At 36.1% G+C, this 40,705-nt stretch carries 40 protein-coding genes (1 of these 40 cut by a window edge); 28 read left to right on the top strand and 12 right to left on the bottom strand.

The annotated features are described in order from the left end of the window. Positions 1-114 precede the first annotated feature (114 nt). Positions 115-1,158, bottom strand: a complete 1,044-nt coding sequence (locus tag ABGT15_RS05725) for a tyrosine-type recombinase/integrase (protein WP_367230456.1) — start codon at positions 1,156-1,158, stop codon at positions 115-117. Positions 1,159-1,334: 176 nt separating this feature from the next. On the opposite strand from ABGT15_RS05725, the gene nadC reads away from it, so the two are divergent. The 4 genes from nadC to priA all read left to right on the top strand — a co-directional run bounded on the left by nadC (position 1,335) and on the right by priA (position 6,442). Next, positions 1,335-2,192 (top strand): carboxylating nicotinate-nucleotide diphosphorylase, encoded by an 858-nt coding sequence (gene nadC, locus ABGT15_RS05720; RefSeq protein ID WP_367230455.1) that lies wholly within the window; start codon positions 1,335-1,337, stop codon positions 2,190-2,192. 37 nt (positions 2,193-2,229) lie between these two features. Next, a complete protein-coding gene (locus ABGT15_RS05715; RefSeq protein WP_367230454.1) occupies positions 2,230-3,162 on the top strand; it encodes a YihY/virulence factor BrkB family protein in 933 nt (310 codons plus the stop codon). A gap of 90 nt (positions 3,163-3,252) precedes the next feature. Next, entirely contained in the window at positions 3,253-3,819 is a 567-nt protein-coding gene (locus ABGT15_RS05710; protein ID WP_367230453.1) for a chalcone isomerase family protein, read from the top strand. 172 nt (positions 3,820-3,991) lie between these two features. Next, on the top strand, positions 3,992-6,442 hold the full coding sequence (priA, locus tag ABGT15_RS05705; protein WP_367230452.1) for a replication restart helicase PriA: 2,451 nt from the start codon (positions 3,992-3,994) through the stop codon (positions 6,440-6,442). Here the strand turns inward: priA and ABGT15_RS05700 are convergent. Continuing rightward, positions 6,439-7,137: a LytR/AlgR family response regulator transcription factor gene (locus ABGT15_RS05700; RefSeq protein ID WP_367230451.1), complete on the bottom strand. Its 699-nt coding sequence runs from the start codon at positions 7,135-7,137 to the stop codon at positions 6,439-6,441. The genes priA and ABGT15_RS05700 overlap by 4 nt on opposite strands. Positions 7,138-7,306: 169 nt before the next feature. Here ABGT15_RS05700 and rpsF point away from each other — a divergent pair, with 169 nt between their 5' ends. The 7 genes from rpsF (at position 7,307) to ABGT15_RS05665 (ending at position 12,508) form a co-directional block, all read left to right on the top strand. Next, positions 7,307-7,648, top strand: a complete 342-nt coding sequence (gene rpsF / locus ABGT15_RS05695; RefSeq protein WP_367230450.1) for a 30S ribosomal protein S6 — start codon at positions 7,307-7,309, stop codon at positions 7,646-7,648. Positions 7,649-7,653: 5 nt separating this feature from the next. Next, a complete protein-coding gene (gene rpsR, locus ABGT15_RS05690; protein ID WP_237790734.1) occupies positions 7,654-7,950 on the top strand; it encodes a 30S ribosomal protein S18 in 297 nt (98 codons plus the stop codon). A 66-nt stretch (positions 7,951-8,016) separates the two neighbouring features. Next, positions 8,017-8,460 (top strand): 50S ribosomal protein L9, encoded by a 444-nt coding sequence (gene rplI / locus ABGT15_RS05685; protein WP_367230449.1) that lies wholly within the window; start codon positions 8,017-8,019, stop codon positions 8,458-8,460. Positions 8,461-8,553: 93 nt separating this feature from the next. Then, complete coding sequence (locus ABGT15_RS05680; RefSeq protein WP_367230448.1) at positions 8,554-9,027, top strand: DUF6495 family protein; 474 nt, start codon at positions 8,554-8,556, stop codon at positions 9,025-9,027. A gap of 78 nt (positions 9,028-9,105) precedes the next feature. Further along, complete coding sequence (gene ligA / locus ABGT15_RS05675; protein ID WP_367230447.1) at positions 9,106-11,106, top strand: NAD-dependent DNA ligase LigA; 2,001 nt, start codon at positions 9,106-9,108, stop codon at positions 11,104-11,106. Then, on the top strand, positions 11,099-11,800 hold the full coding sequence (locus tag ABGT15_RS05670) for a hypothetical protein (protein ID WP_367230446.1): 702 nt from the start codon (positions 11,099-11,101) through the stop codon (positions 11,798-11,800). The genes ligA and ABGT15_RS05670 overlap by 8 nt, the downstream gene beginning before the upstream one ends. Then, positions 11,801-12,508 (top strand): lysoplasmalogenase family protein, encoded by a 708-nt coding sequence (locus tag ABGT15_RS05665; RefSeq protein ID WP_367230445.1) that lies wholly within the window; start codon positions 11,801-11,803, stop codon positions 12,506-12,508. On the opposite strand, the gene ABGT15_RS05660 is transcribed toward ABGT15_RS05665, so the two are convergent. Further along, positions 12,485-13,408: a metallophosphatase gene (locus ABGT15_RS05660; RefSeq protein ID WP_367230444.1), complete on the bottom strand. Its 924-nt coding sequence runs from the start codon at positions 13,406-13,408 to the stop codon at positions 12,485-12,487. The genes ABGT15_RS05665 and ABGT15_RS05660 overlap by 24 nt on opposite strands. A 10-nt stretch (positions 13,409-13,418) precedes the next feature. Further along, positions 13,419-14,201 (bottom strand): 5'-nucleotidase C-terminal domain-containing protein, encoded by a 783-nt coding sequence (locus ABGT15_RS05655; RefSeq protein ID WP_367230443.1) that lies wholly within the window; start codon positions 14,199-14,201, stop codon positions 13,419-13,421. Positions 14,202-14,247: 46 nt separating this feature from the next. Here ABGT15_RS05655 and ABGT15_RS05650 point away from each other — a divergent pair, with 46 nt between their 5' ends. The 17 genes from ABGT15_RS05650 to ABGT15_RS05570 all read left to right on the top strand — a co-directional run bounded on the left by ABGT15_RS05650 (position 14,248) and on the right by ABGT15_RS05570 (position 34,460). Next, complete coding sequence (locus tag ABGT15_RS05650) at positions 14,248-14,766, top strand: DUF6913 domain-containing protein (RefSeq protein WP_437125354.1); 519 nt, start codon at positions 14,248-14,250, stop codon at positions 14,764-14,766. A gap of 2 nt (positions 14,767-14,768) precedes the next feature. Then, positions 14,769-15,650 (top strand): 4-hydroxy-tetrahydrodipicolinate synthase, encoded by an 882-nt coding sequence (gene dapA / locus ABGT15_RS05645; protein ID WP_367230441.1) that lies wholly within the window; start codon positions 14,769-14,771, stop codon positions 15,648-15,650. Positions 15,651-15,673: 23 nt separating this feature from the next. After that, the gene (locus ABGT15_RS05640) at positions 15,674-16,180 is read left to right on the top strand and encodes a ferritin (RefSeq protein ID WP_367230440.1); all 507 of its coding nucleotides are present in this window, start codon (positions 15,674-15,676) and stop codon (positions 16,178-16,180) included. Positions 16,181-16,333: 153 nt separating this feature from the next. Beyond that, positions 16,334-17,140, top strand: a complete 807-nt coding sequence (locus tag ABGT15_RS05635; protein ID WP_367230439.1) for an outer membrane protein assembly factor BamD — start codon at positions 16,334-16,336, stop codon at positions 17,138-17,140. A gap of 6 nt (positions 17,141-17,146) precedes the next feature. Further along, positions 17,147-17,464 carry a DNA-directed RNA polymerase subunit omega gene (locus ABGT15_RS05630; protein ID WP_367230438.1) on the top strand — a complete coding sequence of 106 codons (318 nt, stop codon included), beginning with the start codon at positions 17,147-17,149 and terminating at the stop codon, positions 17,462-17,464. Between the two features lie 6 nt (positions 17,465-17,470). Continuing rightward, entirely contained in the window at positions 17,471-18,679 is a 1,209-nt protein-coding gene (gene coaBC, locus ABGT15_RS05625; RefSeq protein WP_367230437.1) for a bifunctional phosphopantothenoylcysteine decarboxylase/phosphopantothenate--cysteine ligase CoaBC, read from the top strand. Next, positions 18,672-19,559, top strand: coding sequence for a DUF4835 family protein (locus ABGT15_RS05620; RefSeq protein ID WP_367230436.1), 888 nt, complete (start codon positions 18,672-18,674; stop codon positions 19,557-19,559). The genes coaBC and ABGT15_RS05620 overlap by 8 nt, the downstream gene beginning before the upstream one ends. 33 nt (positions 19,560-19,592) lie before the next feature. Next, positions 19,593-21,245: a DNA repair protein RecN gene (gene recN / locus ABGT15_RS05615; protein WP_367230435.1), complete on the top strand. Its 1,653-nt coding sequence runs from the start codon at positions 19,593-19,595 to the stop codon at positions 21,243-21,245. 77 nt (positions 21,246-21,322) lie between these two features. After that, positions 21,323-22,513, top strand: coding sequence for an enoyl-ACP reductase FabV (gene fabV, locus ABGT15_RS05610; protein ID WP_367230434.1), 1,191 nt, complete (start codon positions 21,323-21,325; stop codon positions 22,511-22,513). A 20-nt stretch (positions 22,514-22,533) separates the two neighbouring features. Continuing rightward, the gene (locus ABGT15_RS05605; protein WP_367230433.1) at positions 22,534-23,343 is read left to right on the top strand and encodes an enoyl-ACP reductase FabI; all 810 of its coding nucleotides are present in this window, start codon (positions 22,534-22,536) and stop codon (positions 23,341-23,343) included. A gap of 122 nt (positions 23,344-23,465) precedes the next feature. Further along, positions 23,466-26,318, top strand: a complete 2,853-nt coding sequence (locus tag ABGT15_RS05600) for a T9SS type A sorting domain-containing protein (protein ID WP_367230432.1) — start codon at positions 23,466-23,468, stop codon at positions 26,316-26,318. A 118-nt stretch (positions 26,319-26,436) separates the two neighbouring features. Then, positions 26,437-28,554 (top strand): GEVED domain-containing protein, encoded by a 2,118-nt coding sequence (locus ABGT15_RS05595; protein ID WP_367230431.1) that lies wholly within the window; start codon positions 26,437-26,439, stop codon positions 28,552-28,554. 77 nt (positions 28,555-28,631) lie between these two features. After that, positions 28,632-30,410: a T9SS type A sorting domain-containing protein gene (locus ABGT15_RS05590; protein WP_367230430.1), complete on the top strand. Its 1,779-nt coding sequence runs from the start codon at positions 28,632-28,634 to the stop codon at positions 30,408-30,410. Between the two features lie 87 nt (positions 30,411-30,497). Further along, on the top strand, positions 30,498-31,496 hold the full coding sequence (locus ABGT15_RS05585) for a glycosyltransferase (RefSeq protein WP_367230429.1): 999 nt from the start codon (positions 30,498-30,500) through the stop codon (positions 31,494-31,496). 2 nt (positions 31,497-31,498) lie between these two features. Continuing rightward, on the top strand, positions 31,499-32,083 hold the full coding sequence (gene coaE, locus ABGT15_RS05580; RefSeq protein WP_367230428.1) for a dephospho-CoA kinase: 585 nt from the start codon (positions 31,499-31,501) through the stop codon (positions 32,081-32,083). Positions 32,084-32,154: 71 nt separating this feature from the next. Then, positions 32,155-33,738 carry a sensor histidine kinase gene (locus ABGT15_RS05575; RefSeq protein WP_367230427.1) on the top strand — a complete coding sequence of 528 codons (1,584 nt, stop codon included), beginning with the start codon at positions 32,155-32,157 and terminating at the stop codon, positions 33,736-33,738. Between the two features lie 5 nt (positions 33,739-33,743). Continuing rightward, positions 33,744-34,460 carry a response regulator transcription factor gene (locus ABGT15_RS05570; RefSeq protein ID WP_367230426.1) on the top strand — a complete coding sequence of 239 codons (717 nt, stop codon included), beginning with the start codon at positions 33,744-33,746 and terminating at the stop codon, positions 34,458-34,460. A 55-nt stretch (positions 34,461-34,515) separates the two neighbouring features. Here ABGT15_RS05570 and ABGT15_RS05565 read toward each other — a convergent pair whose 3' ends face one another. The 8 genes from ABGT15_RS05565 to ABGT15_RS05530 all read right to left on the bottom strand — a co-directional run. Then, positions 34,516-35,247, bottom strand: a complete 732-nt coding sequence (locus tag ABGT15_RS05565) for an acyl-[acyl-carrier-protein] thioesterase (RefSeq protein ID WP_367230425.1) — start codon at positions 35,245-35,247, stop codon at positions 34,516-34,518. Positions 35,248-35,258: 11 nt separating this feature from the next. After that, positions 35,259-36,125 (bottom strand): CDC27 family protein, encoded by an 867-nt coding sequence (locus ABGT15_RS05560; RefSeq protein ID WP_367230424.1) that lies wholly within the window; start codon positions 36,123-36,125, stop codon positions 35,259-35,261. A gap of 40 nt (positions 36,126-36,165) precedes the next feature. Further along, a complete protein-coding gene (miaA, locus tag ABGT15_RS05555) occupies positions 36,166-37,092 on the bottom strand; it encodes a tRNA (adenosine(37)-N6)-dimethylallyltransferase MiaA (protein ID WP_367230423.1) in 927 nt (308 codons plus the stop codon). Continuing rightward, positions 37,085-37,924 (bottom strand): ion transporter, encoded by an 840-nt coding sequence (locus tag ABGT15_RS05550; RefSeq protein ID WP_367230422.1) that lies wholly within the window; start codon positions 37,922-37,924, stop codon positions 37,085-37,087. The genes miaA and ABGT15_RS05550 overlap by 8 nt, the downstream gene beginning before the upstream one ends. Before the next feature lie 25 nt (positions 37,925-37,949). Then, positions 37,950-39,311, bottom strand: a complete 1,362-nt coding sequence (locus ABGT15_RS05545) for an exonuclease domain-containing protein (RefSeq protein ID WP_367230421.1) — start codon at positions 39,309-39,311, stop codon at positions 37,950-37,952. A 64-nt stretch (positions 39,312-39,375) separates the two neighbouring features. Continuing rightward, positions 39,376-40,017 (bottom strand): YggS family pyridoxal phosphate-dependent enzyme, encoded by a 642-nt coding sequence (locus tag ABGT15_RS05540; RefSeq protein WP_367230420.1) that lies wholly within the window; start codon positions 40,015-40,017, stop codon positions 39,376-39,378. Next, positions 40,017-40,436, bottom strand: a complete 420-nt coding sequence (locus ABGT15_RS05535) for a hypothetical protein (protein ID WP_367230419.1) — start codon at positions 40,434-40,436, stop codon at positions 40,017-40,019. The genes ABGT15_RS05540 and ABGT15_RS05535 overlap by 1 nt, the downstream gene beginning before the upstream one ends. 45 nt (positions 40,437-40,481) lie before the next feature. Continuing rightward, a protein-coding gene (locus tag ABGT15_RS05530; RefSeq protein ID WP_367230418.1) for a DUF1015 domain-containing protein crosses the window boundary here: on the bottom strand, positions 40,482-40,705 show its final stretch. 997 nt of this gene lie beyond the right edge of the window; only the last 224 of its 1,221 coding nucleotides appear in the window; its start codon lies off the right edge, out of view; its stop codon occupies positions 40,482-40,484.

The raw sequence follows: 40,705 nt of genomic DNA, 5'->3' as shown, positions 1-40,705 counted from the left end.
GACGGCGCAATTACACACAACTTACTTATATGTACGACAAAACCAAACATAAATTTCACAATACTGTTGGACATGTGCAGTTTTGTCATACATTTTTCAAATATAATATTTCTTTTACAAATCATCAAAAGGACTTCGAATTTGTTGTATGCTTTTTGTGCTTACATGAGTGTAAATTTCTGTGGTCCGACTGCTGTTATGCCCAAGGAGTTCTTGGATGTAGCGCAAATCTGTGCCGCATTCTAATAAATGGGTAGCATAGCTGTGGCGTAACCAATGCAGGGTAGCAGGTTTGTTTATATTACATTTTCGTAGCGTTTGCTTGAAAACACATTGTAAGCTGCCTTCGGAATATTTTGTTCCAGTTTCGTTTCCTTCAAACAGCCAATATTTCGGTTTATAAATTTTGTAGTAATCTCGCAGCATATCCAATATCTTTTGAGAAACGGGAACAATCCGGTCTTTTTTACCTTTAGACTGGCGAATTGTAATTAAAAACCGTTCCGAGTTAATATCGGTAAGCTTTAAATTCAAGGCTTCACTTCTGCGTAAACCGCAGGCATAAATTAGGGAAAGAATAGTTCTGTGTTTCAGGTTAATGGGAGATTCAATAATTCTTTTAACCTCCTCTTTGCTTAAAACATTAGGCAGTTTACGTTCTCTTTTTGGACGATGAATCAGTTCAGGATCAATACGTTTATCATCAACAATTCTGAAAAACAGTTTGATAGCATTAACAATTTGATTCTGAAACGAAGCGGATAGCTTATTTTTCAGAATGTACTCATTATTATAATGAATGACATCTTCATTACTTATGGACGCTATAGGTCTGTCGTTATAAAAAATCAGAAACGATTTAAGTGCGTCCAGATAAGTATTGACAGTGTTTTCACTGTATCGTTTTGAACGCAGATGTTTTTTGAAATGCATCATCGCTTCCATCCCTTCTTCAGACGGTAAGAGAGAGGCCTTTGTAGGCAGTTTAAAACGAATCCTGTTAGCATCGGTATCCGGAACGTGCCAAAGTTGGAGCGTCTGACTCCATGTTGAGCCTTCAAATCGTTTCATACGATCAATCAGTTCGGCTTTTTTTTCAAATATGACAGCTATTCTGCTAACACCGTCTTTCAGTATAATTTTGGCTTCCCATTTCATAATTTGGCATATAAAAAATCTAGGAAAATTACTAAAAAGTATCGATTTTGCAAACCTAGGCAGAAAAGTTTTTTGTTTTTTATTTAGGTATTGAAATTGTTTTTACGGACGATTTGCAGCAACCGAATCGACTTTTGCAAAATATGTCTTATTTTAGCCATTAAATTCTGAAGATTATGATTTCTAAAGAGCAATTTCAAAAAGAACTTGATATAATAATTTCCAATGCAATAAGGGAAGATGTAGGTGATGGCGATCACAGTTCATTAGCTTGTATTCCAGCATCGGCCACTGGGAAAGCTAAACTTTTAGTCAAAGATAACGGAATCATTGCAGGAGTTGATTTTGCGGTTCAAGTGTTCAGATATGTTGATCCGAATCTGGAAATTGAAGTATTCATGCAAGATGGATCCGAAGTGAAATACGGCGATGTGGTGTTACATGTGTCCGGTAGTTCACAGTCGATTCTCAAAGCGGAGCGATTGGTCTTGAATGCGATGCAACGAATGAGTGCCATTGCAACGAAAACCAAAGTTTTTGTGGATTTATTAGGAGGGACAAAAACCAAAATTCTGGATACTCGCAAAACTACACCGGGAATCCGTGCACTGGAAAAATGGGCTGTGAAAATTGCCGGAGGAGAAAACCACCGTTTTGCACTATACGATATGATTATGCTTAAAGATAACCATAATGATTTTGCCGGTGGAATTTCCAAAGCCATTGCCAAAACCAATGCTTATCTGAAAGAAAACACACTTGATTTAAAAATAATTGTTGAGGCACGCAATTTGCGGGAAGTAGAAGAAATCCTTAAAAATGACGGAGTGTACAGAATTTTATTGGATAATTTCAATTATGAAGATACACGTAAAGCAGTTGAAATGATAAATGGCAGATGTTTAACAGAATCTTCCGGAGGTATCAATGAGAAAACCGTTCGTCATTATGCAGAGTGTGGTGTCGATTTTGTTTCGTCTGGGGCATTAACGCATTCTATTTATAATATGGATTTGAGTTTGAAAGCGTTTTAAATTGCGAACTGATTGCTGTAAACTGTAAACTGAACGAATGTCCAAAGAAATAGAAGATCAGATAGAGAAAATTCCCGTATTAAACAAACTTATGGCTTTTTGCAAAACTGTAAAAGTTCCGGGTTTGGAAGGTGTTTCACTTTATGAAATATTGGAACTTTACGGAATTGGAATTGCTAAAGGTGCTTTTTCGTATCGTGCCGGAGCCACTGCTTTTAGTTTCTTTATGGCGTTGTTTCCGTTCGCACTTTTCATTCTGAACCTTATTCCGTATATACCGATTGAAGGCTTTCAGGACGACTTTTTGGAATTCGTATCAGACAGTGTGCCGCCTAATACTTACGGAGCTATTGAGACCATTCTTAAGGATATTATGAGCAATTCGTATAAGAGTTTGTTGTCCTTTGGTATCTTGATGTCAATTTTTTTAATGTCAAATGGTTTGAACGCGGTTTTGGGAGGTTTTGAATCGTCGTACCATGTAACCATTAAGCGAGGTTATTTCAGGCAATATGCGGTAGCTATTGGTTTGTCGTTAATTTTTTCTTTTTTATTGATTATAACGATTTCGTCGATAGTGATATCTGAGGTTTTTATTCAGAAATTATCAAATCGTTTTCAGTTAGACGATGTAATTATTATCGAATTAGCCCGATATCTTTTCATTTTAATGATGCTTTTTGTATCCACCTCATTCTTATTTAAATACGGAACCAGAGAAACCAAGAAAATTCCTTTTTTTAATGCCGGAGCCATGCTTACAACGGTTTTGGTTATCGTAACTTCTTATGTTTTTGGAATTTACGTAACAAAATTTGCACGATATAATGAGCTGTACGGGTCGATTGGTACACTTCTTGTGTTAATGTTTTACATATGGATTAACTGTATGATTCTGCTGTTAGGTTTCGAGTTAAATGCGATAATCAATAAGCACAAAAGAAACCACGAAAAGAAAGTAATTCAATAAAATAAATCATGGTTTTTGACGATCAAAAAAGTAAATAATAAAAATCCGGAAGAAAAAATTTATATATTTAACAAAATAAAAACTACTACTATGAAAAAACAGTTCTTAACATTATTATTTGTTGCATTTGCAGGATTATTTTCGATGACTGCACAAACAGAAGTTGGCGGTGTAAAATTAGCTCAGAAAGTAACACTGGAAGGACAGAATTTGGTGCTTAACGGAGCCGGAATTCGTGAAAAAATGTGGATTGATTTGTATGTTGGAGCTTTATATCTACCGAAGAAGAGTTCGAATGGAGCTGAAATTATGGCGAGTAATGATGCGGGAGCAATTAAACTGACTATTATCTCCGGAATGATTACCAGTGAGAAAATGATTAATGCTGTAAACGAAGGTTTTGAAAATTCTACTAACGGAAATACTGCACCTATCAAAGCTAAAGTTGCACAATTCAAATCGTTCTTTAAAGAGGAAATCAAAAAAGGAGATGTTTTTGACATTGTGAATGTTCCCGGAAAAGGTGTAGTAGTCTCTAAAAACGGAAAAGAAAAAGGAGTGATTGACGGAGCCGATTTCAAAAAAGCGTTATTCGGAATCTGGTTATCAGGAAAACCGGCAGATAAAGGCCTTAAAACAGCAATGTTAGGGAAATAATTCTTTATAAATGATATTGTAAAAACTGCTCAATTTGGGCAGTTTTTTTATTTAAAAACAGCCACGAATTCACGAATTGAAAATCATTTAATTCATGAATTCGTGGTTAAAGCAATCATCATTTGTGTCAAAATGAAATCAGTCACTTATATTTGTAATTCAAAAGAAATCCATGTCCTATTTTACAGAAGTCGTTTTACCCTTAGCCTTAGCAAAAACCTTCACCTATCAGGTGTCGGAAGCAGAATATGAGTATCTGAAAAAAGGGATGCGTGTAGCGGTTCCGTTTGGGAAGAGTAAAATTTATACGGCTTTGGTAATCGATTTGCATCAGAATCCGCCAGCGCTTTATCAGGCAAAAGAAATCCATCAGATTTTAGATGAAAGTCCGGTAGTTAATGAAATCCAGATTGAACACTGGAAATGGATTGCTTCTTACTACATGTGCTCTATCGGCGAGGTTTTTAAGAGTGCCTTACCAACAGGATTTCTTCTGGAAAGTGAAACGATAATATCGGCGCCAAAAGAATTTGTTATAGATGCAAAGGAACTTTCAGACAGTGAATTTCTTATTTATGAAGCATTACAGCAACAATCATCTTTAAAAGTTGAAGACATCATAGCCGTTTTAGGTAAAAAGAATGTGTTCCCGATTCTGAATGCAATGTTGGCCAAAAACGCTTTGGTTTTGCAGGAAGAAGTGACCGAGAAATACAAACCCAAATTAACCCGTTACATCCGTTTGCAAGAACAGTTTTTGCAGCAAGAACAATTGATGGAGCTGATGGAAATTTTGTCGCGTGCACAAAAACAGCGGGAATTGGTGATGCATTATTTTCAGTTGCAGGCAAAGGAGAAAAAACCAATATCCGTAAAGAAATTATTGGAAGAAGCGGGAAGCACGTCTGCGGTTGTAAAATCGTTAGTTGATAAAGAAATTTTCGAAGAATATTATCTTGCTGAAGACCGTGTTTCTTTTGAAAAAGAGGATGAAGTCGGTTTCAATTTAAGCCTTCCACAGCAAAAAGCCTTTGATGAAATTAGAACCTCATTTGATGATCATGCAGTAACGTTATTGCACGGTGTGACTGCATCCGGAAAGACCGAGATTTACATAAAACTGATAGAAGAATACATTGAGAGCGGAAAACAGGTTTTGTACCTGCTTCCGGAAATCGCATTAACTACACAATTAGTTACCCGACTGACTGCATATTTTGGTAATCAGGTGGCGGTTTTTCATTCCAAATATTCTAATAATGAAAGAGTTGAGGTTTGGAATCAGGTGTTGCAAAATTCCGAGAAAGCCAAGATTGTTATCGGAGCGCGTTCGGCTTTATTTTTGCCTTTTAACGATTTAGGTTTGATTGTGATTGATGAAGAGCACGAGCAAACCTTCAAACAATTTGATCCGGCGCCGCGTTATCATGCCCGTGATGCCGCGATTGTTTTAGCTTCGAGTCATAAGGCTAACGTTTTATTGGGTTCAGCAACGCCAAGTTTAGAAACCTATTTTAATGTTAAGGCAGGTAAATACGGATTAGTAGAGCTTTTCGAGCGCTTCGGAAATGTCGTTTTGCCGGATATTTATTTAGTCGATTTAAAAGACAAATACAAACGCAAGCGAATGAACGGTCATTTTTCAGATGATTTACTGGAAGCGATGACCGAATCCCTTTCAAATGGCGAACAGGTTATTTTGTTTCAGAACCGTCGTGGCTATTCACCGTTCTTGGAGTGTATGACTTGTGGTCACGTGCCCCAATGTCCGAGTTGCGATGTGAGTTTAACGTATTATAAGTTTAAAAACCAGTTGCGTTGTCATTATTGTGGTCATTCCATTGCAAATCCAACCCATTGTCATGCTTGTCAATCGGTAGATTTATCTACGAAAGGTTTTGGTACCGAACAGATTGAATTAGAGTTGAAAAGTCTTTTTCCAGAGAAAACTATAGGTCGTATGGATCAGGATACTACGAGGGGAAAATATGGTTATGAGAAAATAATCGATGCTTTTAAGAATCAGGAAATTGACATTCTTGTTGGAACTCAAATGCTTGCTAAAGGATTGCATTTTGATAATGTGACTTTAGTTGGGGTTATGAATGCAGATAACATGCTTAATCAACCCGATTTCCGTTCCCATGAGCGTGCCTATCAGATGATGATGCAGGTTGCAGGTAGGGCAGGAAGAAGTGAAAAACGCGGAAAAGTGATAATACAGACCTATAATCCGTATCATAATATCATTCAGCAAGTGGTTAGTAATGATTATATTGGGATGTTTAAAGAGCAGGTTTATGATCGTCATAATTTCAAATATCCGCCGTATTATCGTTTAATAAAATTAACGTTGAAACATCGTGATTTTGACAAGCTGAAGGAAGGTTCACTTTGGATTTACAACGTTTTGGTGCAACAACTTCAGTTGCCGGTTTTAGGACCGGAAGAGCCAGCTATCAGTCGTATTCGTAATGAGTACATTCGAACTATACTGATTAAAATTCCCACGCAGCAACATTTGGGGAATACAAAAAAAACTATTCAGAGGGTACTGAATAGTTTTGAGGCAATTGCTCCATACAGAGCTATTAAAATTTCCGTAAACGTCGATAACTACTAAGCGTTTTCGATTGCTTTTACCAGATCTTCTTTTTTGTTTCGGCTTAAGGGGATTTTGTGTGGGCCGATTTCAGCAAACTTGCTGTTGAATTTTTCGATTTTATCAATGTTTACTATGAACGATTTGTGAACACGGATGAATTTGTCCTTCGGTAGTTCATTTTCGAACGATTTCATTGTTGATAAAACCAGATGGTTGTCTTCTTCGGTAATCACTTTTACATAATCGCCGTACGCTTCAATCCATTTGATTCTTGCAATGTAAATTTTAAGTTTTTTAAGGTTACTTTTAATAAAGATGTGAGGACTTTCTTCTTCACCTCCACTTTCTTTACTGAGCGAAATCATGCTCATTGCTTTTTTAACCGCCTGATTAAAGCGCTCGCGTGTAATGGGTTTGTGAAGGTAATCCGTTGCCGCGTAATCAAAAGCCTTCACGGCATATTCAGCCTTCGAAGTGATAAAGATTACCTGCGGTTTCATTTTTAAGCCGTCCAAAAGGTCGAAACCATTTATAACGGGCATTTCGATATCCAAAAAAACTAAGTCAACGTTTTTATTGGTTATACAGTTCTTAGCTTCCACAGCATTAGAAAACTCGCCTACAAGCTCCAGATTTGGGTTGTCATTTACCAATTTGGTAATTGTTAATCTTTGGATGCTACTATCATCTACAACAATGCAATTTATTTTCATAAGCCTTTGGTGAGAGTTAATATTAAAATAAAAATAGCTAAATACTTTTAATATCCAAAGCAATTATGTAAAAAAGTTGCATTTCGTCTAAAATACCCGATTTGCTATTGTGGGTTAAATATAAATCACTATTTTTGCACCCAATTTTATAACAAATAAATTTTTTATTATGAATCATTATGAAACTGTTTTCATCTTGAATCCCGTTTTATCTGAGCAGCAGGTAAAGGAAACAGTAAGCAAATTTGAAGATTTTCTTACTTCTAGAGGAGCAAAGATGGTATCCAAAGAGGATTGGGGCTTGAAAAAAATGGCTTACGAAATCCAACACAAGAAATCTGGTTTTTACCATTTGTTTCAATTCGAAGTAGCTGGAGATATCCTAATTGCTTTCGAAACTGAGTTCCGTCGTGACGAAAGAGTTATGCGTTTCTTAACTGTAAGTTTAGACAAACATGCAGTAGCTTGGGCTGAAAGAAGAAGAGAAAAATTAAAATCTAAAAAAGCTTAATTATCATGTCAAGTATTGAGCAATCTGCAAAAGGAAAAAAAGACGGAGATATCAGATATCTAACGCCTTTAAATATCGAAACTAACAAAACTAAAAAGTATTGTCGTTTCAAAAAATCAGGTATCAAATATATCGATTATAAAGATGCTGATTTCTTATTGAAATTCGTTAATGAGCAAGGAAAAATTCTTCCTCGTCGTTTAACAGGAACTTCATTAAAGTACCAAAGAAAAGTGTCTGTAGCTGTGAAAAGAGCTCGTCACTTAGCTTTAATGCCTTACGTGGCTGATTTATTAAAATAATTAAAAATAACAGTTGTTGGTTTCCGGTCAAATGGAACCTAACTTCTAAAATATAAGGACAACAACATGGAACTTATTTTAAAACAAGACGTTCAGAATTTAGGATTTAAAGACGATGTAGTATCTGTAAAACCAGGTTACGGTCGTAATTTCTTAATCCCTCAAGGGTTTGCTATTTTAGCTACTCCTTCTGCTAAAAAAGTTTTAGCTGAAAACTTGAAACAAAAAGCGCACAAAGAAGCTAAAATGGTTGCTGATGCAAAAGCAATCGGTGAGGCTTTAAAAGCTTTGGATATCAAAATTACAGCTAAAGCAGGTGGTGAGAAATTATTCGGATCTGTTACAAATGCAGACATCGCTGAAATTTTAGAGAAAAACGGTCAGTCAATCGACAAAAAATTCATCACTTCTGGTATCGTTAAACGTACTGGTAAATATACTGCTTCAGTTCGTTTACACCGTGATGTAATCGTTGAATTAGCATACGAAATTATTGCTGAGCAAGCTTAATTCGTAACTACTATATAAAAGAATCCCGATGAAAATCGGGATTTTTTTTTAAAATTAATGTAGCTTTAGGGCTTATTGCTTACAATCGAAAAAATGAAATATACACGATTAACAAAAGAACAACTCGAAGAACTACATTCGGAATTTATTAATTTTTTGGCTTCACAATCGATCGATAAAGACGAATGGGACACCATAAAAAAGAATACTCCCGAAGTAGCAGAACAGGAAATTGATATTTTTTCTGATTTGATCTGGGAGGGTGTTCTGGGGAATGCTAAATATCTTGAGCATTATTCCAAAAATTATATTTTTCTTTTCCATTGTACGGAAGTACATATGATGACGATTATTATTCATTCGTTAGTTCCGGATGTTGATTTGCTTCAGAAAGAAGGACTTCAATGGCTTAGCGATAATTTGTTTACAGATAATGTTGAGGTACAGCGCGGTCAAAAAGTTTTTGCTGATGACCGTAATGCGGAAATCTTCAATTTGGTGAAGCAAGGCGCTATTTTTACCGATGGAGATCTTTATCAGCAAATGGAAAGCATTTTGGAGAAATAGGTCTAAAATATTATTTTAGATTACAGAAATTGGTTAAATTAGTTGCAGAAACTAATATTTAGCCAATTTTCTTTTTTTATGGATGTTTTGCAGCAGATACAAGCCCTTAGAGACGAACTGAATCAGCATAATTACAATTATTATGTGTTGGATAACCCAACGATTTCCGATTATGAATTCGATATAAAACTCAAAGAGCTACAGGAACTTGAAGCCAAGCATCCGGAATATTTCGATGAAAATTCTCCAACGTTAAGAGTTGGTGGTGCTATTACTAAAAACTTTGAAACTGTTCAGCATGAGTATCGTATGTATTCACTGGATAATTCGTACTCCAAAGAAGATTTGCTGGATTGGGAAGCCCGTGCGCAGCGGATATTAGGTGATGTTCCTTTGGAATATACCTGTGAGTTGAAATATGACGGTGCTTCGATAAGTATTTCCTATGAAAACGGAAAACTGAAGAGAGCTGTAACCCGCGGAGATGGTTTTCAGGGTGATGATGTAACTAATAACATAAAAACCATAAAAGCTGTTCCGATTCAGCTTAAAGGGGATTTTCCTCAGAAGTTTGATATTCGTGGTGAAATTATTCTGCCTTTTGCCGGTTTTGACAAAATGAACCAGGAGCTTATTGAAATTGGTGAAACACCTTATGCTAATCCAAGAAATACGGCTTCAGGAAGCTTGAAACTGCAGGATAGCACTGAAGTGGCTAAACGTCCTTTGGACTGTTTACTGTATTCTATTATCGGAATAAATTTGCCCTTTCAATCACAATTTGAAGGGTTGGAAAAAGCACGTCAATGGGGTTTTAAAGTACCGAAACAATCGCATTTGGCTAAAAATATGGAGGAAGTGCTGGAGTTTATTAATCATTGGGACAAACACCGTCATGAAATGCCTTATGAAACGGATGGTGTAGTTGTAAAAATTAATAATCTACATCAGCAGGACGAGTTGGGCTATACGGCAAAATCACCCCGTTGGGCCATTGCTTATAAGTTTAAAGCGGAACAGGTGTCTACGAAATTAAATTCGATTTCCTACCAAGTGGGAAGAACCGGAGCCATTACTCCAGTGGCTAATTTAGAACCGGTGCAATTAGCAGGAACTGTTGTAAAACGAGCCTCTTTGCACAATGCCGACCAAATTGAAAAGCTGGACATTAGAATTGGTGACGAAGTTTTTGTGGAAAAAGGTGGTGAAATCATTCCTAAGATTATTGGAGTAGATTTTGAAAAACGTACGCAAAATTCGGAAGTAACAAAATATATTACACATTGTCCTGAATGTCAGTCGGAATTGGTTCGTAAGGAAGGAGAGGCACAACATTATTGTCCAAATTATTATGGATGTCCACCTCAGATTATAGGGAGAGTTCAGCATTATATCACACGGAAAGCAATGGATATTGAAGGACTTGGCGGCGAAACCGTTGCTTTGTTGTTTCATAATGGTTTGCTTACTAATTATGCTGATTTGTATGAATTGAAAAAAGAGCAAATTGTTCCTTTGGAGCGTATGGCTGAGAAATCTGCTGAAAATCTGATAAACGGTATTGAAAAATCGAAACAGATTGCGTTCGAAAGAGTTTTATATGCTTTGGGAATTCGATATGTGGGCGAAACTGTAGCTAAAAAGCTTGCCAAACACTATAAATCGATTGATAATATAGCCGCCGCCTCTTTATCGGAATTAATTTTAGTCGATGAAATAGGTGAAAAAATCGCCCAAAGTGTCATTGAATTTTTTGATAATCAGGAAAATAAAGCTATTATTGAACGATTAAAACGATATGGAGTTCAACTTGAAAGTGCTGCTTCAAATGATACAGCCGTTTCGGATAAACTTGCCGGTAAAACTTTTGTAGTTTCGGGTGTTTTTTCCAAGTTTTCAAGAGATGATTTGAAAAAAGCCATAGAAGACAACGGCGGTAAGATTGGAAGTTCTATTTCTGCTAAAACCCATTATGTGGTGGCAGGCGATAGTATGGGGCCGGCAAAATTAGAAAAAGCAAATCAGTTGAATGTTCCGATTATAAGTGAAGATGATTTTATAAGAATGGTGAATGAGTAAATTATATCCTGCATTGGTGTTGTATTCCTTTGCATCTTTTTTATTTATAATTTCTGTGGTTTTTGATTTGGAAACGCTCTCCATGTTATTTAAACCGATGATTGCACCTGCAATTTATTTTTATTACTGGCAGAAATCCAATGGTAAAGTAAGTGTTATTTTTTCACTGATATTGTTTCTTTTTTATTGTGGTGATATGATGATTCTGATTCAGTATGAGAACCTTTTTGTGCCTTTAATGTTAATGAATTTGGTTGCTTACTTGTTGTTATTTAAGTTTTTAGTGGAAGATTTAATGCTTTTAAGAGAAAATAGAATTCATTCCTCAAACATTTTTTCCATAATCATCTTTACATTGTTTTTGCTGAGCTTACTTTACATGGGGTTGAAACTGATATTTGATGCTTCTTCCGAAAATTACGGGCTTATAACTTTTTATGGAATTACCTTGTTTTTGTTAGGGTTGCAGACTACCTTTCTTTATATAATGAATAATAGTAGTTCTAATGTTTTCTTAGCAATTACTACTTTGTGCTTTATTATGTCTGATTTATTTTATGTACTTTACAATTATTATTTAAATCTGGATATTTTTATCTTTATCAATGTGTCCTGTCAGGTAATATCATTTTACTTTTTAGTGAATTACATTTTAAACAGAGGTACTATTTCGAAGCTAAATATTAATAAATAAATGTCCGGAAAACCAGCTCTAATACTTTATTTTACTGTGATCGTGTTATTTATGATCTCAATCGTCTTTAAAATAGATGAGCTTTCCCTTTTAACAAAGCCAGTAATTATTCCGTCGATTTTTTTCTATTACACTCAAAAAAATGAAGGGAAAATGAATTGGTATTATCTTTTGATAGTACTCATTTTTTTTATCGGTGACATGATTGTATTAGTGGATTTGGAAAACTCTTTCAGGGTGATTGTGCCCATGTTTATAGTATCGTATGGTCTTTTCCTGAAAGCTCTTATAGAAGATTCCATGAAAATCAGGTTAAGTGAAATTAAGAGTCCGCATCTTTTTGCACTGTTATTATGCCTTTTTTTATTACTTTATCTGTTTATCAGTTCTCTGGATTTATTAATGGAGATTCAGGAAGGAACTGTATGGTTGTTAATTATTTACGGAACAGTCTTGTTGCTTGTTGGTCTGGTTTCGTCCTTAAACTATATTATTAATCCGACCCGTTTGAGTTTTTTAATGATTTTGACTAGTCTGTGTTTTGTAATTTCCGATGTTTTTTTCGTGTTGAAAAAGTACTTTTTGGAAGCTGAAATGCTGGACTATATCAGTAATCTGGCACAGGCGTTGTCCTATTTCTTTTTAACCCGTTATTTTTTGTTGAAATCTGTATCGAAAAACATATTAAATGATGATGCTGCGTCCTGAATTGTTTACGTTGTTTTTGTTTTTGTCAAAATAGAAATCAATTCTGCCTAAGTTGATTCCATAACAACCTACCTGATTGATTACCACTTCTTTTCCGTCTACATTTTTTTCAACAGCCGGTTTGTCAAGAAAAGTGTGAGTATGACCGCCGATGATTAAATCAATATCTTTCGTTTTTTGTGCTAAAGTGATATCACAGATTTTTTCAGAATCGTTTTGGTATTTAAAGCCTAAATGAGAAAGGCAGATTACCAGATCGCATTTTTTCTCCTGTTTTAAGATTCTCGACATATCTGAAGCTACTTCAACAGGATTGTTGTAAACGGTTTCCTTATATAATTTTTTATCCACAAGTCCTTGTAATTCAATGCCAAGTCCGAAAATTCCAATTTTGATTCCGTCTTTGTTGATTATTTTGTATGGTTTTACCAAACCGTCCAGAATGGTGTTTTTGAAGCCATAATTAGCAGAAACAAAATCGAATTTGGCATGCGGTAATTGTGCATAAAAACCATCAACGCCATTGTCGAAATCATGATTGCCCATGGTAGCCACATCGTATTGCATCATGCTCATCAGTTTGAATTCGAGTTCTCCTCCATAATAGTTAAAATAAGGTGTTCCCTGAAAAATGTCACCGGCATCGAGCAGTATAACGTTTTTTTCTTCATTACGAATCTTCTGAATTAATGCAGCCCTTCTTGAAACCCCTCCGGCATTTGGGTTTTTAGGATGATTTTCCGGGAAAGGATCAATATGGCTGTGTACATCGTTGGTGTGAAGTATTGTTATTTTTTTGACGGTTTCATTATCGGCTGTAAAACTGCTTAACGATAATCCTCCTAAAGCTAAAAAGGTTGAGCTTGCAGCTGTATTCTTTAAAAAATCTCTTCTTTTCATCGTTTTAGTTTTATTCGGCAATAATTCGTTGTTCGGTAATTACGGGGATAGTATCAATTTTTTTGAAATAATCGATAATCACATTTCTCAGTTTGTAATCCATGTCATGAGTTTTTGCAGCTTTTTTGAAAAAATCCATTTTATCTCCGCCGTTTGACAGGTAATCGGAAGTCGCTACATAATAAATTGTGTTGTTATCCAAAGGTTTGCCATTAATCAATATTGATTTTACAGTCATGGCGTCTTTGTTGAAAATCAATTTCATGCCCCAAAGCGGATGGGGTTTATGTTCTTTTAAAATGTATTCTGCCATCTCTCTAATTTGTGTCCCTTTAAGTTCTACTATAATTAAGCTGTTTTCAAAAGGCATAATTTCGAAAGCTGTTCTGGTGGTAACATTTCCTTTGGGAAGAACGGCTCTTATGCCACCGTGGTTAAGGAGGCAGATATCGATGTTTTTTCCGGTTCTTTTGTTGAAAACCGGGTTGCCTATTTCGACAGTTAAATCAGCCATTAGGTTACCGATTGTCGTTTGCCATTCTCCTTTACTTTTATCCAGTGTTTCAGGAGAATAAGCTAAAATATTGTCGAGATCACTGTTGATATGATCTCGGTATGGCGTTACAAAACTGTTTATTGAATTTACTTCGCCATATTCTTTAGAAACGGGAATCTGTTTTCCTTCAATTTTATAGTTGTGGTAAGGTTTTGATGCACAGGAATACAACAAAAAAAGTAAAACCGGAGCAATAATTTGTATAGAAAAACGGTTATTGTTTCTTAAATTTACCATTTTGATAACAGCTATTTATTAAATTTGTACCAAGAGTAAAAGTACTATGTTTTTAAAACTTATTAAGGATTTTTCAATAAAAAAGATCGTTAAAAGATCCTTGACCACCTATAAGCTGGAAATGTCTGAGGAGAAGATTCAGTCCATCGGTCTTCTTGTAGATGAAACCTACTTTTCAAAAGAAAAGGAGTTGATTTCTCAGATTGTAAACAGCGGAATCCCGGAAAGTAAAATCGAAATACTCATTTATAAAGATAAAATTAAAAAGAAGGAAACCTTTGAAAATGCTTCTTTCAGCAGAATGGACGTGACAATTAGCGGAGATTTCAGCAAAAGTGAAGTAGGCGATTTTATTTCGAAACCTTTCGATATGCTGATCAGTTATTACGACATCGAAAAACCGGTTTTAACACTCGTTACGCTAAAATCAAGGGCTAAATTTAAAGTGGGATTTTCCACAATCGATAAAAGATTAAATAATTTTATGATTGGTACGATAGCTGAAAATCATAAAGAATTTGTAGCGGAATTATTCAAATATTTAAAAATTTTAAACAAAATATAATTATGCAATCATTCATTGGAACAGGGGTAGCGTTGGTAACACCATTTAAAAAAGATTTTTCAGTAGATGTTGAGGCGCTGAAAAAGATTGTAAATTACGTTATCGATGGAGGTGTGGAATATTTAGTGGTTTTAGGCACTACGGCAGAATCCGCTACACTTACTGCAGATGAAAAAGAATTGGTTATCACAACCATAAAAGAAGCAAACAATGGACGATTGCCATTGGTTTTGGGTGTAGGCGGAAATAATACCATGAAAGTGGTTGAGGAATTGAAAACCAGAGATTTTTCAGGTTTCTCGGCAATTTTATCGGTTTCGCCGTACTATAATAAACCGACTCAGGAAGGAATTTACCAGCATTTTAAAATGGTTGCTGAAAATTCGCCGCTTCCGGTAATTTTATATAACGTACCGGGAAGAACGGCAAGTAATATGCTGCCCTCAACGGTTCTGCGTTTAGCGAATGATTTTAAAAACGTAATCGGAATTAAAGAAGCTGCCGGAGACATTGTTCAGGCTATGAAAATTATTGAAAACAAACCGAATGATTTCCTGGTGATTTCCGGAGATGACATGGTTACGTTACCAATGGTTTTAGCTGGTGGGGCAGGAGTGATCTCGGTAATTGGAGAAGGATTTCCTAAAGAATTCTCTGAAATGGTGCGTTTAGGACTTCAACGTAAAGTAGATGAGGCTTATAAATTGCATTATTTGTTGGCAGACAGTATCGATATGATTTTTGAGCAAGGGAATCCGGGAGGAATCAAGGAAGTATTTAAATCATTAGGATTGTCTGAAAATACGGTTCGATTACCTTTGGTAAACGTTAACGAAGATTTAGCAAAACGATTGGATGCTTTTGTAAAGAAAGTCGTAAATTAGCAAATCACTAAAAAAAGAAAGTTATGTTGTCGAAAAGTATAGAATCAGCGCTTAACAATCAAATAAAAGTTGAAGCGGATTCTTCTCAAATTTATTTAGCTATGGCTTCATGGGCTGAAGTTCAGGGCTTTGAAGGAATTGCGGCATTTATGTATAAACAATCGGAAGAAGAACGTATGCACATGCTTAAGCTGGTAAAATACGTGAATCAACGTGGAGGAGATGCTAAAATTCCTAATGTTATTGAACCCGTTTTGGACTGTTCTTCTTTTAAGGCATTATTTACACAGTTGTATGAACACGAAGTTATGGTTTCGGCCAGTATTAATGAGTTGGTTCATGTTTCTTTAAGTGAAAAAGACTATGCTACCCATAATTTTTTACAATGGTATGTTTCGGAACAGATTGAAGAAGAATCTACCGCCAAAACAATTTTGGATAAAATTCAATTGATTGGCGATGACAAAGGCGGTTTGTATTTGTTTGATAATGATATGAAAAGCTTTTCGGGTAATCAACCTTCTAAGTAATTACAGGATATAGATAAGAGAAGATGCCTTGACAAGAGACATCTTCTCTTCTGTTAAAAAAAGATTTTGAATTCTCTAATTAATAATTAATTTTGCAGTTGCTTTTGTGAGATGTTATAAAACTGCAAAAGCATAAATAATCTAAACTATAAAATGAGTAAGTTTTTATATATTTTTCTTTTTTCTGTACTTTTAGTTTCCTGTAGTCCTTATCAAAAGGCATTGAAATCAGAGGATTTGGCTTTTAAGTATGAAATTGCTGCAAAAAAATATGACGAAGGAAAATATACAAAAGCCATTCGGTTATTTGAACAGATAGCGGCTCCTAACAGAGGTAAACCGCAAGCGGAGAAGTTGTTTTATATGTTTTCACAATCATATTATAAGACAGAACAGTATAATTTGGCAGCCTATCAGTTTGAATCGTTTGCTGCAACCTATCCTAAAAGCGAAAACAGAGAAGAGGCAGCTTTTTTAAGTGCTAAAAGTTATTCTATGCTGTCGCCTAATTATTCGTTGGATCAAATCGATACAGATAAAGCGATTGAAAAGCTTCAGGACTACATTAATACGTACCCCAATTCGTCAAATTTTGATGAGGCAAACAAACTAATTGCAGAACTGAGAGACAAGCTGGAATTAAAAGCATTTGAAATTGCTAAAGCATACGGTATTATTGAAAATCCGATAAACGATTACAAAGCAGGAATTACGGCATTGGATAATTTTATTTCGGATTACCCGGGTTCAAAATATAAAGAAGACGCTTTGTATTATAAATTGGACTTCTCCTATAATTACGCAATCAAGAGTATTCCGTCAAAAATGGAAGAGCGTCTGGCAATTGCAAAAACTACGTATTCGAGTTTAATTCGATTTAAAGAGGATACCAAGTATAAAAAAGAGGCAGACAAAATGTTGGCCAGTATTGATAAAGAATTACAAAAATTTTCTAAATAAGAAGGAATGGATTTAAAGAAAACAACAGCTCCGGTAAACACTACTACTTACAACAGAAGTAAAATTGAAGAGCCAACAGGTAATATCTACGAAGCGATTACCATTATGGCTAGAAGAGCTAATCAGATTAACTCTGAAATTAAAAAAGAGTTAATTGATAAATTAGATGAATTTGCAACTTACAATGACAGCTTAGAGGAAATTTTTGAAAACAAAGAGCAGATTGAAGTTTCTAAATTCTACGAAAAATTGCCAAAACCACATGCTTTAGCTGTACAGGAGTGGATGGAAGGTAAAATCTATTACAGAGATTCAAATAAATAAAACATCATGTCTGTTTTAAGCGGTAAAAAAATACTACTCGGCGTATCCGGAGGAATAGCCGCTTATAAATCAGCCATTTTAGTTAGACTACTTATAAAGGCAGGTGCTCAGGTTAAAGTAATCATGACACCTGCCTCTAAAGATTTTGTTACCCCGCTAACATTGTCCACTTTGTCTAAAAATCCGGTGTATTCGTCTTTTTTTAATGAAGAAGACCAAAATGCCGAATGGAACAATCATGTGGATTTTGCGCTTTGGGCCGATCTGATGCTCATTGCGCCTGCAACAGCCAATACCCTTTCCAAAATGGTAAACGGCAATTGTGATAATCTTTTAATTGCCACTTATCTTTCCGCCAAATGTCCGGTTTATTTTGCACCCGCAATGGATTTGGATATGTATAAACATCCTTCAACATTAGCTGGTTTCAGAACGTTAAGAGATTTTGGAAATATAATAATTCCGGCTGAAAGTGGCGAATTGGCCAGCGGTTTATCCGGTGAAGGAAGAATGGCGGAACCTGAAAATATAGTAGCATTTCTTGAAAAAGATTTAGAAAGTAAACTTCCACTTAAAGGAAAAAAAATACTGGTTACGGCCGGTCCAACCTATGAAGCAATAGATCCTGTGCGTTTTATCGGAAATCATTCCACAGGGAAAATGGGGTTTGATATCGCTAAAGCTGCCGCTGATTTAGGAGCTGAAGTTGTACTGGTTTCCGGTCCGACATATTTGCAGTTAAAACATAGTTTGGTGAAAATTGAACGCGTTACGTCTGCCCAACAGATGTATGATGTTTGTCATCAGTATTTTAATAATGTTGATGTAGCCATAGCAGCAGCAGCAGTAGCAGATTACCGTCCAAAAAATGTAGCGTCGCAGAAAATAAAAAAGAATGAGGCAGCGTTTACCATTGAGTTGGAAAAAACAAAAGATATTTTAGCTTCTTTGGGAGAAATCAAACAAAATCAGTTTTTAATAGGTTTTGCTTTGGAAACTGAAAATGAAATTGAACACGCGAAGCAGAAAATTCAGAAAAAAAACTTAGATTTGATAGTCCTGAATTCTTTGAATGACGAAGGAGCCGGTTTTGGTAAACCAACGAACAAAGTGACTTTCATTGACAAGAATTTTGTTGTTGAACCAATGAACTTGAAAACCAAAGAAGAAGTAGCCCAGGATATTGTTAATAAAATAGTCGAACATTATGCGTAAATTAATTTTAATAGGACTTTTGTTATTCTCTTTTGCAGGCTTCAGCCAGGAATTGAACTGTTCCGTTAAGGTGAGTTACGATCAGATTACCGGTGCTAACCCTCAGGTTTTTAAAACACTGGAGCGTTCGTTAAACGAGTTTGTAAACAATACGAAATGGACAACCAAAGCAGTTACTGCGAATGAAAAGATCGATTGTAGTATGTTTATTACGATAAACGGATATGATTCGAATAATTTTTCCGCCACGCTTCAGGTACAGTCTTCGCGCCCGGTTTTTAATTCAACGTATTCGTCTCCTCTTTTTAACTTTAACGATAAAGACTTTGAATTCCGTTATGTAGAATTTGAAAATTTATTATTCAATCCTAACAGTTATGATTCCAATTTGGTTTCGACTATTGCATTTTATGCCAATCTGATTATAGGTTTGGATGCCGATACGTTTTCGAATCTGGGTGGGACAAAACATTATGAAGCAGCCGCTAATATTGCTAGTATGGCGCAGAGTAGTGGTGTAAAAGGCTGGACCCAAACAGAAAACCGTCAAAATCGGCACTATTTGATAAACGATTTATTATCAAATACTTATACTCCATACAGAGAAGGGTTGTACCAATACCATTTTTTAGCATTGGATAAAATGGCTGATAATACCAAAACGGGTAAACAAAATTTAATTGATGCTATTAAAACAGTTAGCAAAATTCACAGTGTAAGACCGAATTCCTTTATATCTCGTGTTTTTTTTGATGCTAAAACCGATGAAATTGTAAGTGTTTTCAGTGGAGGTCCGAACGTAAATATTGCAGAAATGGTGGAAACATTAAACAGAGTGTCACCTTTGAACGCTTCTAAATGGAATAACATTAAATTTTAAATTTGTGTTATAAACTTATCCGAAACACAAATTATGCTTACCTCGCTATCCATTAAAAATTTTGCCTTAATAGAACATCTGGAAATGAATTTTTCGGATAGGCTTTCTATTATTACCGGAGAAACAGGTGCCGGAAAATCTATTTTATTAGGAGCTTTGGGATTGGTTTTAGGAAAACGAGCCGATTTAAGTTCTTTAAAAGATAAAGAGCAGAAGTGTGTTGTGGAGGCTCACTTTCAGATTGATACTTACAGTCTTCAGGATTTTTTTTCTGACAATGATTTAGATTATGAGGCGGTTACCATCATCAGAAGAGAAATTTTGCCTTCTGGGAAATCGAGGGCATTTATCAACGACAGTCCGGTCAATCTGAACGAACTTCAGGAGTTGGGCGATTTTCTGATTGATATCCATTCCCAGCATCAAACCCGTGAATTGACCGATGAGGAATATCAAATTCAGATTTTAGATGCCATTGCTGATAATCAAGAAATCGTATCAGAATACCAACAGCATTTATCCCGATATAAATCTTTAAAAGCAGAGTTGAAGAAACTGCTTTCCGAAAAGGATTCCCTTTCTAAAGAGCAGGATTATAATAGCTTTTTGCTAGAAGAGCTTCTTACGGCAAAACTAAAACCCGGTGAGCAGGAAGAGCTGGAAAATGTTCAGGAAAAGCTAAGTAATGTTGAATTTATTCAAGAATCTTTAGATAAATCACTAGCCTTTATTAATGATGAGCAAATAGGAATCCTTCATACTCTGAAAGAAGTGAAATTTGCTTTGCAGAAAGTATCCGGTTTATCTGCAGAATACCAGCTGCTTTACGAGCGGGTTTCAAGCATGGTAATTGAAATGGATGATATAACCGGGGAATTGGCCAATCAATCCGAAAAACTGGTAAATGATCCGCAAATGCTTGAATTGGTTAATCAAAAATTGCAAACAATTTATACGCTCCAGAAAAAACACCAGGTAAATTCCATTGACGAATTAGTAGTGATACAAAACGAATTGGACAGTAAAGTGGTTTTGGCCGGAGATTTGGATAATGTTATCCTAAAAATTGAATCTGAAATTACCGATAAAGCAATTGTTTTGGATAATTTGAGTTCGCAAATTTCTGAACGAAGACTCAAGGCAGCTCCGGTGTTGACAGATAAAATCACAAAAATATTAAGTCAATTAGGAATGCCGGATGCTCGTTTTGAATTTGAGATCAAGCCTTCAGAAAGTTTTCTCCATTCCGGTAAAGATGAAGCGCAATTGCTCTTCTCAGCTAATAGAGGAACCAGTTTTGGATTGCTTAAAAAAGTAGCTTCAGGCGGAGAAATGTCACGTATAATGTTGGCCGTGAAATCTATTTTGGCACATTATTTAAAGCTTCCAACAATAATTTTTGATGAGATCGATACAGGAGTTTCCGGTGAAGTAGCTCATAAGATGGGAGATATTATGAAAGAAATGAGTGGAGAAATGCAGGTGTTTGCCATTACGCATTTACCTCAGATAGCAGCAAAAGGAGCGCAACATTATAAAGTATTTAAATCCGTGCAGGGTGAAACAACAGTATCTGAGCTTAAACTTTTGTCCAAAGAAGAAAGAGTAGTGGAAATAGCCGAAATGCTTTCCGGGAAAGATATCACCGATTCGGCTGTTAATCACGCAAAAGCCTTGCTGAACTAAAAAAACAGACTATATTTGTCGGTAAATAAATGGATTTGACAAGTCATTTATGTAACAAACAAACTAACCACAACATTATGATTATAGAGCCTAGAATGAGAGGATTCATCTGTTTGACATCTCACCCAAAAGGATGTGAACAGAGTGTAAAAAATCAAATTGAATACGTAAAATCAAAAGGGACCATAAATGGTGCTAAAAAAGTATTGGTAATTGGAGCTTCAACCGGTTTTGGATTGGCTTCCAGAATTGCAAGTGCTTTTGGATCAGATGCCGCTACTATTGGGGTGTTTTTTGAAAAACCGGCAGCTGAAGGTAAAACAGCTTCTCCGGGTTGGTACAATTCAGCAGCTTTTGAAAATGAGGCTCAAAAAGCAGGATTATATGCAAAAAGTATCAACGGAGATGCTTTTTCAAATGAAGTGAAGCAACAAACCATCGATTTAATCAAAGCGGATTTAGGTCAGGTGGATTTGTTGGTTTACAGCTTAGCGTCACCAGTTCGTATGCATCCGACAACTGGAGTTTTGCATCGATCAGTGTTGAAGCCAATCGGTACAACCTATACAAACAAAACAGTAGATTTTCATACCGGAAAGGTGTCTGAAATTTCAATTGAGCCTTGTAGTGGTGATGATATTGAAAATACAGTTGCTGTAATGGGAGGTGAAGACTGGGCCATGTGGATGGACGCTTTAAATGCTGCAGGTGTATTAGCCGAAGGTGCTACTACTGTTGCTTATTCTTATATCGGCCCGATATTAACAGAGCCAGTTTACAGAAAAGGAACCATTGGTCGTGCTAAAGATCATTTGGAAGCTACTGCCTTTGAAATTACAGATAAACTTAAAGATAGTAACATTAAAGCCTATGTTTCTGTTAACAAGGCCTTGGTCACTCAGGCAAGTTCGGCAATTCCGGTAATTCCTTTGTATATTTCATTGTTGTATAAAATTATGAAAGAAGAAGGAGTACATGAAGGCTGTATCGAGCAAATGCAACGTTTGTTCCAGCAAAGACTATACAATGGCGGGGAAATTCCAACAGACGAAAAAGGAAGAATACGAATTGACGATTGGGAAATGCGTGACGATATCCAAGCTAAGGTTTCTAAATTATGGGAACAGGCTACCACTGACAACTTAGCTGAAATTGGTGACTTAGCAGGTTATAAATCTGACTTCTATCATTTGTTTGGATTTGGATTTGACGGAGTAGATTATAACGCAGATACCAATGAATTGGTTGAAGTGCCGAGTATTGTATAATTGATTATCAGTTTATCAGAATGTACAATTTATTAAAAGGAAAAAGAGGAATTATTTTTGGAGCCTTAGATGAAAATTCAATTGCTTGGAAAACAGCAGAAAGAGTTCATGAAGAAGGTGGAACATTTGTTTTAACAAACGCTCCGGTTGCTATGAGAATGGGGACTATTGATCAGTTGGCAGAAAAAACCGGCTCTCAGATAATCCCTGCGGATGCAACTTCAGTTGAAGACTTGGAGAACCTTGTGGAAAAAGCGATGGAAATTCTTGGCGGTAAAATCGATTTTGTACTGCACTCCATCGGAATGTCTGTAAACGTTAGAAAAGGAAACCATTATACGAACCAAAATTATGAGTTTACTCAGAAAGGTTGGGATGTTTCGGCAGTATCCTTTCATAAAGTGATGCAGGTATTATATAAAAAAGATGCCATGAACGAGTGGGGAAGTATTGTTGCCTTAAGTTATATGGCGGCACAACGAGTTTTCCCGGATTATAACGACATGGCAGACAACAAGGCATATCTTGAGTCTATTGCGCGTTCTTTCGGATATTTCTTCGGAAGGGATAAAAAAGTAAGGGTAAATACAATTTCTCAGTCTCCTACAGCTACAACAGCCGGTCAGGGTGTTAAAGGCTTTGACGGATTTATTTCTTTTGCTGATAAAATGTCGCCACTTGGAAATGCAACAGCACTGGATTGTGCTAATTATACAGTTACGATGTTTTCTGATCTGACTCGTAAAGTGACACTTCAAAATCTGCTTCATGACGGAGGGTTCTCAAATATGGGAGTCAGCGATTTAGTAATGGAATCCTTTTGTAAGTAAATAAAATATTACATTTCAAGTTACAGAACTCACGCTCGTCGTGAGTTTTGTGTTTTATATCGATTCTATAGTGAATTGAGAGAATTATTACTAAATTTATATAGAATTTTAAAAAATATAACATGAGAAAAATTACTTTTTTAATTACCTTCTTAGCATTATTGTGTTATAAAGGTTTTAGTCAAGGGCCCGTTAATGCATATGGGTTTTCCGAATCAACGGAGGCTTATGCGCAAATTTCCGGAACTACATCTACTGCAGTTGGGGATGATGGTGAAGAAAATAACATCAGTATAGGGTTTAATTTCAATTTTGGAGGTACTGATTATTCAACTTTTAGCATTAGTACAAATGGAATGATTAAGCTGGGGGCTGCTATAGTCGATGGTACTGACAATCACTGGACAAACAGTTTAACAAACGGAACACAAGTAAATAAACCACTTATTGCTGCATTTTGGGATGACAATAATTTAAGTACAGGTACTATTACCTATTCGTTGTCGGGTACAGCACCAAATCAAGTTTTATCAGTTAACTGGCATGACACTAAAATTGGTGGTGTAGGTTCAACTGGTGGAACTTCTGTTTCATCAATAATTAGATTGTATGAAACTACCAATGTGATTGAAATAGTATACGGATCTCCATTTACAACAACAAATAGTGTTTCAGGATCTGTTGGGTTAATGGATACGACATCATTTTTAAGCGTTACACCGGCAGCGACTTCAACTGCATCAAGTGGAACTGCAAATAATACAATTAATGCAACTGTAATGGGGAACTTGGCAGGTAAAAAATTAACGTTTACACCTCCATCTGCTTGTACGGGAGCACCAGTTGCAGGTAGTGTTACACCTGCTTCTCAAAATCTTTGTACTGGAACTACACCAGCCGTTTTGGTTGGATCGGGTTATTCTTCAGGTGTTACTGGGTTAACATTTCAATGGGAAGAATCAAATGATGATGGAGCAGCAGATGCTTGGGCTCCAGCAGTAGGAGGTACAGGTGCTACAACTGCATCATATATACCTCCTGCTTTTTCAGGAACAACAATTTATTACAGATTGAATATAACTTGTTCTAATTCCTCACAATCAGCTCAAACGGCTTCAGTAATCGTTACTAATCCTGTTAGTCCTGCAACCCAAGTTACAGCGGTAACAATTCCAGCTGCTACTATTGTGTATACACAGGCAGTTGTAAACTGGACAAATGGTAACGGAAACAGAAGAGTTGTTTTTATTAGTGATTCTGCAACTTTTACAGATCCTGTTAGCGGAAATGCAGCAGCATTAACACCAAATGCTGTTTATGCAGGATCAGGTCAACAATTAATTTTTGACGGAACTGCTGCTACAGTAACAGTTACAGGCTTATCGGGAGGAACACAGTATTATATTAAAGCTTATGAATATGTAAGATGTGGTTCTGGTCCTTACGATTATTTTTATAATACAACTACAGGAACGAATATTGGTAATTTCACTACTTGTGCAAACTATACGGTACCTGCTTCAGAAAACTTCGGTACATATGTACCAGGATGTTGGCAAGAAGCTGATAACGGCGACTTGACTGCTGGACCGGCAACTTTTGGTTCTAGTAGCTGGATTGCAGACGGTTTCGGAAACGTAGGTTCAACGGGAGCTGCCAGATATAATATCTTTACAACAGGTGCTAATGATTGGTTGCTTACACCGGTATTTAGTATTCCTGCTACTGGATATGAGGTAAAATTTGATGCTGCTGCAACACAATTTGCTGCTACTACTGCACCAACAACGGCTTGGGAGGCTGATGATTTTGTACAAGTTTTAGTTTCAACCGGAACGAACAACTGGACTGTTTTGTATACATATAATAATACTAATGTACCATTAAATACAGGTTCTATTAACGTTCTTGATTTAGATGCTTATGCCGGACAGAATGTAAGATTCGGATTCCGTGTTGTTGAAGGTGCAACAAATGGTAGTGCTGATATCGATTTCTCAATTGATAATTTTGAAATTAGATTGTCTCCGGTTTGTTCTAATCCTATTGGGTTGGCCGTTACAAACTTGACAAGTGCGTCTGCAGATGTTAACTGGACAGCAACTACTGGAAGCTATCAATATGTTTTAGATAATGTAGCTACAGATCCTGCTGGTTCAGGAACGTCATTTTCAGCTGAAACGTATAATGCAACGTCATTGTCACCTACTACTACATATTATTTCCACGTAAGAACCGTATGTCCTGGGCCAATTTACAGTGCTTGGTCAACAATATCATTTACTACTCTGGCAACTCCTCCAGCAAATGATGATTGTGCAAATGCAGTTGCTATTACTCCGGGATCTGTATTCTCTGATTTTGTTGCAAATGGTACAACTGTAGGGGCTACAACTTCTTCTGAAACAACTCCGGTAACTTGTGCAGGTTTTTCAGGTGGTGATGTTTGGTATTCAGTAGTGGTTCCTGCAAGTGGAAGTATTACAATTGAAACAGGTGATTCTACAGGTGGTGCAACAGGTTTAGATACAGTAATCACAATTTATTCGGGTGCATGTGGATCATTAACTCAAGTTGATTGTGATGATGATGGAGCTCCTACCGGAACATATTCTTTAAAATCTCTTACAGGTTTAACACCTGGGCAGACTTTATATATCAGAGTATATGAATATTTGAATGATACAGCAGGGGCATTTGGTATCTCAGCTTATGACGCTTCATTAAGTACAGGTACTTTTGATGATGCTAATTTTAAAGTATATCCTAACCCTGTAAAAGACGTATTAAATTTGACACATTCATCTGAAATTAATTCAGTAGAGGTATTTAATATGTTAGGTCAAAAAGTGATTTCTAAAGATTTGAACGCTACTCATGCACAATTGGATTTTTCAGCTTTGAATTCTGGAAATTATATTGTGAAAGTGAATGCCAGTGGGGCAACTCAATCAATAAAAGTTATAAAAATCTAATTGATAAATAACAATATCAGTAGGAAAGACGGCGAAAGCCGTCTTTTTTTATTATTTATGTAAAATATTTCTTAAAAACAAATATTTTGTTAAATTAGCCATGCTAAAAAACAAACATATGAAAAGAATAATTACATTAATTTTACTTGTCTTTGCAGGACAACTTTTTGCCCAGTCTACTTGTAGACAAACATTTACCGCTACAGGTAATGATGACGGTCCAACCGTTTTAACTATTAACGCAGCTGATATTAATTGTCATGGAGCTAATCCGGTTACAAACATGAAACTTATCAATGCAGCCGGAAGTTTGACTTCAGGATATTGTTCATCTGATGGTTCAAGTTGGTTTGGTTTTGATTTGTCTGTAGACGGAGGAGCAGTTGTAACTGGTTGTGCTGCTGCTTTTAATGAATTAAGTATTACGGGTTTTAATACTTTAACAATTACGTCACATGATGATGATGAGTATGCGGATTCTGTGACAATCACAATTGATGTCGAAGTGGCTTTTACCCCTACCGGACCACCTAGTTGTGTTGCTTTGTCAGCACCGTCTAATGGTCAAATCAATGTAGCATCGGGTCAAATCTCTTGGCCTGCCGCATCAGGAGGTCCATCAGGCTATAAGCTAAAAGTTGGTACAACACCAGGAGGTACGAATGTACTTAATATGGTTGATGTTGGAAATGTCTTAACTTATGATTTAGGAGCCTTAACTCCGGGAGGGACATATTATGTTACTGTAGTTCCTTTCAACGCCAATGGTGATGCTGTGGGATGTACTGAGAGTAGTTTTACTACATGCCTAATATGTTATTGTGAACCATTATATGAAACCGGAAAAACAGACGGTGATTTAATTTCGAGCATTATTATAGCAGGAACAACATTGTCTAATGATTCCGGAACAGATGAAGTTAACCCAGCTTATACCTTTTTTTCCGGAGCACCTAATTATACTGCAACATTACAAGCTGGTTCAACTTATGATATTCAGGTAACAGTTGGTAGTTATGGTGGTCAGAATGTAGCAGCATGGATTGATTATGACGATGATGGCAGTTTTGAGACAACGGAAAGAGTAGGATATACAACTTCATCGATAACTGGTGGCGGATCTGCTACTTTTCAGATTGTATTGGCTTGTAACCCTTCTTTAGGTACACACCGAATGAGAATCAGAGATGTATGGAATACTCCAGGGGCAAACATCGATCCTTGTGACGAATATGGTTTTGGGGAAACAGAAGATTACAATATAACTATTTCTGCTCCTGCTGCATGTCCGCAGCCTTCCATGTTGGCAGCGTCATCGGTTACCAATGCTACTGCTTCACTTTCATGGAATGCAGGTTGTTCTGAGACAGTTTGGAATTTACATTTAGCTCCTTCCGGTGGAGGAGCGCCAGCTGGAGCGCCATCAAATCCGGGTGTTACATTTCCTTTCAACGCAACAGGATTGACAGCTTTATCAAGTTATGATTTTTATGTACAAGCAGATTGTGCCGGTAACGGAACTAGCGCATGGACAGGACCGTTTACGTTTACAACAGCTGCAATACCTCCGGCTAATGATAATTGTAGTAATGTTGTTTCGTTAACTCCAGGAAGTGTTTTTGCAGATAATGAAGTCGTAGCTAACAATGTAGGAGCTACAGACTCGACACCACCTGCGCCGGGTTGTGCCAGTTTTAATGGGGGTGATGTTTGGTTTTCAATAGCGGTTCCTAACAGCGGAAGCATTACAATTGAAACAAATAATGATTCCGGAAGTGCAATTACAGATACAGGATTAGCTGTTTATGAAGGATCTTGCGCCGGTTTAACTTTGTTGGATTGTGATGACGACAGTAGTGCGGACGGGAACTTTTCATTAGTTTCATTAACCGGAAGAACACCTGGAGAAATATTATATGTAAATGTTTGGGAATTTGGTGGAGGAGCCGGAGGTACATTCAAAATTTCAGCTTACGATGCTTCTTTAAGTACTGGTTCTTTCGATTTGTCTTCATTTAAAGTATATCCAAATCCGGTTAAAGATGTGTTGAATATTTCGTATTCTTCAACTATAACTTCAGTAGAGATTTTTAATATGATTGGACAAAAAGTAAATCATAAATCACTAAACGTTACTCAAAGTCAAATTGATATGTCTAACCTTGCTAATGGCGCATATATTGTTAAAATAAATGTCGATGGTTTAACCAAATCAATAAAAGTGATAAAGCAATAATTTGTTATTTAAATGATTAATTAAAAAAAGCTGCCTTTATGGTGGCTTTTTTTTTACATTTGCAAAAAAACTGAAATATGATTAAAAATTACTTTTTGTTGCTAAGTTTACTTTTGGTAAGCGGGATTTCTAATGGTCAGTGGTTGGCAGCTGATATTTTCCAAACATCGCAAGGTTGTTATGGGGAATGTAATAGTTTTGAGGTAAATTATCCGACTATTAAAGAAACAACATCTTATACTGTCAGTAGCATCACTTACAATCCTCCTTTTGGGGCAACTAGCGGGACAGCCACTCAGCTTAATTTGGACGATAGATGGTCTGATGTTATTGATTTAAAAGGTATTTCAGCTCAAGATTTCAATTTTTGTTTTTATGGTCAGAACTATAGTAAAGTTTTGGTCTCAACTAACGGAGTTATAACGTTTAGTATAGCAGGTGTTACTACTGGGGGGCTTTATACTCCAAATTCTTTTTCTACTTGGGTAAATTCAGGAGCTGTTCCATATGCGGGACCTAGTGCTAATGCTCCATTTAAAAATTCAATCAATGGTGTTTTTCAAGATCTTAACCCTGCCGTTTCAAATGCTTTTGCCACACCAAATATCAACTATTATACTGCTGGCGCATTTCCAAATAGAGTTTTTGTTTTAAATTTAGCTAATTCAGCACAATACGGTTGTTCTTCGGACGCAGCAGTAGGTGCTCAAACATCCCAAATCTTGTTGTATGAGGGGAGTAATATTATTGAGGTACATGTTCAGAGAAGAGTGCCTTGTACTACTTGGGCTAATGGTAATGGTTTGATTGGGATTCAAAATGAAGCTGGTAGCCAAGGAGTTACGCCATCCGGAAGAAACGGTGGGACATGGTCTGCAACTAATGAAGCATGGAGATTTACACCAGCCGGTAACGACGTAGTACCAACAATAACATGGCTTAAGAGCGGAAATGTAATAGGAAGCGGAGCAATACTTAATACGTGTGACACAAATCAGGAAATCTATACGGCTCAGGTTTCTTTCGCAAACTGTTCTTCTACTACAGTTTTAAGTGATACATATACATTTACACCAATACCTGAAATTAACGCAGGTCAGCCAAATGTACTTACTTTGTGTAGTTCTGCACCGCAGCCTTATACTTTTGATTTGACTCAAAATACACCAGTTGTGTTGAATGGATTGGATCCTCAGTTGCATGCAATCAGTTATCACGCCTCCTTAAATGATGCACAGAATGGTACTGGTGTAATTACTAACCCTCAAAATTTTGTGTCAACTGGTCAAACTATTTATGTTAAAATAGAGGATTTAATAACGGCTTGTTATACTGTTAAAAGTTTCGATTTGGCTATAGTGTCTGGTCCTTCGGCACCAACAGGTAATCCGGTTCAAACGTTCAGCAATGGTGAAACACTTGCAAATGTTGAGGTTACAGGTGATAATATTCAATGGTATTCTGATGCGCAGGGAGGTACTTTATTGTCTTCTTCGACTTTGTTAGTTAATGGAACCACTTATTACGCATCGCAAACCGATTTGAATGGTTGTGAGAGTAGAAATACTACTTCAAACCGATTTGCTGTTACAGTGTATGATGTTTTAAGCAATAACGAGTGGAATAATAATTTGTTCAGCGTTTATCCGAATCCGGTTAAAGATATGTTGAATATTTCATACGCTTCGGAAATAACTTCTGTAGAGATTTTTAATATGATTGGACAGCGTGTGGCTTTAAAATCAATAGGAAGTACTCATGGAGAAATGAATATTTCAAATTTAACTGCAGGAACTTATATCGTAAAAGTTACATCGGAAGGTTTAACAAAATCTATTAAGATCGTAAAGGAATAAATTATCAATGTGAATTTTGAAAAGCCGCCAATTTTGGTGGCTTTTTTATTTTTATAGCAGTATCTTTGTTAAAATTATTTACCGATAATGTATTTTTCGTTTATTATACCGGTTTATAACCGCCCTGATGAAGTAGAGGAACTGTTAAAAAGTTTAGCAGACCAGAATTATCATGAAGATTTTGAAGTTGTTATAATAGAAGACGGCTCCACAATTCCATGTTATGATGTTGTAAAGAAATATGAAGATAAATTATTCATCTCCTATTTCAACAAGCCAAATTCCGGTCCCGGAGATTCCAGAAATTTTGGAATGCGACATGCCATGGGAAGTTATTTTCTGATTCTCGATTCCGATTGTATTCTGCCGGAACATTATTTGGCTTCTGTTGATAAAAACCTGAAAGAGAACTATGTAGACTGTTTCGGTGGTCCGGATAATGCTTTAGATTCTTTTTCATCGGTTCAGAAAGCCATCAACTTCACCATGACTTCATTCATGACTACAGGCGGTGTTCGTGGCGGAACCGAAAAAATCGGGAAGTTTCAACCCAGAAGTTTTAATATGGGCTTGTCTAAAAAGGCCTTTGAAGCCTCTCAAGGTTTTGGAAATATTCATCCCGGAGAAGATCCGGATTTAACAATACGATTATGGAAGCTTGGGTATCAAACCAGACTTTTTCAGGATTCGTATGTATATCATAAACGTAGAATCGATTTCAGTAAGTTTTATAAACAGGTTAATAAATTTGGAAAAGCAAGGCCAATTTTGGACTCCTGGTATCCTAAATACAGTAAAATAACTTTTTGGTTTCCTGCGTTATTTCTTTTTGGATTGTTTGCATCATTAGTTTTATGGGCTTTTGGATTTTCAATTCCGGTAAAGATTTATGCAGCTTATTTTCTTATTTTATTTTGGGTAGGATCAATCGAAACAATGAGTCTTTGGATCGGTTTTTTAGCCGTTTTTGCTGCTTTTTTTCAATTTTTTGGTTACGGATTAGGTTTTGTGTTGTCTTTTATTAAAGTGAGGCTGTTAAAACAAAAACCGGAGACCGCTTTTCCGGAACTTTTCTTTAAAAAGTAATTATGACAAAAATAGTAGGGTTAACAGGAGGAATTGGCAGTGGAAAATCTACTATAGCAAACTATTTCAGTGAAATGGGAGTTCCAGTTTATATTGCGGATGAAGCAGCCAAAGAGATAATGGATTTACCCGAAGTAGTTAAAAAAGTGCAAGCTGTTTTTGAAGAAAATGTTATAGAAAACAAATGTCTTAACCGAAAAAAAATAGCCGAACTTGTTTTTTCATCGCCGGAAAAATTAAAGGCATTGAATAAAATTGTGCATCCTGAGGTAAAAAAACATTTTTTAGAATGGGTACGACAGCATAGTAAGTATCCGTTTGTTATTAAAGAGGCAGCTATTTTATTTGAAAGTGGAACTTACATCGATTGTGATAAAATAATACTAGTTACGGCTCCTGAAGAAATCAGAATTCAAAGAGTCATGAACCGAGATAAAGTAACTGAAAAACAGGTTCTTGATCGTTTAAAAAACCAATGGAACGATGAGAAAAAAATTGCTTTGAGTGATTATATCATCCAAAACATTAATTTAGAAAATGCCAAACAAAAAGCAGAAGAAATTCTTAAAGAATTGAATAATCTGTAAAAACTTAAACAGATGTTAATCTTTGGTTAATGTTTTTAAGGTCTAAATGTTAAAATGTTAATTTTGTTTTGATGAATAAAACGCGTTTCCGAATACTGGTTCTTTTGATGAGCTTATCCTTGTTGGGAATTATTCTGGTTCAGTTGTATTGGATTAATACATCTTACAAGAATAACGAAGAGCAGTTTAAATACCACGTAAAGCAGGTTATTGGTAATGTAGCCAATAAGTTACAGCAACAGGAAACATTTGAATTTATTCAGAAATATAAAAAACTGACTGACAGTATCGGGAAAGCACCTAAACAAAGTGAGCTGAAAGAGTACTTCTATGTGGAGCGCAATCCCAGAACAAATGAGCAAATCATTTACTCGAATACAATCATTCAGGAAGATTATAACGTAAACCGTTCGTTCTTTGATAAAAGTGCTGATTCTGTTAAGCTTAAAAGTTTTGTTTCCAAGCGTAAAACAGAAATTTACAATGGCAAACTGATTGACAATTCAGGAATTAAGAAAAATACAGGACCTGATATGACTATTGAAAAATCAGGGTCATTAGATATTTTAGACAAGGCTATCTTTGAAATTAATTTGAAGGAAATTGTTGCATTGAAATCAATTCAGGAAAGAGTTTCAGTGGAACGACTGGATGCCATGCTTGAAAACGAATTGCGTGAATATGGTGTGAAAACACAATTTGAATTTTCCATTTACAGCAACGGGCTGGCAACGAAAGTGAAATCGGAAGATTTTAATTATGATAAAAATTCAACGTACGAGATTCCTGTTTTTGTGGATAATGATAACGAATCAAAGTACCAATTGATGGTTAGTTTTCCTCATAAAGAAAAGTTTTTGTTTTCTTCTTTGGTTGGAATAACGTTGCTGTCATTGATTTTTACCTTGGTAATTATTGTGGCGTATTTCAGTGCGCTCCACCAATTAATTAAGCAAAAACAGATATCAGAAATCAAAACGGATTTCATCAACAACATGACGCATGAGTTTAAAACGCCCATTGCTACAATAAACCTTGCGCTTGATGCGATTAAGAATCCGAAAATTATTGAAGACAAAGAGAAAATCCAGCGTTACCTGCAAATGATTCGTGATGAAAACAAACGAATGCATGCACAGGTAGAAAATGTACTAAGAATATCAAAATTAGAGCGGAAAGAGCTGGAAATAAGTAAAGAGCCAACAGATGTTCACGATATCGTTGAAGATGCAATTGAGCACGTAAACTTAATTGTAGAAGACAGGGGAGGTGTTATTAAAACAAATCTCAATGCCAAGCGAACAACAATTTTACTCAATGACGTTCATTTTACCAACGTGATTGTAAATATACTGGACAATGCGATAAAGTACTCGCCTGAAAATCCGATTGTTGAAGTCTCCACAGAAAATGTGAAAGATTTCATTCTGATCAAAGTAAAAGATCAGGGAACCGGAATGAGTAAAATTGCCCAAAAGAGAATTTTTGAGAAATTCTACCGCGAGCACACCGGGGATTTGCATAATGTAAAAGGTCACGGTTTAGGGCTTGCCTATGTAAAACGAATTATTGACGACCATAACGGTCAGATTTTTGTAGAAAGTGAAAAAGGGAAGGGTAGTACCTTCACTATAAAGATGCCATTAATAAATTAAGAAATATGGATACAATTAACAAAAAAATCCTGTTAGTAGAAGACGATCCAAACTTTGGAGCTGTTCTGAAAGATTATTTAACTATAAATGATTTTGATGTAACCCTTGCCAAAAACGGAATGGAAGGATTCGAGAAGTTCAAGAAAGACAATTACGATTTGTGTATTCTTGATGTGATGATGCCTTACAAAGACGGATATACTTTAGCAAGAGAGATCCGTGATAAAAATAAAGAAGTGCCTATTATTTTCCTAACGGCTAAATCGATGAAGGAAGATGTATTGAAAGGATATAAAGTAGGAGCAGACGATTATCTGAACAAACCTTTTGATTCTGAAGTATTGCTTATGAAAATCAAAGCGATTATCATGCGTAAAGCTTCTGAAACAAAAACAGATACCACAAAATTTGAGTTTGAAATCGGTAAATTTCATTTAAATTCAAAATTGCGTTTCCTTACATACCCAGGAGATGAGGCAATTAAATTGTCACCAAAGGAAAACGAATTGTTGAAAATGTTAGCGTTGCATGAAAACGATTTAATGCCGCGTGAATTAGCATTAACCAAAATCTGGAGAGATGACAACTACTTTACTTCCAGAAGTATGGATGTGTACATCGCTAAACTTCGTAAATATTTAAAACAAGACGAAGATGTTGAGATTTTAAACATTCACGGGGAAGGTTTCCGTTTGGTAGTAAAAGGAAAAGCCGCAGAATAAATAGTTAAGAATTATATTTTTATTGGTTAAGAAGCTCTGAGAAATCAGGGCTTTTTTATTTTTCCATAACCAAAGCAAAACACACTTTGCCGTCTTTGGTAACCGTAAAGAAATCTTTTTCTTCGTTGGCGTGTACTTCTACGCTTTCAAACAGGTTTAATTCACGTAGAAAATTCATTTCAAGTGCTTTATATTCATTTTTTAGAATATGTTTCGGATGTAAAGTATCCAGACACCATTCCAGATATTTGGTGTTATTCACATGATTGACAATGTCTAAATCGGATAAAACCACTTTGCGTTCCAGAATTTTATCAGCTTCCTGAAGCACATTGATGCGTGAAAACCCTTTACTAGTAGCATGATGCTCCGGAAATTTCTCGAAATGTTCGTGCGCTAAAGCCAACGGTTCCGATTTTCGCAATTGCGTATTGAAAACCGCCCAAAACGTTGTCGCACCGACAATTTTCTTTCCGTTAAGGTGCATTTCAATATTACGGATGGACTTATTGCCTTCTAAGCTTTCAATCCAGGTTTTTACCTCAACTTTATCCTGCCATTTCGGTAAAGAGTCTATTTCCACACGAATTCTGCTCAATACCCATGCCTGATGGTGTTCCTGCATGTCGTTAAAGCTCAAGCCACCCAAAATAGAATGTTCCGCAGCGGTAAGTTGCAGTAAATTGCACAAATCCACATATTTTAAATAGCCATTTGGGGCACATTGGGTAAAATTGATTTCCCATTCGTGTGAATATTTGGAAGTGAAATTAGGTGAAATTGGCATGATATGAGTGGTTAATTAGCGTTAAGGATAGGATATTTTTTTCGTAGTAAATCCATCTTTTTTTTATGCATTTTGTACGGACTCATTCCAATAGCAATTCTTCGTTCATCGATTTTATGAAAATCTTTAATTTGAGTAGAATCAACGTTTTCATAAGCCCCATAAGAATATAAACCCGCGAATCGTAATCTACTGTCGATCATATTGGCTAACAAACTTGGTGGTGCCTGTCCTTTTCGTATAAAATCTTTTAAAACCGGTTTGAAATAGGTGGTGTCTTCAAAATGCATCAGTAAAGCAGTGATTTCTGTTCTTTCTTCAAAGACATGATTGCCGATTAAGGTAGGATTTGGAAAACCATACTCTTTAAAAATTTCTTTGATACGAACTTCATGTAAACTGTCGGTCCGTTTTACGATTTGCCAGTTTACTGGTTTTTGTCTGACAGCCTGATCTTTGTTACATATTTTGATAATTTCTGCGCGCAATTCTTTATTAACGTTTTTCTCAAATTCATTATTGGCTTTTATGGAATAAGTAATCAAGTCTTTCCATTGTGGCTCTTTTTTCAATGTTTCAAAAGAAGAATTGTTTTCGATATAATTCATCTTCATTCCGTAATCTAAATACAATTGCAAATAGAGGATAGCTTCCTTCTTTTTTCCTAATTTCATACAGCATTCCGCCATCATTCTAGGCTCACCAATTGCTGTTTGGTTTAACAGCTTGCAATTCTTTTCGGCTTCCTTAATCAAATTATAGGCTTCTGAGAATTCATCATTTAAATAATGTATTTCTGCCTGATAAATTAGTTGATAGTACGTTTTTGTATAATCGCAGTCACCCGAATCTTTTTTGAAGCCAGTTAATAGTGCCATACAAAATAAAAATGCGGTGATGTATTTAAGTTTCATATGTTTACTTAGAAAATTGTGATTCTGTATATTTTACTATTTCGGAGAAATCGGCTTGATAATCGAACCATTTTGCATCTTCCGTTCGTTTAAACCAGGTAATTTGGCGCTTGGCAAACCGTCTTGTGTTTTTCTTGATTTCTTCCACTGCAAAATCCAAAGTTGTTTTTCCGTCAAAATAATCAAATAATTCTCGATAACCAACTGTTTGTAAGGCATTAAGATTTTTATTAGGATAAACAGATTTTGCTTCATCAAGTAAACCTTCTTTCATCATTAAATCGACACGAAGATTGATCCGTTCGTACATTTTTTCCCTTTCAGCTTCCAAACCGATCACAATAGGAGTAAAATTGCGTTGGTTTTTTCGTAATCCGATAAAGGAAGAATACGGCTTTCCGGTTCCCAAACAAACTTCCACAAAACGTTTCATTCGTTGTGGATTTTGTAATGTCTGCGGGTTTTCAGAAAGTATTTTTTGATAATAAACAGAATCTAATTCCTGTAGTGTATTTTGCAGATAGCCAATCCCTAATTCATCGTATTTTGTATTGATGGCTTCGCGCACGGAAGCGTCAATATCCGGAAAATCATCAAAGCCTTTCAGAACCGCATCGGCATACAAGCCGGAGCCTCCCACCATAATCTGAACATTGTTTTTCTTGAAAAGTTCGTTCAATTTGATAATGGCTTCTGTTTCAAAATCACCAACGGAATAACTGTCAAAAACAGAAATATGTTGAATAAAATGATGTTTGGCAGCACTTAATTCTTCAGTATTCGGTACAGCGGTCCCGATTCTCATTTCTTTAAAGAACTGACGACTGTCGCACGAAATAATCTCACAGCCAAAGTGTTGCGCCAATTTAATGCTCAAAGCCGTTTTTCCGATCGCGGTCGGACCGATGATGGTAATAAGAAAGTTAGTCATTCGTTAGTTTTTCACCGCAATGATAACAAAAGCGGGCTTCTTCATTATAAATTATCGAGGTACACGATGGACAGGTTCTGGTTTTATCGTCCCCAGATTTATTTCTGTTGGCAGCTGCAAATTCTGCGGTTACAATTCCGGTTGGTACTGCAATAATTCCGTAACCCATAATCATGATGCAGGAAGCGATGATTTGTCCAAGTGTGGTAACCGGAGCAATATCGCCATAACCAACTGTCGTTAAAGTAACTATACACCAATATATGCTCACGGGTATGCTGGTAAAACCGCTTTCTTTTCCTTCGATTACATACATTACTGCGCCTAATAAAATCGATACAATCAGCACGAAATAAACGAAAACGATGATTTTTGTCCGGCTGGCTTTAATGGCTAATTTCAATTGGGATTCCTGACCGGTAAAATGCACCAAATTCAATATTCCGAACAAACGCAATAATCGCAATGCTCTGATTACTGATAACATACGAGATCCTGGAATGAAGAAAGAGAGGTACATCGGTAAAATCGAAATCAGATCGACGATTCCGTAAAAACTGAAAATATAGTTCAGTGGTTTTCTATTGCAAATGATTCTCAGGATGTATTCTAAGGTAAAGGAAATCGTGATAATCCATTCGGAAATAATGATAAACGAATGGTATTTAGCATCCAGTTTTTCAACCGATTCGAGCATTACCAAAAGGACACTCAACAGGATTACCGCCAATAAAATTAAATCGAACAACCTTCCGGCAAAAGTATTTGAACCGTAAATGACAATGTACAGTTTTTGACGTATTATATCGTATTTGCTTTTAAGTTCTCTCATCCGGCAGCGAATTATTCAAATTTACTTAAAACTTTACGATTTTATGTACTTTCTTTTTTCGGATGTAGTTTTGGATAATATTGCGTGAATCCCGATTGTTTTGCATCGGAATGATAATGTTTTTAAGAATCTCAATGTTGTTAATCTGATAATTCAAATCGTAGAAGCAATAACCTTTGTAAACACCATTTTCCACTAAAACTGCACTGCGCTCGTCGATGCTTCGTCCACGATCAATAATAACCATGTTTTGGTTGTGTAACTGATTGTTTTCCAGAAAAAAAGTTACGCGTTTATTGTAGTCTTCCGGCGATTCTTTTCCAATACAAGCGCCTAAACATTGATTTAAATCGTACTGAAAACACTCTTTTTTAGTATTGTACAAGCCATTTACTTTCTGGCAAAACTGATGTTCTTCTGTAATTTTATGCAAAAGAGCTTTCCCTTCCTGAAGTGTTGCAAAGGAAGTGATTTCCTTTTTGCGGCCATCGGTTTTATGAAGCTTTAAGGCAAGGTAGCCCTGAGCGTCTTTTTCCGCATACAACGCATAAGGAAAAATGGTTTTGCGTTGTGAACGGTTGTAAATCGGTTTATTGATTTTAATTTCTTCGCTTTCTTTTAACAGTGCAATCAATTCGCTTCCGGTTTCTTCGTAAGTTACCGCAAAAACTTCGTTTTGTATTTTTTTGGCTTTACGTGAAGTTCCCGTAAAATGCTGATTGACACGTTTTTTAATGTTACTGCTTTTACCGATATAGATAATCGTTCCGTCTTCCCGATGAATGTAATATATCCCGGTTTTGGAAGGAACACCATCAATTAAGTCCATCAGTTTTGGTGAAATTCCAGCTTTGATTTCGGTCTTTACATAACTTTTCACGATTTCCTTTTCCAAATCTTTAGAAAGTAGCATTTTGAACAACTTTACTGTTGCCATTGCATCTCCCGAAGCCCGATGACGATCCGCCATTGGGATGCCCAATTCACGAACCAATTTTCCTAAACTGTACGATTTATGTCCGGGCAATAATTTTTTGGAAAGTTCTACGGTACAAAGCGTTGGTTTTTTAAATTCAAAGCCCAAACGACGGAATTCTGTTTGCAAAATGCGATAATCAAACGAAGCGTTATGCGCTACGATTACACAACCTTCCGTAATTTCCACGATACGCTTAGCTACCTCATAGAATTTTGGAGCCGAACGCAACATGGCATTATTAATCCCAGTTAGCTTTACCACAAACGGCTGAATGGGAATTTCAGGATTTACCAAACTGATAAACTGATCCACAACCTCGTGACCGTCAAATTTATAGATGGCTATTTCCGTAATACCTTCTTCGTTGTATTGGCCTCCGGTGGTTTCTATGTCGAGAATTGCGTACATTTTTTGCTGTCGGCTTTTAGTATTTGGCTATTAGCTTTGTTTGTAATTAATTTTCGCTAATTGTTTATTTTCTTCCTCCAAAGATACTACTTCCTATGCGAACCATTGTGCTTCCGCAGTTGATTGCTAACGGATAATCGCCGGACATTCCCATTGAAAGAGTTGTGAAATTTGGATATTTATCGAAAATCTGTTTTAAATGTTTAAATTCTTTTTCAATTTGTTGTTGATTATCTGTAAAAGTAGACATTCCCATTAAGCCTATTACTCGAATGTTTTTCAGGTTTTTAAATGTTTCCGATGACACAATCTCGCTCAGTTCCTTTTCGTCTAAACCGAATTTACTTTCTTCTTCAGCAATATAAACCTGAAGCAAACAGTCAATCACACGATTGTTTTTTAAAGCTTGTTTGTCGATTTCCTGTAACAATTTCAAACTGTCAACCCCATGAATTAAGCTCACGAATGGCGCAATGTATTTTACTTTGTTACTTTGCAAATGCCCAATAAAATGCCACGCGACATTATTGGGTAATTGCGGTTGTTTATCGACTAATTCCTGAACATAATTTTCTCCAAAAATACGATGCCCGGCATTGTAAGCTTCCATCAAATCGCTAACGGGTTTGGTTTTGGAAACGGCTACGAGTGTTACGTGTTTCGGAAGTGTTGAGTTTATCTGTTGAAGGTTTTCTTGTATAGACATTACGAATCAGGTTTAACTAATTGTTTTGAGTGATATAAATTTTGACAATAAAGAAATAAATAGGAATTGATGCAGATGTAAATCAAAACCAGCCAAAAACCTAAAATATTCATAATCCAGCTAGAGCCTCCCCAAGTATGACAAATCAATACAAAAAGAGAGAAAAACGTCAGCCATTTTTTTGGAAGATATTTTCCTGCCAAAACAATGATTCCTATCCATAAAACAGAAATTATGAAAAAACCGGAAACATGATTTTTCATAAAGAGTGCACCGATCGGATTTGCTTCGTTCGCATCTTGCAAATTCCCGCTCCAATAACTTTCCGGTTGATAAACGATAGTAATGGTTATATCAAACAGTGCAGCCCATAACGCAGGTATCAGCATTATGAATCGTTGAGAAATCTTATTTTTCATGATTGCGTGTACTGTATTAACCATTTAATTTTTTCAATCTTTCAATCATAACTCATACACCACTAAACCACTGCGAAATTTAGGTTCAATGTAGGTGCTTTTTGGTGGCATGATTAAATTTTCGTTGGCAATCGATTTGATTTCTTCAATATCAATAGGGTAGAGCATGAAACCTACTTCGTATTCACCATTGTCCACCAATTCTTTAATGGAAGTAATGGATTTTGTACCCGGTATGTATGCAATTCGGTCGTCAGTACGTAAATCTT

Source organism: Flavobacterium enshiense (genome assembly GCF_040750275.1).
Taxonomy (GTDB): Bacteria; Bacteroidota; Bacteroidia; order Flavobacteriales; family Flavobacteriaceae; genus Flavobacterium; species Flavobacterium enshiense_B.
The sequence above is the reverse complement of the archived record's forward strand: the minus strand, read 5'-3'. Positions and strand labels throughout refer to the sequence as shown.

What these genes read in the sequence shown, in the direction of transcription:
- ABGT15_RS05725 (WP_367230456.1), bottom strand. Translation starts at nt 1,158, where the DNA reads ATGAAATGGGAAGCCAAAATTATACTGAAAGACGGTGTTAGCAGAATA.
- nadC (WP_367230455.1), top strand. Translation starts at nt 1,335, where the DNA reads ATGATTTCTAAAGAGCAATTTCAAAAAGAACTTGATATAATAATTTCC.
- ABGT15_RS05715 (WP_367230454.1), top strand. Translation starts at nt 2,230, where the DNA reads ATGTCCAAAGAAATAGAAGATCAGATAGAGAAAATTCCCGTATTAAAC.
- ABGT15_RS05710 (WP_367230453.1), top strand. Translation starts at nt 3,253, where the DNA reads ATGAAAAAACAGTTCTTAACATTATTATTTGTTGCATTTGCAGGATTA.
- priA (WP_367230452.1), top strand. Translation starts at nt 3,992, where the DNA reads ATGTCCTATTTTACAGAAGTCGTTTTACCCTTAGCCTTAGCAAAAACC.
- ABGT15_RS05700 (WP_367230451.1), bottom strand. Translation starts at nt 7,137, where the DNA reads ATGAAAATAAATTGCATTGTTGTAGATGATAGTAGCATCCAAAGATTA.
- rpsF (WP_367230450.1), top strand. Translation starts at nt 7,307, where the DNA reads ATGAATCATTATGAAACTGTTTTCATCTTGAATCCCGTTTTATCTGAG.
- rpsR (WP_237790734.1), top strand. Translation starts at nt 7,654, where the DNA reads ATGTCAAGTATTGAGCAATCTGCAAAAGGAAAAAAAGACGGAGATATC.
- rplI (WP_367230449.1), top strand. Translation starts at nt 8,017, where the DNA reads ATGGAACTTATTTTAAAACAAGACGTTCAGAATTTAGGATTTAAAGAC.
- ABGT15_RS05680 (WP_367230448.1), top strand. Translation starts at nt 8,554, where the DNA reads ATGAAATATACACGATTAACAAAAGAACAACTCGAAGAACTACATTCG.
- ligA (WP_367230447.1), top strand. Translation starts at nt 9,106, where the DNA reads ATGGATGTTTTGCAGCAGATACAAGCCCTTAGAGACGAACTGAATCAG.
- ABGT15_RS05670 (WP_367230446.1), top strand. Translation starts at nt 11,099, where the DNA reads ATGAGTAAATTATATCCTGCATTGGTGTTGTATTCCTTTGCATCTTTT.
- ABGT15_RS05665 (WP_367230445.1), top strand. Translation starts at nt 11,801, where the DNA reads ATGTCCGGAAAACCAGCTCTAATACTTTATTTTACTGTGATCGTGTTA.
- ABGT15_RS05660 (WP_367230444.1), bottom strand. Translation starts at nt 13,408, where the DNA reads ATGAAAAGAAGAGATTTTTTAAAGAATACAGCTGCAAGCTCAACCTTT.
- ABGT15_RS05655 (WP_367230443.1), bottom strand. Translation starts at nt 14,201, where the DNA reads ATGGTAAATTTAAGAAACAATAACCGTTTTTCTATACAAATTATTGCT.
- ABGT15_RS05650 (WP_437125354.1), top strand. Translation starts at nt 14,248, where the DNA reads ATGTTTTTAAAACTTATTAAGGATTTTTCAATAAAAAAGATCGTTAAA.
- dapA (WP_367230441.1), top strand. Translation starts at nt 14,769, where the DNA reads ATGCAATCATTCATTGGAACAGGGGTAGCGTTGGTAACACCATTTAAA.
- ABGT15_RS05640 (WP_367230440.1), top strand. Translation starts at nt 15,674, where the DNA reads ATGTTGTCGAAAAGTATAGAATCAGCGCTTAACAATCAAATAAAAGTT.
- ABGT15_RS05635 (WP_367230439.1), top strand. Translation starts at nt 16,334, where the DNA reads ATGAGTAAGTTTTTATATATTTTTCTTTTTTCTGTACTTTTAGTTTCC.
- ABGT15_RS05630 (WP_367230438.1), top strand. Translation starts at nt 17,147, where the DNA reads ATGGATTTAAAGAAAACAACAGCTCCGGTAAACACTACTACTTACAAC.
- coaBC (WP_367230437.1), top strand. Translation starts at nt 17,471, where the DNA reads ATGTCTGTTTTAAGCGGTAAAAAAATACTACTCGGCGTATCCGGAGGA.
- ABGT15_RS05620 (WP_367230436.1), top strand. Translation starts at nt 18,672, where the DNA reads ATGCGTAAATTAATTTTAATAGGACTTTTGTTATTCTCTTTTGCAGGC.
- recN (WP_367230435.1), top strand. Translation starts at nt 19,593, where the DNA reads ATGCTTACCTCGCTATCCATTAAAAATTTTGCCTTAATAGAACATCTG.
- fabV (WP_367230434.1), top strand. Translation starts at nt 21,323, where the DNA reads ATGATTATAGAGCCTAGAATGAGAGGATTCATCTGTTTGACATCTCAC.
- ABGT15_RS05605 (WP_367230433.1), top strand. Translation starts at nt 22,534, where the DNA reads ATGTACAATTTATTAAAAGGAAAAAGAGGAATTATTTTTGGAGCCTTA.
- ABGT15_RS05600 (WP_367230432.1), top strand. Translation starts at nt 23,466, where the DNA reads ATGAGAAAAATTACTTTTTTAATTACCTTCTTAGCATTATTGTGTTAT.
- ABGT15_RS05595 (WP_367230431.1), top strand. Translation starts at nt 26,437, where the DNA reads ATGAAAAGAATAATTACATTAATTTTACTTGTCTTTGCAGGACAACTT.
- ABGT15_RS05590 (WP_367230430.1), top strand. Translation starts at nt 28,632, where the DNA reads ATGATTAAAAATTACTTTTTGTTGCTAAGTTTACTTTTGGTAAGCGGG.
- ABGT15_RS05585 (WP_367230429.1), top strand. Translation starts at nt 30,498, where the DNA reads ATGTATTTTTCGTTTATTATACCGGTTTATAACCGCCCTGATGAAGTA.
- coaE (WP_367230428.1), top strand. Translation starts at nt 31,499, where the DNA reads ATGACAAAAATAGTAGGGTTAACAGGAGGAATTGGCAGTGGAAAATCT.
- ABGT15_RS05575 (WP_367230427.1), top strand. Translation starts at nt 32,155, where the DNA reads ATGAATAAAACGCGTTTCCGAATACTGGTTCTTTTGATGAGCTTATCC.
- ABGT15_RS05570 (WP_367230426.1), top strand. Translation starts at nt 33,744, where the DNA reads ATGGATACAATTAACAAAAAAATCCTGTTAGTAGAAGACGATCCAAAC.
- ABGT15_RS05565 (WP_367230425.1), bottom strand. Translation starts at nt 35,247, where the DNA reads ATGCCAATTTCACCTAATTTCACTTCCAAATATTCACACGAATGGGAA.
- ABGT15_RS05560 (WP_367230424.1), bottom strand. Translation starts at nt 36,125, where the DNA reads ATGGCACTATTAACTGGCTTCAAAAAAGATTCGGGTGACTGCGATTAT.
- miaA (WP_367230423.1), bottom strand. Translation starts at nt 37,092, where the DNA reads ATGACTAACTTTCTTATTACCATCATCGGTCCGACCGCGATCGGAAAA.
- ABGT15_RS05550 (WP_367230422.1), bottom strand. Translation starts at nt 37,924, where the DNA reads ATGAGAGAACTTAAAAGCAAATACGATATAATACGTCAAAAACTGTAC.
- ABGT15_RS05545 (WP_367230421.1), bottom strand. Translation starts at nt 39,311, where the DNA reads ATGTACGCAATTCTCGACATAGAAACCACCGGAGGCCAATACAACGAA.
- ABGT15_RS05540 (WP_367230420.1), bottom strand. Translation starts at nt 40,017, where the DNA reads ATGTCTATACAAGAAAACCTTCAACAGATAAACTCAACACTTCCGAAA.
- ABGT15_RS05535 (WP_367230419.1), bottom strand. Translation starts at nt 40,436, where the DNA reads ATGAAAAATAAGATTTCTCAACGATTCATAATGCTGATACCTGCGTTA.